Source organism: Photobacterium sp. OFAV2-7 (genome assembly GCF_022347985.1).
Taxonomy (GTDB): domain Bacteria; phylum Pseudomonadota; class Gammaproteobacteria; order Enterobacterales; family Vibrionaceae; genus Photobacterium.
Genome location: NZ_JAKRFQ010000006.1, coordinates 1 through 53,386 on the forward strand (window position 1 = coordinate 1; position 53,386 = coordinate 53,386).

A 53,386-nucleotide genomic window follows, 5' to 3' on the forward strand; every position below is an offset into this window, starting at 1 on the left:
TAGTTAAGGATATTCGCTCCTACACCAATGAAGCCTGGATTCTTAACTACACCAATCCGGCCGCTATTGTTGCAGAAGCACTGAACCGTGAATTTCCAAATGATAAGCGCATTCTGAACATCTGTGATATGCCAGCAGCCATAATGGTGAGCTATGCCCAGATCTTGGGTTGTGAGTTCTGGGACTTGATTCCTGAGTACTTTGGTTTGAACCACTACGGATGGTTCACCAAAATTCGTAACAAACAGGGGCAAGATCTGACAGACGAAATTAAAAACATCATTCTTGACCAAGGCATTACAGCGATAGACCCGGAAATTGCAGATGATCCATCCTGGCAGGCAACCTTCCGGAATATGCGAATGCTGCTGCAGGATAACCCTGAGTATCTGCCGAACACCTATCTTCAGTATTACCTATATCCAGAGACGATGGTGGCAAAAGAAGATATCAGCAATACCCGTGCCCGCCAGGTAATTAACGGTCGCGAAAAACGTGTCTTTGAACTGAACCAGCGCATTATTGATTCAGGTACCACAGCAAATGAAACTCTTCACGCCGATATTCATGGGCGCTATATGGTTCGTGTCGCAGCTTCTCTAGCATACAACGTGGGGGACACCTATTTGGTCATCGTGCCGAATAATGGCGTTATCGCCAACCTGCAGGATGATGCCATGGTTGAAGTACCGTGTGTTCTGACAAATGACGGCCCTCAGCCATTCGCTGTCGGCAAGATCCCGACCTTTCAGAAAGCGATGATCGAGAGCCAGCTTGGCTATGAAAAGCTGGTTGTTGATGCCTGGTATGAAGGAAGCAGGCAGAAGCTTATTAACGCCTTAACCCTGAATCGTACTGTGGTGAATGTTCCAACTGCGAAAGTTATCGTCGATGAAGTCCTGGAAGAAAACAGAGACTACCTGCCTCAGTTCTTTAACTAAATGAAATAAAAAAGGACCTGCATCAAGCAGGCTCTATGGCGTACCAATATAGAGGTTCCTATGAAAGACGTGATACAAAGGTTCGGGGCGGCCATGTTTGTCCCCGTACTGCTCTTCCCTGCCGCGGGTATGTTGCTCGGGTTTACGGTGATGCTGCTAAATAAGGATTTGTTTCCATGGGCTGTTCCTGGCTCCACCTGGCACAGTGTATCTACAATTCTGTTGCAATCTTCTTTGGCAGTGTTTAAAAACATGTCGCTGATCTTTGCCATTGGCCTGCCGATTGCCCTGGCAAAAATGGCGTCGGGCAGAGCTGTGTTAGCTACTCTGGTGTCATATATCACTTTTAACTATGTCATTGGCGGCATCCTGCAGTTTTGGGGGGCAGATCTGGGTGTAAACTACGTTGCCGGAGAGCGTGGTCTAACCGATATTGGCGGCATCCTGACACTGGATACCAACCTGCTGGGTGCAATCATCATTGCCGGTATCTCAGTTTGGGTTCACAATCGTTACTTCGAACGCAAACTGCCAAACTGGGCAGCTGTATTTGGTGGCACCCCACTGGTTGTTATCATAAGCTTCCCAATTATGATCGTACTGGCAATCGTCACCTGTTTCTTCTGGCCAAGCATTCAGGATGGCATCAATAACCTTCAGACATTTTTGGTTAACGCCGGTTCTGTTGGCGTATGGCTGTTTACGCTTCTGGAAAGGCTGCTTATTCCAACCGGTCTTCACCACTTCGTATACGGTCCCGTATTCTACGGTCCGGTTGCCGTTGACGGCGGTACTGTGGCTTACTGGATTCAGCATATTCAAGAATTTGCAGCCAGTGGCGCTCCTCTGACTGAGCAGTTCCCGCAAGGTGGCCTAATGCTTACAGGTATGGGAAAGGTATTTGGCTGCACAGGTATTGCCATGGCTCTTTACTCAACTGCTAAAAAGGAAAACAAAAAGATGGTGATGGGGCTCGTTCTGGGGGCTGCGTTGACCGCAATCCTGACGGGTATTACAGAACCTATCGAATTTACTTTCCTGTTTATTGCACCTGCACTGTTTGCACTGCATGCTCTGCTCTCCGCTACGATGGCAACTCTGGCCTATACGATGGGTATATCCGGAAATTTTCAGACGGGCCTTATCGACTTTGTGTTCCAGAACTGGTTGCCACTGGGAGCAAACCATATGGGCACTTATGTAATCCAGATAGTCATTGGTCTTTCATTTACGGCCATCTACTTCTTCCTGTTCAGAACGCTTATTCTGAAATACAACATTATGACTCCAGGACGCGATAACTCTGAAGCTAAGCTGTATACCAAAGCGGATTATAAAGCATCTAAATCAGATACAGCAGATAACGCACCGGCTATCGATTCCTCACAAGCGGTAGCTTTTATAGAAGGGCTAGGAGGCAGCGGAAACATCGAACTACTGACTAACTGTGCCACCCGGTTGCGGATCAAGGTAAAAGATCCTGACCAGGTTAAGCCGACGGCCTACTTCCAGCAGAAGGGAGCAGTAAATGTAGTAAGAAACGGCGACAGCTTCCAAATCATTGTTGGCCTGACAGTACCGCAAGTCAAGGAAGAAATGGCTCAAGTGCTTCAAACATATTATTGATTGGTACCTAATAGACGGAAATAGCCCCACCAAATTGGTGGGGTTATCGTTACTCGAATTTGCCTTGGGCATTAGCTAATATATGGCAAAAATAGTAAATAGCTTGTGAATGAGTATTTACTCTGTCACGAAATGGGGCAAAGGAGAGTCAGAGCAGATCACCCTGACTCGACACTGGACAAAAGTTTGCCAGTGTCTTTTCTAAATTATCAACTGATGAATTAATACAAGTATCGCAAACCCTAAACGACCACCGCTTCTAGCGATAGTCGCCTTGCGCGGAAATGGGCAGTTCCGTTCATTGCACTCCAGGTTCGCAGGGTTGCTTAAGTGCTTATTAACACCCCGGAACCGCATATTTTGCCGGTGTCATCAGATCCAATTTATGCAGTTGCTATCGGGATGAAGCTTTCGTCCTGTGCAAAATGCGCACAAGTGATGTTCGGGCGAACCGGTTTTTTGTTCCGAGCACATACCTATAATCCTCTTAAATGGCTAACAGAGGCAACTAGCAATTGTGAGCTCTGGTAATTCTATTTTCCCGCAAGAAATACTTGCTTATACAAAGAGTGATTTATGAACGAAAAAACATTGATTGTGTTCTTCAACCTGAAAGAGCATGTGACTGATAGCGATTATCTTCAGTGGGCTAAAGAGAGCGATTTACCTACAGTGAATAGCCTTGAAAGCGTGAAGTCATATCAAAAACCATCCAGGTAATTAGCGAGTGAAATGATATATTTTAGAGAGATTCTTCTTATGAGCCTGAAAACAAAAGAATTTTTTAATGTTTTAGCTGTGATTTTCCCACTAACACTAATTATCCCACCAATGCTAATCCCGGCTTTAAATCACTTCACCATTGCTCCGGGATCAGCAATCGGAACTCTCTTGATTGATGTCGTGATTATCGGGTTGGCTGTTTTTATATTTCTACCGGCACTGGAAAAGATAACCCGTACGATATTCTCCCATTAAGTTTAAGACCACTTAAGATTCGGTATCCCAGTAACATGGGCTACCGAATTTGCCTGAGTAAAAATCAATTACAGCCCTTACCTTAGGCGCAAGTTTATCCGTATCCAGATACAGTGCGGCGATTTCCTGAACATCTAATGTTGTGGAAGATTCAAACTGCGACAGAACGGATTCAAGCGTGCCATCCCTTAAATGCTTGCCAATTAGCCATGTAGGAAACAAAACGATACCACTACCATTCAGAGCGCCTTCTACCAGTGTATCTGCATTATTGCTGTATAAGTTTCCTTTTACGTCATATGGCCTTTTGCTTCCGTTTTTACCTATAAACCATCTTTGCAGGCCATTGGTTCCTTTGAATACCAGGCAATTGTGATGAAGCAGCTCTTCCGGTGACTTAGGTGTACCGAATACCTTGAGGTAAGTCGGGCTGGCTGCCATTACATAGCTCTGTTTCCCGAACCGCTTTATTCTCAGGTTTGAGTCCTGCATTACCCCTATCCTGATTAGCAGATCAATACCTTCCTTTGCAGGATCGAGATAATCATCAGATTGAATCAGTTCAATATTCACCCTTGGATACTTGCTTAGAAACTCGGATAAGTAAGGTGCAACATGAAGCCTTCCGAAGGCAACCGGCGCACTGATTCTCACCACGCCACGAGGCGTATCAGCCTTTTGTTCAATTTGCTCAGTAACCTGCTCAAACTGTGCCATGATTTCCCGGCCATATTTAGCAAACGCACTGCCTTCCTCTGTCAGTGAGATTGCCCGAGTATGGCGGTGGAATAATTTGGTACCGACTTTATCTTCAAGCTGTGACATTTTTCTGGAGACAGAAGAAGGAGTCATGTCGTTTCGTCTGGCGACCTCGGAAAAATTGCCAAACTGAATGGTTTGCAGGAAGAGTTTTATCTCAAGAAAGGTAACGTCGTAGTTCATCACTGGGTTATCCGGATATCACGTTGATTCTGAAAAAGTATAAAGTGAAAAAAGGGAGGATTGATAGCAATCTTCCCTATTTGAAGTTGTGAACGTCCTGCTCAGGTACTATTCTTCTCTGCTCCCGAGATGGATACAAATCAGAGCTAAACCTACACAGATCATGGCGGACATTCGCCAAATATTTAGGTCGATAGCCGGATTACCCAGCCAGCCAAAGGTATCAAGAAAAAGGCTCATCAGAAGCTGCCCGAATATGGTTGCCACAGTGGCAGTGGCAACCCCAACTTTAGGTACGGCGTAGACCATAGCTATCATGTAGACCACACCAAACAGAGCACCGGTCAGTTGCCACTTGGGAACAGTGAAAAGTGACTCCTGATGCACCGGCTCAAAGAAGAATATCAGAAGGCCGGTGATAACCGCCCCAACGGTAAAGGTGAGCAATGAGCTTTTGAGCACCCCGACACTTGCACCAAGCTTGCCGTTTATAGCCGCCTGACTGCTCAGAGCCATTCCAGCCCCAATCACTATCAGTAGAAACAATAACATCCTAAGCTCCGAGATAAGTAAACACGAGCGCCAGCGTAATCAGCAAGCACCCCATCAGCTTGAATGGTGATATCCTTTTTCGCGTCGCGCCATACCAGCCAAAATGATCTATAAGTATCCCTTTACTGACTTGACCGGCCAGGATACCAATCATAGTCATCGTCACACCAAGTACCGGTGTAGACAGGGTAAGTATGACCACGTAAACAGGGCCGAGTATTCCTCCGATTAACTGCCAGCGAGGCAGTTCAGACAGAGAAGTTTTGGCTGGAGCAGGAAAATAGAGGTTGAGCAGGCCGAGTAAAAGCATACCGACAGAGAAAATACTGAAGGTCGCCCATAAGTGTCCAACAACCTCACCGAGAGGCCCAAGAAGGCCCGCCTCAAAGGACAGGCCCATCCCAGACAGGATAACGAGTGGGATTATCAGGCTATTCATCTTGGATCAAACAGACTCACTGAGGTTGAATGCTCGTATGCCTTGCCATTAGGGTATGAAACCAGCTCAAGCTGCATTCCCCAGGGGGCCATAAAGTAGACCCAAGTTTCGCCCTCTGTTGGGCCGTCAGTCATAACGTTTGGCGTACCCAAAACCTCAATACCTTGCGCTTTAAGGTAACCAACAGCCGCATCCATATCTTCGACATAGAATGCCAAATGATGCCCGCCAATATCTGCATTGTTTGGTGCCGTGTTGCTGCGGCGGATGTTGTCGGCGTACTCAAAGATTTCTAAGTTGATGCTGTTAGCGTTCATTACCGCAATCTTTTTGATTGCAGCACGAGGATTCACATTCAGGTGCTCTGCCATCCAGTTGTCGTCAGAGGCGAATGGCCCAAACTCGTAAGCCAGTTCAAAGTCAAAATGCTTGATAAAGAACTCAACAGCCTCATCGATATTGGGAACGGTAAAGCCAATGTGATCAGTTTTTTTCAGTCCAGGGATAGCCACTAGATGTCACCTCTTTCATGACGAATTTTGTTCAGGGCACCCATGGTGGTTGCGCCTTTGTTAAAGCCCGTATAGATAGAGGCAAATACAATCAGTTCTTCCAACTCTTCGTATGTTGCACCTTGCTTGAGGGCCATATCTACGTGAGCACCAAACGGGTTACCCTCTCCGGTTACATTCAGTGCCATTTGGTCGATGATGATGGTCAGAAAAGCTTTCGTTTTCTGGTCGATAAGTGGCTTTCCCCAAACCTCTCCGGCAGCACGAACCGTCAGGTCACCCCACATTGGGTTAATAGATTTCAGACCGTCAATCAGAGCCTGATCATCTAAGACTGCATTTTCATATTTAGTTGTCATATTCATCCTCACTAGATTTTTACATTGCGGTGTTGATGAAGTGAATTATAAGAATGGTCAGCGGATGAAAAACCGGAGGAAATCGCTAGGACTTATGCAAATTATGCACAAATGGATATCGAGACTGGAAAGTTGGCGTGGGGTGCACCAACACCGAACCTACCAAGCTCACTTAACTTCATACTAAAACTGCCAAGTGTAACGGGTCACCTTGATGCCTTTGTTATGTTGCCTGACACTATGTCTAATACTTTATCAACCGTTTCATCTACAGATATTTCTGAGTTATCAATGATATGAGAAAAGTCAGGCTTAGCGATACCCAGATCGACCAACTCACCGATTCTGCTAACTTCCCAATCAGATAGTTCTCTTCCACCACGGTTGTTGCATAGTGAAGCCAGACCTAGAAATAACGTGATTGGAATTGCGTCAATACCTGCGCATTCAAGCAGTTCACGAACATGCAGATAATTCATTTCACTTAGCGGGTAAGCAATTACTGAGTTAATGCCTCGTAAGTCAAAGTTTATTGCCACATCAACCGCATTTTCTAAGTTCAATTCAATTGACTCTTCAAGTGGCAACCAACTGACAAAATCGCGTAGTGAATCTACTTCAATAAAAGCAAATTTTTCTCTCAAACACAGTGCTTTGCCAACTGTTGTCTTTCCTGAATTAATTGAGCCATTAAGCAAGATAACCATCAATAGAACCTCGAACATTAAATAGCAACATAACGCAAGGCACATGCGTCCGATTACACATATCCCAAATTGACCACTGTTTTTGATTTCCCTATTTGATTAATGCAGCCACAGCGCCAGTTCATGCATAAAACTGGGAGCAATTCATCAAGGGACAGTTTGCTTCTTCCTAGCGTAAGTTGTTTTCCCGCAGGCTACTTTGCCTGTAAGAAGATAAACATTACCGTTTGCCATCAATTGCAGTTCTCATTTGTTTGTTGTACAGCTAGCTCCACTGAATTAGAACACATGGAAGCGCTTTCAAAAAAAAAGCCACATTAAATGTAATGCCTTGAATTTAATGTGATTATTGTCAGGTTTTTCACAAGAAACAGATAGTTCAAAACAGACTAAGCTCTTGGCAATAGTTATGCATCTAAAGGTAAGTTTTAAATTGACTTCAAAATGAAAGAAATTGGGGGGGATTCCGCGTATCGGTGTTGTACGGTCTACCATTAGTAAAAGTCTGGCTATTTTCTGGCAGGATTTACCAGCGATCGTTGCGCAAACGCGGAAAAGGGGTAGTCATAATTCTACTGACTTGTTGCGGGGCAGCTTTTCGTAGCGGGTTGTTATTCGGTAATACTATTCCTGATTACCACTGATGCTCAGCTCTCATAAACTTCACTTTGTAGTGGCTAAAATTCGTAGCCACTACACTGTTAATATATTATTAATAGAATAGACTCGACTTATTCCTGGTCGGGGCGTAAGGCATATTTTCCTGGGCCCAATAATAAGATAGCTATTGAGGCAAATAAATATGTACCTATTCCTTCTACAGCCCAAGCACCATATTGATTTACTGAGAAAAAATCTCCTGTATGTAATAGCCCAATTACTACAATGCAAGTGCAATGATATCGAAAACTATTTGCCAATATATAGCCTTCGACTCCCTAACTACTGGTTGTGTTACCTATAGGGTGAAGGGTCTATATTTTCCTTTCCCGGACTTAATCCCCGTTCGATTGTAAGCGATTGGTTTTCGGCAAGGTTGACGATATTGACTTCTATATAGTGCTACCTGTAAAAAGCTCGTCTATCAGAACGCGAAATGATTCGTGATAAAGCTGTGAGTTGACACCGGGGGAGCTTCATAGTTACGAAAAAAAGACTATCAGTACAATTTTGATTAAACTTTCGTGGTTTAAAACAGCAATAGCCTGCCAAAGATACCTAGAATGCGTAATATCATTATGTCAAAGGTTGCTTATTAGACTATATTTGTTTTTAGTGTTTATGGCTATGTAATCGGCGAGGTTTTCTAACTATCAGTAGCCCATTATTTCATTGCAGAATGTCTTACAGCTAACTTTTCAGACGATAGTTGATATATCAATAAGTTGCATTAAGAGTAATGGTGAAAATGAATCTAGATCCGAATGTAGATGTGCAAAAAAAAGTTATTAGCAGTTTATCTGGCTTGAATATGCTTTGTCATAGTTGCTTAGTCAGTATCACTGTTATTACGCCGCTTGGTGAACAGTTACACAACAGCACCAAGTATGTGGGAGCCGATTCGTCGAATTACATACTACTCAAGTTACCCTCCTACGATTCCCATACTCTAGCAAATTATTTCCAAGTTGGTTTTGATTTGAATGTTAAAGTGGTTGCAAGACGTGGTGAGGGGGTAATTGTATGTTTCCGAACAAAAATTAAGAACATTATTTTGCAACCAATAGCATTACTAGTAATAGATATACCAAAGACAATGATACTGTATCAGCTACGTAGTGAACCTAGGTATGACGTTGATATATCAGCAGAAATAATAGGCAAAAGCAAAAGAATTCATGTGAAAATCATAGATATTTCAATTAGTGGTTGTTGCTTTGTGGCCGATATCCACGCTTCCAAACTAGAAGGTGACGAGTTATTAGAGATTAAAGTAATGGATACTAATTTCAATAATATCACCGGTCTTACAGGCAAAATTAGTAATTTTCGAGAGGAAAATAAAACTATCTCATATGGGATGATGTTTGATTCCCAAAGTAAAGTTCAGATAAAAGAGTTGCTTTCTCAATTGATATCGGATGACTCAACAAAGTTAGTTAACCAAAACACTTCCCACACAAAGTGACAATTTTACTTAGAGTTGAAATGCCGAGTTATATGGATCGCATGATGCTGTTAGCTCTAATTCTATAGGTATCAGTTATAGTGGTGGTATCGCGCCAGCTGAAGTATAAAATCGACTTAACTTACTGTCCGGAATTAGTTGACCACTACAGTCCGCTTCTGGTACTTAAGAGTCATTCCGGTACACGAGTGATCAAACTATTTTGTCCGCGCACAATCGTGTGGATTGCTCTGTGATTTTCGTTCATGAGTGGTGAGAATTTCTCCCTGCCGGCAGTTTCCGTAAAAGTTTTCCTGGTGAAGAAAAGCCCACACAGTGGTGGGCTTAAATTACTTTACAGGTGTTATGTTCACCAACCTTACTTCCTATTCACCAATTAATAGATTGAGAGTTTCGAACAACACCAAATACAGAAAACGGTGAATACTCAAATATGCGCCATTATTGGTGCATCGAGCACGCAAAAGAAAGAATCCGGTGGCTTCTTTGTGGCTGATGGACGAAACGTATATCTACGTCAAAGGCCAATGGAAATATTACTACCGAGCCGTTGATAAACATGGTGATGTGATTGATTTTCTTCAGCGTAACTTTGCGGCACAACCTTTCAGACTAGCGTCAATCTATGCTTTCGTTGCTCTATGTGAATTATGTCGGGAGTAGTCGTCATCATAATGTTGAACGAATGGTCGGTATGTTTTATGCTGTAAGTGAGGCCGGCAGGAGGAATTGATGTGAACAAAAAGCAACTAGCAGCAGAACAAATGAAAAATCGCCTTGTTGAGGCGACGATAGAAATCGTCGGAACTTTGGGTCTTGCAAAACTCACCGCAAGTGCACTAAGTAAACAAACAGGTGCGAGTAAAGGGGGGCTTTATCATCACTTTGAGAGTCTAGATGCTTTAAAGCTTGCTGCATTTCAATCTCTTGTGGATGGCTTTATATATTTGGACGAAGACGACATTCAATTTGACTCACTGGAAGATTACTTAACTTTTATAGGTGATCAAACTTTCTCCATCATGGAGCAAAGGCCTATAGAACTGAAGGCATTGATGGCATTTGTTCAGCAAGCGATGTTTGAGCCTGAGTTCAAAAAGGGGGTGAAGCATCTAACTAAAGTAAGTCTTGAACGCTATAAAGATATGGTGAGTATGCAGTTTCCATCGCTTACGGACAAACAAATATCTGCACTGGTACAGATTATGGATGCGCATTTTGGCGGCTCCATGCTGCATTGGTACTTGCTCGACGACCCCAATCAATGTCGGGAAAACTGGCGTAGCTTGTGCAAAATTATCTGCTTTAGCCTGAAAGAGGGTGGATTATGAAGCTACGTTGTATTGGCTTACTAACCGTGTTGCTCCTTACGGCATGCGATAGCGGTATCGAGTCAACTCCACCCGCCAAGGCAGAACTAAGCCCTATCCCTGTAGAAACAGTTACTATTGTCCCTACGCAAACAAAAGGGACTCTCGCGCTTTATGGGTTACTGGAACCCATGTCTTCAGTATCGATTAATGTCGATTTTTCTGCGCCCATTCAAGCTGTACTGGTAGAAGAAGGTGAAAGAGTAAATGTAGGCCAACCACTTCTTCGCTTCGATATGGCTAAGGTCGAATTAAAACAACGTCAGCTTCGGCACACATTAGAGCAAGCAGAGAGTCAGTTTGCTAAAGCTGAAAGAGATTTACGTCGCATGCAGGAGCTGAAGCTTAGCAACTCAATCTCGCAACAACAACTGGATAATGCCCAGGCAGAATTTGATTCGACTCGTTCGTCAGTTTCAGCGCTCGAAAGTGAGCTTGCTTTACTTCATAGAGACTTGGCTCGAAGGGAGATTCATAGCCCGGTAGAAGGAATGGTGAGCCATCGCAACGTAGATCCCAACGAAAGTACTGTAGCCTACACTCCGCTATTCGAGCTTGAAGTTGATGCAAGTATGAAAGTATCGGTATTTATCGGCGAAAAAATGTTGTCTTTGGTTCAGCTCGGTAATACAGCAATAGTTAAAACCGTTACTGGGGCTTCAAAAGCCAAAGTGATTTCAATTGCTTCAAATTCCGATATTACAACAGGCAATTATGAGGTTAAGTTGCTCCTTGATAATAGCCTGCGTGAATATAGGGCAGGTATGGGCGCAGAAGTAATTTTAGATACCACTCCTCTGGAAGGGCAGCTACTACTCCCAGAATCAGCTCTGGTTGTGGACAGGGGAGAACACGTGGTGTTTTTGATTAAGGACTCATTCGCGATTCGTCAACCAGTGAAACTGAAATATGGTCTAAACGAGAAGCTTCATATCGCTTCAGGTTTAAAGAGTAACGATGTTGTCGCAATTGCTGGCGCGGAGTTTTTGGTGGATGGTAGTTTGGTTGAAGTAAAGGTGAAGCATGAGTAGTCCAGAAAAGAAACCTACTAACTCAATATTGTCACTTTTTATTGAAAGGCCAAAGTTAGGCCATCTGGTCATGGTTTTAGTTGTCATTATGGGGCTGATGAGTCTGCAAGGACTGCGTTACGAAGTGGTACCAAAAATTGATATGGGTATCGTAACCGTAACAACAACCAAAGCCGGAGCTGGCCCAGAAGAGGTCGAACTTTCTATTTCAGCCCCGCTCGAAGAGGAGCTACTCAAGGTAAAAGGGGTAAAAAAAATAGTATCCCGTAGTATGGAGAATTTATCTCTGCTTACGCTAACTTTGAACTCCGACAGCGAAACCACGAAATTACTATCGGACGTTCAAAAAGCGGTCGACAGAGCGCAATCTCGGCTGCCATCCGATTTGATTGAAAAGCCACTTGTTGAAGAATTGTCCACTGATAACCTTGCCGTTGCGGAACTGCATTTGACTGGCAAGGTATCTGAATCCGTATTGCGACAACAGGCAAGGCACTGGCAACAAAAGCTCCGTTCACTTTCTGATGTCGTTGCCGTTGAACGTGTCGGATATCGTCGACCAGAGGTGAGTATTGAGCTTGACCAGAGCAAGCTTTGGCAGCTAGGAATTAGCTTTTCAGAGATTGAGCGAGCTTTTTCGATGAGAAACATCAGAGATAGCGGTGGCTCGATCGCTTCACTCGCTGGCGAAAAGAAGGTGCTAAGCATGGGACAGTTCAAAGAGCCCAGCGAAGTCGGTGAAGTCATTATCCGCAGTAGTAGCCCTGGAAACGAAGTCCGCTTAAGAGACGTTGCCCAAATTTTACCATCATTTGAGAAGTGGGATATTCAGGTGCGTACTGACGAACAGTTGGGTATCGCGTTATTGATAAAGAAAAAAAGCAGCGCTGACGAACTCAACACGATATCGAGTATTCGCCAGTTGATTGAAAGTAGTCCGGCTAATCCTGGTTTAGAGCTGAAGCTTGTTAACGATGTTTCTCGGTTTACCAATGATATGTTAGACACCTTATATAGTAATGCATTACTAGGGCTTATTTCTGTTTTCATTATTTTATGGTTGTTCCTCGGTCGACATATGGCTTTTTGGGTCAGTGTGGGCTTACCCTTTTCAATTTTATTGACATTTTGTGTAATGCTATGGCTTGGTTTGTCTGTAAACAGCCTAACTCTCATGTCCATTATTCTGGTGTTAGGGATGTTAGTAGATGATGCAATCGTCACCGGAGAGGCTATTCAGTTACGCAAAGAGCAAGGATTTAGCTCCATTAAAGCTGCAATTGCCGGTACGAGAGATATTACCGCTCCTGTATTTGTCAGTGTCTTGACGACAATGTTGGCTTTTTTTCCTATATTTTTCTTGGGTGGATTGGAAGGAAAATTTATAGCAGCAATTCCTGTTGTTGTGATGATCACGCTTTCGGCCTCATTGTTTGAGAGCAAGTTTTTGTTACCGGCACATTTAGCCCACAGTGCTTTTAAGGCTTCTCCAAGACCATGGTTAGATAAACTTCGTCACGTCTATCATCAAATTATTTTGTGGCTACTGCAAAAAAGAAAGTTTGCTACGTTGGGCATTGTGGTGATTTTTATTTCTATAGCTTTGATTAGTTGGGCATCGGTTCGATTTCAGCTTTATCCTGAAACGGCGGTGGATACTATCAATGTATCGGTAGAGTTACCAAATGGTAGTTCTTTCGATGAAACAGTCGAAAAAGTCACAGAGCTTGAGAGCTTAATCAGAATGACGGTACCCGAAAGCGATTTGCTGAACATTGTCAGTCAGATCGGACACCATGATACCGATCCCTATGGTGGCTCGTTTGGCCGCAATCAGGCCTGGGCTTTAATCACTATATATCTGAAACCTCAAAATCAGGTGCTGCAAGATCAGCGTGTCACGCTGGCTCAGGTTCAATCGTTAGCAAGCGAACAGAAAGGTTACAATTTATTGAGGGTCGAGCCATTAAAAGATACCCCTGTTATGGGTAAGCCCATTGAGCTCGAGATAATGTCTGATGGGATGGCAAAGCAGATTGTTGCTGCAGAGTTGAAAGCGTACCTTATGACACTCCCTGGTGTGACTGAGGTTTGGGACAGTAGCAAAACAGGCAAGGCCATATTGGACCTTCAATTTCTTGATCACAACCTTGCTGGTTATGAGCTTAGCGTAAAACAAGTAGCTGATGCAGTGAGAGTTGCATTAGATGGTTTGCTAATTTCTGAACAACAGTTGGCCACAGAAAGAGTTTATTATCGATTAAGGTTACCAGCAACTGAGCGAGAGCAATTAAGTGTGTTGCAAGACCTTTTCATTGTAAATGCTTCAGGCCGTCCCATTGCATTGAGTTCAATAACAAATATTGCATTGCGGCCGGGAGAAGCCGATGTAAAGCACTTCAATGGCCGTAGAACTTTAACTCTCTTTGGAGAAATCGACAGAAATATAACCGATGTTTTTCAGGTTAATAAAGCCCTTGGCGATTATATATCCGCTCAAAATTGGCATATAGAATTTCCAGATCTTGCTTTTTATCAGGGAGGGGAAATCGAGCAGCAACAGGCAAGCTATACAGAATTAGGAATTGCTTTCGCTGGATGTTTAATGATGATTCTATTGGTACTCGTAGTACTGTTTAATTCATACTCCCAACCTCTCCTTGTATTAGCTGTGATCCCTTTTTCCATTATGGGCGTACTGGCAACGTTTGCTGTTCAGGGGTTACCGCTGAGCTTCCTAGCTCTCATTGGTGTGCTTGGGTTAGTCGGCGTATTGGTTAATGACGCAGTTGTGATGATATTTACGCTGAATCAGGCTAAAAATCATAGGGAGCCTAAGTTGGTTGCAGGCTTAGCCGCAAAGCGCTTCAGACCAATTTTGATTACATCTTTGACCACTTTGGTTGGACTATTACCTACCGCATACGGATTAGGGGGCTACAATCCATTTGTCGCACCTATGGTTATGACAATGGCTTGGGGGGTGGTTTTCGGTACATTGATTTCCCTGTTTCTTTTGCCTTGCTTATTTATGTTAAATGACGATCTAAGACAATACTTCAAAGCTTTGAAGCGTCATACTGCAGAGCGCTTGTGAGGTAGGTTGGGTATTGTTTTCCGTGCCTTAAAACCAGAAAACACTACCCAATATCGTCAGCTAAGACTTGATAGTTTGCACCTTCTCTCAGAGTGTTTCTGCTCTGGGTTCGAAGAACAATTAAGCTGGCCTGTGTGGATTTACTCCGACTACATCAAGATACTGCTTGCTGTAGTAAGTCGCTGGTTCATTTCAGTTCCCCCTGCTTTTGTCATCTCAACATATGCTTGTGAACTCACTTGGTATGTGAGTTCCTCCCTGTAACTTTCATGGTTTCAGAAGGCGACATTTTGCTGTCTATTGGTGTCAATCCACATTGTCACTAATTACCGATGAACTGTCGTTTTCGGGCACTGCCTCACCGCTGAAAAGAGATTTAAATAATTAGTTAATGATGACAGCCAAGTGAGGAGTCCCCTATGACGGATGAAACCGTACAACCAGCAGATGTATCACGCAGAAAAATTCTGTTAGGCACCGCCGCCGCAGGTGTTGCGTTAGCAGGGGGTATTCCTTCTGCGATGGCAGCAAATAAATCCGCTGCCACCAGGAAAGAGTTTGATGGCAAAACTGCATTTATTACTGGTTCGGCGAGAGGTATAGGCTTCGCTTGTGCTCAGGTCCTGGCAGGAAACGGCGCCAATATCGTTCTGTTTGATATCGCTGCCCAGATTGAAACAGTGAAGTATCCACTCGCAACGGTTGATGATCTGGCAAATGCTCGGCAGCAAATAGAGTCTTTAGGCGTAAAATGCCTGGCGATTCAGGGAGACGTGCGAGACAGAAAGGCCATTGAAAATGCGGTAGCGAAAACTGTCAGTACTTTTGGTTCTCTCGACTTTGTTGTGGTCAATGCGGGTATCACTCAGGTTGGCCGCCTTGAGATGTTTGATGATGCCTCTGTAGATACGGTACTGGATGTAAACCTTGGTGGCGCAATCAAGACCATTCAAGCGGTTACTGCGCAGCTTCGTAAGCAGAAGAGGGGCCGTATTATTCTAATGTCATCTGTGACTGGTCGTGCCGGTAGTTCGGTATTCCCTGTTTATTCGGCAACAAAGTGGGGCATGATTGGCTTAGCTAAATCAACGGCACTTGCACTAGGAAAAGACAACATTACCTGCAACGCAGTATGTCCGACCATAGTCCACACCAAGCTGCTTGATAACGAATATATCTTGAAGGCGCTTATTCCTCAAAATCCAACCTGGGCAGCGATGAGTGCAGGCGCAAAACAGATGCGTCATATTTTGCCTGTGGGTGGTTATGAGCCAGTGCATATTGGCAACACAGTTCGCTTCCTGTGCAGCGCTGAGTCAGAACTTATTTCTGGTGATGTCTTTGACGTTGGCGCTGGTCTGAACGCTCAGTGGCCAGCTTAATCTATGACTTTTGCAATGGCTCTGCATGTTCGTTGAATCCAGAGCCTTCCTACCAACTTTAACTCCCATATGACAATGAAAAAACACTACTTATTAGCGCTGCTAATAGCTGCGGCGTATCCAGCGTTTGCTGAATTAGGACCGCAAGGGATATCTGGCTCAATAAGCGTGCTGGTTGAACAACACGGCCAAGAAAGCAACTTCAATACGAACTTAGCAACAAAAAGCGGCTCCCTTAATACATCAGGAGAGTCTGATATGGAAACCGTTGTCTTTCCACTAGGAGAGATTAAGTACACCTTTGGTGAGCAATCAAACCAGCAAGTCTTTCTCGGTACATCCAGAGAGGATATTACAACGGGACTGATTGCGCTGGAGTTGGGTTATTAATATGAGATGGCAGATAACTCTGTACTGGCTGTCTCAGTATTGCCCTCTGAATGCTCTGTTGAGATATAGCTCAACGGATTCAAATATTGAGTTCTACGATGAAACAGAGTGGCTGACTTCAGTAGGCATTACCTACAAGTTTTAAGCTCTGGTCATCTTGACGCCATAAGACACTAACTTGTCACTATTCGACATACATCAGTGTCGCGATTTACCGAATAATAGGTTCATCAACAACGATGAACCTAACGCTCCACAGAGGACTCTCTTCATGAAGACGCTTAAGCACATTGTTCCTATCGCTCTTTCATTTGTTGTATCAACGGCCTATGCGGCTGATGGACTCAAAGCTGGGGTTAACCATATCACCTATATCAGTGATGGTGAAAAAGTCGCAGCGAACATTTATCTACCTGACAATTATCAGACTGGAACCAAATATCCGGCAATCATCGTGACGCCTCCGGTATCTGGTATTAAGGAGCAAACCGCGGGACTTTATGCAGAGAAGCTTTCCCAGAAAGGCTATATTACTATGGCATTTGATCCACGTGGTTTTGGCGAGAGTGAAGGTGAAGAGGTCTTACTGAGCGCATATAAAGTATCGGATGACATCCGAAACGGCATCAGTTTCCTTTCTACACTAGAGCAGGTCGATACAGGAAATACCTATAGTCTGGGGATATGTGCCGGTGCTGGATTCGCAGCCTATGAAGCTGCGTTCGACTCCCGCGTTAAAGCGATGGCTGTTGTAAGTCCTTTCCTGACAACAAAAGATGAAATACTGGAGCAGGTAGGCGGAAACACGAAAGCGCTTCGCGAGCATGTTCTTCCGGGGGGCGCCATTGGTAACAACAGTTACTACACCACAGGTAAGGCACCTACAGTGCATGTAACACCGGTAACGGAGCAGGAAATTACTAACGCAAGACCGGTTCCTCTGGGTATGCGTGACTACTATCTTGAAGGTAAACCTGGTTATCACCCAAGATGGAAAAACGCACTTAGTCTTCGTTCCGCTCCCTACGTTGTGAGTTTTTCAGTCTTCAATTATACCGATATGTTTACCGGCCTGCCTTCGTACATTGTTTACGGTGATGAAGCCGCCTCTGCCAACGGTGCGATTCGCTTCTACAATGAAATTGATGGCGAAAAAGACCGCTTGGTTGTGAAAGGTGCGGATCACTTCGATTTGTACTGGAAAGAGGAATATGTCTCACCGGCAGTTGAAGGTATTAATAATTTCTTCAGAAAGCAGATGAAGTAACGTTAACTATCTTGGCGTCATTAAGAGGCTGGACACCCAGCCTCATGTTGTTACATGTCCATGGAAAGCAGATATGCCGAAATCAGGTAGAGCCGCTAAGTACCCGTTCAATAAAGGCAGTCGTATCTTCTTGCTTGATATGGGACTCGAACCTGTCCATTTTCTAAAGTCGGCAGGTTTACCTGAAGACCTATATAGCCGCGAGAATCCGCAGCTCACAGCACAAGACTACTTTCGTGCCTGGCGTATGCTGGAAGAGGCACTGGGTGATTTTGAGCTTCCTCTTGAACTAACCAAATCGTTTCCCGCAGAAGCCTTTGATGCTCCGATTTTTTCTGCTCTGTGCTGCCCGGACTTTAATACTGCCATCAGGCAGCTAAAATTGTTTAAACCGCTTATCGCTCCCATGGAGCTTGAGCTAGACATTAACGAGAAGACAACCAGTGTCACCATTCACTGTGAACAGTGTACTGAGAGTGTTCCCAGAATGCTTTGTACCAATGAAGTTACCTTCTTTACCCGGTTTATCCGCTATGCGACCAGATCAGAAATCGTTCCTCTGACAGTTGAAACCATGAAGAAGGTAAGGAAACCAGCAGAGTATGCTGAATATTTTGGTGTTGAAGTAAAAGAAGGAACAAAGAACCGGATTGTTTTTCACTCATCCGATGCTCAGCTTCCATTCCTGACAGAAAACAATAAGATGTGGAAGGTGTTTGACGAAGACCTGCGGAAGAAGCTGGCTGACCTTGAAGGAGAAGCATCCATTGAGCAACGGGTTAAAAGTGCGCTTCTGGAATTGATCCCAAGCGGTCAGGTGTCAATAGAGCACGTTGCAGATAAGCTTGCGATGGGTAAGCGAACTCTGCAACGCAGACTTAAAGCGGAAAATATTGGTTATCAAACGGTTCTGAATAACACCAGACAACAGCTATCAGAGCACTACCTGATGAATACTTCTCTTAAGTCGTCGGAAATTGCTTATCTGTTAGGTTTCCAGGAGATCTCTTCGTATTACAGAGCGTTTTCTTCCTGGACAAATATGACTCCGGATCAATTTCGCGAGAGAGGCTCACTCCAATCCAGCCTTCATTAAATGATGACAATTGTCCTGTTGTAGAAAGCAGCAGGACATTGTCGTTATCAGACATTTCTTTGTCACCATCTGATATCTATTAAACTCTTCATCATTCATATACTAGCCTTGTGTCCAATTAATACCCTGCTGTTTCCACTCTATTTACTGATGATTGCTTTTTCAATTTACCACGGCAGCAAAAGGTATGATCTGAATGTGTTGTATTTATATGTGATGTTTTGTAATTGATGAAATAAGATTTGGTTCGGTGAAGCTTCATTGGTGTTTATTATTGCGTAAGGTGTGCTTTTATTTTTCGAAATATCGATGATGTTTTCTCATTAATTATCGACTCTGGGATAGTGTATATGGAAGAGAAAGCCCAGCCATAAGGCCGGGCTCGTTCTGCTTCTTGTTACATCTTTGCTTTCAGCTATGGGTATTCATTACCGGATGCGAAAAAAGGGGATTACAGCGCGCTAATCGCCTCAAGAATTTTGGCTTCTTCGCTGCTTCCTACCTTGCCTTCACTCACATAGGCAACCTTGCCGTCTGCACCCATTACAATCACGGCAAGACTCGACTCTTCCAGTTCCCAGTTTTCAAAAATTTCACCATCTTCATCGATAATGGCTTCAACAACAGGTTTGGCCAACTTGCCTTCCTTGATCGCGCCCTCTATGAACATACCGGCGCCAAACGGTGCATCGTCGGCATTGACGATACTGTATACCTTGATGTTCTTCATGCCTTCGATTTTGGCCTTGAACTCAGGTGAGATAAGCTCGTTGGCTTCCGGTCTGGCGGCTTGGGCAAAGACAACCCCGGGCATGATATCGCTGGTTGACCATGCCTTGAATTCTACGTCATCACCCTTGATAACCGCGATACCACCGGCGTCGATAGCTGTAACAGGCAGTGCATCGCCAGCGGAAAATGAAGCTGCTGAAGCCAGGCCCGATGTCATGGCCATGATGGCCGCTAAGGATAGTAGTTTAGCTTTCACGTTATGTTCCTTGTTAGTATGGTGCCATATAGTTCCCATCTAACAATGATTGATTTTATGGGCGGAAAAATAGAGCTAGAACCATTTTGCAAAATAAAAGATATTGATTGTTAAATATCGTAACTTATTGCTTTGGGTGTCCGTAATATTTAAGTGCTTGTCTGGTTCAGGCCTGATTTTATTTATTTTCTTTAGCTTTGTGTTTGTTGATTTTTAAGATTGATACCACAAAAAACAAATATTATAGCCTCAGTGTTAAATATCATAATGGAACAATCGTGATTGCAATTACAGCATAGTGATATAAGCCGGCGGACTGACTTTCGTCGTTTGAAATAATATCAAGGAGCTGTAATGGCCACTGCTATCCCTTTAGTTATCAGAAATAAATTTGTGGGCCAGGTTATGAAAGGATCGATAGTGATCAACTCTGTGCTGGCTTTTTTGGCTCTGCAACCCTTCGAGCCGTTTATCGATTACTCGACGATGCTGTTCGAGCTCCAGATCCAGAGCCTGGTTGCGCCTGCGCTGATCAGCCTGTTGCTACCGCTTGGTATCAAGAAAGAAATGCTGCTCAAGGGGGAAGACGGTCACATCTGGCGCTCAGGCAGCCTGACAGCCCGGTTTGTCAGCCTGGTACCCACCAACAAGGTTTTGGCTTGCCTGTTCTGGACCCTGTTAACCTTCATTTTCTTCACGCTTCCGGCGATTGGGGGGTTACAGCTACTGGGCGTGGAGCAGATGACGGGCTGGCAGTATTTCTTTTTTAAGATGACTCAGGCGTGGATATTCTGCACTTCAATCAGCTATCTGATCTGTTCGGTAGCAGTGACCCGCCGTGAAACCGCAGGGCAGCAACGCGCCCGTGTTTCAAACTGATTGTCGTCCCCTTAATGCTGAGGGTGCCGATGTTGGCACCCTCCTCAACCTGGTTGGAAAAAACGATGAACAAAGCCACCCGTAACATGGCTGCAAATAAGAATATTGCCCTCGTCGCGCATGATAACTGTAAGCCGGATCTACTGAATTGGGTGAAACAGAATAAGGAAAAGTTACAACGTCACTTTTTGTATGCCACTGGTACAACGGGGCATTTACTTAGCAATGAAACCGGGCTGGCGGTTAAAAGCCTGATCAGCGGTCCGATGGGGGGCGACCAGCAATTGGGCGCGCTGATCTCAGAGGGCAAGATAGACGTGATGCTTTTTTTCTGGGATCCGCTCAATGCTGTTCCCCATGATCCGGACGTGAAAGCACTGCTGCGTATTGCCAGCGTCTGGAACATTCCGGTGGCGACTAACCGTGCGACGGCGGACTTTTTGTTTCACTCCGAGCTTATCGACCAGGTACTGGCGATAGACGTACCGGACTACGAGGCTTACCTGTCACGGCGCATATAACTTGTCAGGCTATGGAGGGCATGATGAAACAGTTGGCAATGAAGAAATTAGGCTTAGGTGGCCTGGGCATGAAGAAGTCCCTGGTTGTCTTTGTCGGTTTGTTGGTGGCACTTACTGTCGTCAATACCAGTTATGTTACCTACGTGTCGGCTACAGAGTCGATCATGACGGCAACCCACATTAAGTTGGGGGCGACAGATGCCGATAGTGTGGCAGTGATGAGTGAGTTGCAGCGACTGAAAGAGCACCTTATTGTCCAGGCAGTGGTGCTGATCATGATTAGCCTGGTGCTGACTTTTGCGGTGTTGAACGTTCTATACCGCCCGATACTCGAGCTTAAAAGGACAATCACTGATTTGTCGGAAGGGGAGGGCGATCTTACCCAGAGGCTAACCACTCAGGGCAATGACGATATCGCCCAAATCGGTAATGCCGTTAACACCTTTATTACCAACCTCCAGGGCATGATGCTCGATATTGCCGAGGCGTCGGGCAAACTGGGTAGCAGTGTCGATACCCTCAAGGCGCACTCGGGCCAGAGTGTCGCGGAGATGGAGAGGCATGTGAATGAGACGGAACAGGTTGTTACGGCCATTAATCAGATGAGCGTGACGGCAAAGTCGGTGGCAGAGGATGTGTCACAAACGGCCAGTTTTGCCGAGCAGGCCAGAAAGGTCGGCGAGGAATCGGCCAAGCCCGCCAGAGAAGGAACTGAGGCATTTATGTCTCTGATCACCGAGGTCGAGACAACCAGCCGTTCTATCCAGACCATGAGCAACGAGACCGAGAGTATCAAGACCATTCTTGAGGTTATCAATGGGATTGCCGAACAAACCAATTTGCTGGCCCTGAATGCGGCTATCGAGGCGGCCCGGGCCGGGGAGCACGGCAGGGGGTTTGCTGTAGTCGCCGATGAGGTTAGAACCCTGGCGGCCAGAACCCGGGCAAGTACTCAGCAGGTCGAAGAGTCGCTGGCCAGGTTGCTTGAACAAAATGGCTCTGTTGTCGACTCAATGGAGAAGACCAAGTCGATGTGTTATCTCACCGGACAGAAGGTGGAACTGATTGGCAAGGCATTAGGGGATATCATCGCTATTGTTCACCAGATGAGCACTACATCAGGTCAGATAGCGACATCGACGGAAGAGCAAAGCAGTGTGACGCAGGAGATCAGCCAGAACATGGCGCTGATAAATACGATTGTCAATCAGCTAAATCAGAGCAGTATGGCCTCATCCGAGCAGGTCGGAGGGATAGCCCGGGTTAATGAGCAGTTGATGGCGATTGTGGGCAGGTTCGAGCTGGGCGAGGCTTCTTCATAACTTTTTGAGCTACCCATCGTTGCCGCTGACAATTTCTTGTCAGCGGATAGCTGAGGAACCCGTTTTGTGAATTAATCGCGGTAACGGTGAACAATGGCCTCCGCCGGAACTATTATGTCAGGAGCTTCCCCAAAATGGTTTGATGGCAAAGTTGGCCCCGTTGAAAGGGTAGAATTTGTTATTGGCCTTTTGTTTTTCAACCAGTGAGGCTACGTCGTTTTCGATGATCTTCTTAACCCTGAGGTAATACCTGTTTATTGAAATTTCGCTTGTACCGCTCTTATGCGTACTGTTGGCATATTTGCGGCTAAGGGCGGGGAGCACGTCTTTAAGTCGCGTTTTTTCCTTGGACGGGACACCCAGTTTGAGGTCGTAGCATTCGAGTCCAACCAGCCAGCTTGCAATGTTAGCTTTTTCGGCTCGTTTTGTGTCGGGAATCACAAAGAGTACTTTGTTACGTTCATACCAGTCGATGAAGTGGTCGAGGTAAGTAACAGCGGTAGAACTGACCACCGAGGAATGATTGCTATATCCCATCGCATTCGAGCTACTGCCTTCTCGTTCTTTTTCGAGGCGTGGCATTTCGCCATTTTCCGTATCATCAAGGCTTTCAACATAAAAAGCAGATAAGGATTCAGCCAGTACGTGAGCGGCATCAGCGATTCCGTTTTTGTTTATCAATTCGAGAAGATCAGCGCGGCTAATTTTGATCTGGCAGGCATGTTCGTCGCCAAAAAGGTTGTCAACACCGGATTCGTCGACAGTTTTGAACCGCCACACATATCGATTCTGGAAGTCGTGGCTAAACAATCTTGTAACCTGGCTAATCCAGTAATAGATGTGATTGGCATAGGCACAGTCGACATGCTCAACGAACAACTCAAGCTCTCGTTCGTTAATAGACTGCGGCACATTCGCGGCAAAGTTTGCCAGGTTGTCATCAAGGAACTGGCGAATATCTGAGAGCAGGTGGCGGCTGTTGCGCGGTTCAAGCTTTATCCAGGTCCTGATATGGCTGAGCGGCTCAAGCCAGCTAGGTAACTCGATATCATTTTCCCGGTACCAATACATAAGGGTATAAATGGCTTCACAAAGCATGTCTGGATGAGTGATGTCGAAGAAGCTATTAAGTCGTTCACAGATCAGGGGCGCTCTTGAGAAGGCCATCGAGAGGTCTTGGTGTGAATATCCCAGCCTTGCTTCCGAGGGGATTGGCAAGCATTTTATCCCCCCGGATGTCAGGATCTCGCTGAACTCATGCTGGATATAGTTCAGTTCTTTTTCCCTGTTGATCAAAGCGCGTTTACTTTGGTCGGGATGACTCATTTTTCCCCACACCTGCATGGAAGACATCCCCTTATCATAACCACGGTGTATCTGCTTCATGAAGTGCAGTGCGGCCCCGTCGGGTTCGTTCTGGATAAATTCGAGGGCGCTCTTGAAATAATGTTTAGGGAATAGACTGATAATGTTGTCGCGGTCTTCATTTAAAGCTGTTAGTAAGCGCTCCTGCTCGTCGAACCAGGCAGAATATGCCTGGTTTTTATATAACGCTCTAGCCGTAAAGATTAGCAACAGGACTTGTTCACTGACGGCCTCATAAATAGGTTCAAAAGGGGGACGCTCTCCAGTTAGGTAGTCCTTTAGCCAGCGCTTATCATTTTCTGAAATGGCCATTTCTGCTCCCCTTAGGTAATACAATTTGTGATGTGAATCACAGTTATTGGAGTTTTTCTACCAATAAATCGTCGTTTTCTGAGAACACCGTTCTATTGAAGGACTGATAAATTATCAAGTTACAATTCGATGAGTTGATTATAAGTAAATTATACAAAAAACAAATCATTTAACTCCATATTTATGTAATCATGTAAATTACATCGGTAAAAAATATCAACTAACAATAAAAGATATAGTAAATCATGTTTGTAATGTAAAAAATAATATCAAGATACAGGTAGCATTTCCTTATCTTGATATTATTTTAAGGGTTCCCTACTATCAGCTCATCGAATCGACGCAACCAGAGAACATGATTAGAGGAGCTTTTATGTTTGGTGATCTGTTTGACTTTGTTACTGAAAACCCAATTAAATCAATAGCGATAGCTGCTGCAACGGTGGCAACGGGTGGAGCGGCACTGGCTGCAGCTCCGGCGATAGGTGCCGCGGCCAGTGCCGCTGGTCTTGGGGTCGCTGGCGGTACATTAAGCGGTGCGGCAGCTTCCTCTGCCGGGTTGGCCGCACTTGGGGGGGGAAGTCTGGCTTCCGGTGGCTTGGGTATGGCCGGAGGAAAGGCTGTCGTGACAGGGATCGGTGCGGCAACTGGCGCGATTACTTCAGGTACTACAGCCAAAATAGCAGCTGACGATTAATCAACGAAGGACAGGAGCGTGACCAATGTCGATACTAGAAGGCCCTTTTCGTGAATGGAACCACTCTAAAATTATGCGACTGACAGACGCCGGATGCAGTGATGAAACGATTGCCAGTGCTATCAATGATGAGATGAGGGCAAAAGCCAATGCGCCGGGCACCGCAATTACCGGTGAGCAAATCACTTCTTACAAAGAAATTGCTGAATTAGCTGGACGCTATTCACTGGTGTCCGAGAAAAAAGTTAAGGCGTTAAGTGGCGAGCCGGAGCCAACGAGTAATCAGCTTGCTTTTCAATAAATCCATATATGGCTAGGTTCCAGCCCCTGCCTACGTGGGGGCTGGATGACTATGCCGGCTGAGAGAGCACTTAAGTTACTTTCCCTTCCTTTGCTGCTCTTGCTGCCAGGCCCAGATAGGTGGCTTGGCCAGCAGTTTTAGTCTGTAACACCAGCTTGGGGCATGCCAGAGCTGTTTCGCCAGTTTGCCGTAACCATGAAAATAGACGGTCAACGGGTTGACCGAGTTGATTCTCGGGTACACACCGTAGCGGACTGTTTCTTCTTCCCGGGCAAAGGTGCCAAACATCCTGTCCCAGACAATCAGTATTCCGGCATAGTTTTTATCCAGGTATTGCTGATTGGTCGCATGGTGGACTCGATGATGCGACGGTGTGTTAAATACTGCTTCGATTGGTCTTGGCAGCTTCTTGACGGTTTCTGTATGGAGCAGGGTCTGAAACAACTGCACCAGGGTTTCGCACATTAGCACCACAAACGGATGGAAACCCATTAATACCAGAGGCAGATAGAAAAAGAACGGGAAGAACCAGTCCAGTGGCCCGAATCGATAGGCGACGGAAATATTAAAAAACGGCGAGCTATGATGGACCGAGTGTGTTCCCCAGGCGAGCCCGTTGCTATGGAGGAAGCGGTGCTCCCAGTAATACGCCAGATCAGCCAGTATCAGGCATCCAAGTACGGTCCATCCGGTGACGGGCAACTGGGTCAGGCTGAAGTTGTCGTACATGAACAGAAAGGCTCCGACATACCCGAGACCAACCACAAACAGTATCACCAGTAGAAAGAACAGGGTAACAAAGTTGGTGGCACTATCACCGATCATGGTCCAGCTAAGCTGCTTCTTGAAGCGGTAACGGACCAGCTCAACCAGAAACAAAGCGAGGGCGATTAGCAGGAAATGATCATCAATCCAGGCTTCGGCATTCATGATGGCATCCAGCGAGTACACGTGGGACATGAAATCCATAGGGGGTTCCTTCACCGTATTCTTATTGGTAGTAGACTGACATCTGACTTGAAACAGGTTCGCCCTGCTCATCCAGAGTGTGGGTCTCAACCACGGCACGCACAGGCTTCTGGAAGTCAATTTTATGCCACGCATCGGTATATTGTGCCGTGCTGTAGCGCCCTTTAGTTAGCAGCAAGACGGCCTGCTCTGCCGGAGGCAGGATGATTTGCTCGCTGGGTGGGAGGTTGCGAACATCGGCATAACCCATTGTGATCGTCGCGGCTGTAAAGTCGGCGTTGAACGTCTCGTAAACGACAATAATCTCGTTGGTGGCGGGGGCGTAAGTGCTTTCATCCATGACTTTCTGGCTGAATTCGTCCAAGAGATTTTGCACTTCTTCAAGTGAGATAGTGCGGGCGATCACCTGGCGGTAATACTTCTTTTCCTCTTTCTGTGCCTTGGCCTCGACGGTATGTGCCCTAGTATCTTGCGTCATGCTCTGTGTGTTGCTTTCTGCGACGGCTGGCTGAACCAGGGTCAGTCCCCATACCGTTCCTGTAATTGCTGCGGTTGTCAGTAATGCGTGAACCCGTTTCATGCTCATCACTCCTCAATTATCAAAGGCATCGCTAATCAAAAACATGGCTACTCAAAAGCATCGGTAGCCAGGAGAGAAGATAACGGCCAGCACGTTAACAAAAGGTTATCGTGTCTGAGAGGAATAGAGCAGGGGCGCAGAAATCAGATTGCGGTATCGTGTTGTGAAATAACGTAATTGTTGGGCCAGGAAAATATGGTGATATTTCACCCAAGGCGTAGAAATAGGGTGAAACATGGAAGATATCAAGACCTTGGTCGACGGGCTGTCGCTGGAACAAAAGGCCCGGCTGCTGACCGGCAAGAACTTTTGGCAAACCCGGGGCATCGAACATCTCGGCATTGACAGTATTTTGATGGCTGACGGGCCTCACGGACTGCGCAAACAGACCGGCAGCGCAGATCATCTCGGACTCAACGGCTCAAGCCCTGCTGTGTGCTACCCGACCGCGTCGGCGCTTGCCTGCTCGTTCAACGAGGCACTGATCGAGGAGATGGGGCGCGGCCTTGGGCATGCCGCCCGCAGTGAAGGGATCAACGTCTTGCTTGGGCCGGGCAACAACATCAAGCGCTCCCCCCTGTGCGGCCGGAACTTTGAGTATTTCTCCGAGGATCCGCTGTTATCTGGCAAGATGGCCAGCGCCATGATCAAAGGTATCCAGTCTCAGAGGGTGGGTGCCAGCCTGAAACATTTTGCGGTCAACAATCAGGAGCACTACCGGATGGTGGTCAACGCTGTTGTCGACGAACGCACCCTGCGTGAAATTTATCTGGCCTCGTTCGAGATCCCGGTAAAAGAAGCCCGCCCCTGGACAGTAATGAGTGCCTACAACCGTATCAATGGCGTTTACGCATCAGAGAATGCCCGCTTGCTAAACGGAGTGCTGCGTGAGGAGTGGGGATTTGACGGCCTGGTCGTGACTGACTGGGGGGCGAATGACCAGCTGTGGAAAGCGGTGGCGGGCGGCCTGGATCTGGAAATGCCGTCCAGTGGCGATGTCGGCCCCCACAATGTTATCAGCGCCGTCAAAGACGGCAGGTTGGCGATGGCCGATATCGATACGGCCGTCACTCACCTGTTTCGCCTGATAGAAAGGTGCCGGACAGCCGCTGACGAGCCGCTGTATTTGCTGGCCGAAGCCCATGCGCAGGCGAGGAGGGTAGCAGAAGAATGCATTGTTCTGCTTAAAAATGAAGAGGCTATTTTGCCACTTGATCCCGAGCGTCACGCTAATGTGGCGGTGATCGGGGAGTTTGCCATGAGCCCGCGTTATCAGGGCAGCGGCAGCTCCAGGGTCAACCCTTATCAGGTGACCAGTCTGATCGATTCGCTCAATGCTGCTGATACCAAGTTTAACATTAGCTATGCGCCGGGCTATCGCTGTGATAGCGACGAGGTTGATACGTTGCTGATATCCGAGGCTGCCTGTCTGGCGGCGCAGTCTGATATCGTACTGCTGTGCGCCGGGCTGACCGATGACTATGAGAGTGAAGGGCGAGACCGCACGCACCTTAACATGCCGGCCAACCAGCTGGCCCTGATCGACGCTGTACTGGATCGTAACCCGAATACTATCATCGTGCTGAGCAACGGCTCGGTGATCAAGATGCCGTTTGCCGACCGGGCTCCGGTGATTCTCGAGGCTTGGCTGACCGGCGAGGCCGGTGCCGAAGCGGTGGTAAATATTTTGCTCGGAAAGGTAAACCCTAGCGGGCGCCTGGCCGAAAGTTTTATCAGGGACGAGCAGCAGGACCCGTCACAGGGTAACTTCCCCGGCAGGGATTATGAAGTTGTCTACCAGGAGGGGGTCTTTATCGGGTACCGCGCCCATCAGCGGCTGGGAAATGAGGTGACCTTTCCTTTTGGCCACGGGCTGAGTTACACCACCTTTGATTACCGTGATTTAGTTGTACGCCAGCTAGGCTATAGCCAGTTTGAGGCAGAGGTCACTGTCACCAATACCGGCCGTATTGCCGGCAAGGAAGTCGTCCAGCTGTATGTGGGTGAACAGCAGCCGTTGGTGAGTCGCCCTGTTCGCGAGCTTAAAGGTTTTGCCAAATTGGAGCTGGCCCCCGGCGAGAGCCGCCAGGTTGTTTTTGCCCTCGACAAACGCTGCTTTGCCTATTACAACACCGATCTGGCTGACTGGCATGTCAACGCCGATGATTTTTTGATTGAAATAGGGCGCTCTTGTGAAGAGATTGAACTGACCGCCGAAGTGTATGCCAGCGACAACTGCCAGGTTTCCCAAATACCGCAACCGCGTTTCGTCCAGCGAGAGGCGTTTTTCAAGACGGTCGATATTAGCCGCAACAGTACGGTCTCTGATCTCAAGGACCATCCGACCGGTAAGTTTCTTTATCGCAAGATTGTGAGTGGGGCGACCGGAGGTGGCGAGGAAGTGGTCTCCAAAGACATTCAGTTGCGAATGGCCAACGAGCTGCCACTGCGTAACCTGGTTTCGTTCAATGCCGGCAAGGATCTCGATGAAAAAGGCCTCGACGTGATACTCAAGGTGCTCAATGCTACCCGTCGGGACACATTGCTGGGTAAATGTATCGACCTGTTTACCCGACATCGCTGATACCAGCCACTGCTCCTTGATAGGAGCCTATTGTTCCTTTTTCCTGACCGACATCCGCCGTACCAGCGTCGGTGAGCAAATCACCGGTTCAGGAGCGGGGTGTTTGCCACCGGCAAGGCTGAGCGCCAACCTGGCGGCAATCTCTGCCATCATCTGGATCGGATAGCGGATAGTTGTCAGGCGAGGGTGTACATAACGGGCGATCAATCCGTCATCAAAACCTATTATCGAAACATGTTCGGGGGCAGGGATCCCGTTGTCCTCCAGTACCGACAGTGCGCCGGCAGCCATATAGTCGTTGTAGGCAACGATGCCGGAAATCCCCAGTGACTTGCACAACAGGTTGGTCATTGCTGTTTCGCCGCCCTCACTGTCGGGAGCGGCGTATTCGATAAAATCGGCTGGCAGGGTAATGCCATGATCGCGCAGAGCCGCGAGGTAGCCCCGGACCCGCTGCTCAACGTCCTCAATGTCGGCAACAGAGGCTATACAGGCGATCTGGCGGTGGCCATGGCGGATCAGGTACTCGGTGGCCAGATAGGCTCCCCTGAAGTTGTCCAGTGAAATACAGCGCTCGGCGATAGCCGGAATATGGCGGTTAATCACGACCAGCCCCTGTACTTCCCTGGCGTAGGCGGTGAGCTCTTCATCCGATAAGCCCTTGGCATGGATCACCAGCGCTTCGCAGCGGCTGTTAATCAGTGTCTCGATGGCCCGGCGTTCGTGTTCCGGGTTGTGGTAACCATTACCGACAAGAATATGCTTGCCGCTTTCCCGTGCTATGGTGTCGACGGCATTGAGCAGAGTACCGAAAAAGGGATCAGAGATATCGCCGACCAGCACGCCCATGGTGTCGGTGGTTCTGTTGACCAGGGCTCTTGCGCTTGCATTGGGTCGATAGCCAAGCTTTTCCATGGCCAGGTTGACGGCTTTTACCGATGCCTTGCTCGCATGGGCGGATTTATTGATGACGCGGGAGACGGTTGCCGCCGAGACTCCGGCCTCGATGGCCACATCTTTGATGGTAACCATGCTATTCCTATGGCGTTGATCGAAAAAGGTGGCCAGAAGGCCACCTGAAGAAAAGGATGTGCCTGGTGAATTATTTTACGTCCGCAATGGCGTCCATTATTTTGGTTTCGGTATCGGTATCCACAGCGCCTTCATGAGTAAACACAACGGTACCCTCTGCATCCAGGATCGCCAGTACCGAGCTTTTCTTTTGCATACCCAAAGCCTTGGCCACAATACCCTTGCTGTCCATAACATAGAGGTTGGCCGGATCGCCCTCGGCGCCTTTCTTGAACTCGCCCTTGATGAACATGCTGGCTCCCATAGGAGCGTCTTTGGCATTGATAAGGCGGCACATACGGATATCACCGGCAGCGTGCACCTTCAGGGACGTTTCCTGGTGCATGTCGTTTGCTTCGGCATGGCCGGCGTTGGCAACGAAGTAGGTTGCTTTGCCGACGAGTTCATCAGATCCCCAGGCTTCGAATGCGCCTTCCGGTGTTGCCACGCCGCCTTTGACGATTTCGAATTCCGGTAGTGGTTGACCTACAACGATGTTAGACATGAGTATTTCCTTTAATAGTGTCTTGGTTTGGATGTATCTTGATTCAGTCTGAAAAGAAAAAACCAGACCTAGAGCACCTTTGCAAAATAGTGGGCGGTGAGTGTTAAATATCGTAATTATTAATTGCCCAGTTCTCTTTTGAAGTAGGCAAAAAACCTCATCGCATCGATTTTAGGATGCGATGTATTTTCGACCTGAAGATTGTTTGGAACACTACGGCCATGTGGCAGAATGTTATTATAGGGAAGTTGTATTTCGCGTCAGCTGCATTGCAGTAGGCAATTATTTGCTTAAGCGGTAGAGTAAACCGCATCTAGTCATTGAGATATTTTCTTTTATAGTCAGATGCTTTTGCGATGATGGCTAACGGAAAGACAGGTATGATTAAGCCCAGCGAAAATATTATCTTTTCCTCTGACAGGAGCAGAAAAATACTTCCAATCATGGCCAGCATTATCGCGCAGACTATAACGTAGTGACTTTTCTTATTTTTTTGGCTAAATACAGCGTAACTTCTAATCATTTTTAAAGCTTAATATGTTATTTGCTTTAATTTAGCGGCCTATTGATAGAAAACTTAACTGTTTTTTCTTCATTTTATGAGCTGGCGAGATTACGACTCTTTCTATGTGCCGTCACGTTGTTACTAACGGCTGCCTTGGCCATGTACCTGATAGTGTTAGATAGCTGGCACGTTTTTGGACATAAGTGAGCTAGAAATTCTGATCTAACTCACCACAGTGAGATTAGTAAATATACCTTGAAGCCTTAAATTCCTGTGTTCGCAAAATGGTTGTGATACTAAATTCTATGTGAAGAGATGAGGCCATAGTCGTTTGGTAGGTTATCAATCAACTAACTCTATCCCTAAGCTTTCTAATAGGCTCAGTGCTTCATATCGTGAAAACTTAGCTTTTCTCACATTATTTTCTAGAACGTCAATAACGTACGCTGTTGAATCACTAAAATCGACTCCTTGCAATTTTGTTCTCATAAATAAACTATGCTTGAAATCACTATATGTCATTGACGAGTCAGTGTAATCACCTTCACGAAAGTCAACATCATGCAACTTGCACTCATCAAAAACTAGCTCATGTAAAGTAAGACCAAAGAAAGACGAGTCATTTAAAATACAACGTGTAAAATTTAACTCAAAGTCTACGTGATAAACTGGCCATGCTGCCTTAGTCCAATCAACACCAACCAATTTACTGTCTAGAAATTTAAGCTCGAATAGCTTTGTATTTGAAAAGTCCACCAAACTTAAATTACAACGTTCAAATGCACAATTTATGAATCTACAATTCTGAAATTTCGATGCTGAAAAATCACAATCGGAGAATTGGCAATCTTCGAATTCAATATTACTGTAATGTTTATCAGGGAAAAAAAGTTTATCAAAGAAATCTTCGAGATAGAGCTCATCATTTTTAAATTCTGTCATCATATCCTCTCAAGAGCCGAGCTCCTAAATTAAAGTGTGAACGATCCTACCACTATAATTGAACCACTCATTTAATATTTATGGGATTTTTATACAGTATCTCTTCAATAACACTGTCTAAAAAAACCAAAAATACAATAAAATCAGAGCAATAGTGAGAACTTCGAACTTAAGTAAAAACGTGTGGAATACCAAGTATTGAGGAGATATGACACCTCGAACGTCGTGAACATTGTTATGTGCTGCCAGCGTCTCTTGTTCCAGCTTGTGTTTGTCATGCTCAACTTTTGGTTCACTCAAGTTTTTAGTGGGTGCAATAAATTCGTACCCTAGCTTGGGAATGGTTTTAATAAACGCAGGAGACTTTGTCGAGTCTCCTAGCACTTTTCGAAGTGTGGAGACCGATTGAGTTAAACTAGAGTCGTCAACATAGATATCTCGGTTATTCCAAATTATCGAGATCAACTCTTTTCGTTTGATTGTTCGGTGGCTGTTTTCTAGTAGATAACAAAGTAGACGAGTTTCATTCGTTCCCAGAATTGTAACCTCTTCATTGTTATCTATCTTAAAAAGCGTATTATTCTTTGGAGCAAAGACGAATTGATTATCAATGTTGTATTTTCTTTCCATCATTAGTAAACCTTTGTCTGGTTCGCAGGATGATTGTTAGGATGGTGAGGAAGCTTTCCCCCACCACCATCTAGGACTCATTTGGTTACTAGAGCTTGATCGGTATCTATACTACTGCTTATAGGTTTATTGACATTTTCTGAGAGTGCTAAATAGACCGCAGGCAAAACAAACAGAGTAAACACGGTGCCGATAATCATGCCCGCGACCAGAATAATACCTATACTATTCCTTGCTTCTGCACCTGGCCCCACCACCAAAACTAAAGGGAAATGCCCAAGTACTGTCGCGGCGGTTGTCATCAAAATAGGTCTGAGCCTTAACTTGGCGCTGTGCACAATCGCATCGAGTTTTTGGTAGCCCTTGTACTGAAGCTCGTTAGCAAACTCGGTAATTAAAATACCGTTTTTTGCCACCAAACCAACGAGAGTAATAAACCCGATTTGCGCGTAGATGTTCATGGTTGTCATGCCTAGGAACGAGAACGACATGCCACCTGCAAGCGCTAAGGGGACGGAGCCTAACAATACAACCAATGGCGCTCGGAAGCTGTTGAATTGTATGGATAGAACCATGTAAACCACAAACAGAGCGACGGCAAGCATTGAGAATAAGCTGTTGCCTTCTTGACGCAGCTGACGAGAGCTACCGGCATAGTTCACTTGGTAGTCTTGCGGCAATATCTCTTCGGCTTTTCGCTCAAGAATATTCAATGCCTGATCGGGTGTTGTTCCCGGAACCAAACCACCTAAGATACGAAAAGAGTTAAGCTGATTAAAACGAGCAATACTACGAACCCCTATGGTTTGCTGTAAGTTGGCAATACTGTTTAGCGGGACAAAATCACCATTAGGTGTCTTTATCTGCAACGTAAGCAGCGACTCACTACTATTTAGTGTCTGCTTATCAACCATTGGGATCACGCGATACGCTTTACCATGACTATCAAAGCGTGTGACATCTTGTTCGGAGACCATCAACGAAATTTGGTCAGTCACCGCTTTGGTGGTAAGCCCCAGATCCATCATCTTCTTATTGTCGAACTCAAGTTGAGCATGAGGCATGTCTACCTTTAGATCCGTATCTACAAACATAAACATGCCACTCATCTGTGCTGCCTCTAATAGCTGATAAGCATATTGTGTCATGTTGGTGTAACTGTCTTGGGACTGGATGACCATTTCTACGTCAAACTGACCAGCCGTTGGCAACGGCATTGGTGCCGTGGGATAGACACGAAGTCCTGTGATCTGTTTGAGTGCAAAGTAGATCTGCTGTAGAGCGTCAGAGGTAGAATAAGAGCGCTGCTCATAAGGAACAAAGTTAATCCCGCTGAAGCCCCCCGATTCGGTGACGGTTTGCCACACGTTATCAACGCCATCCATTTGTAAGATGGAGCCAACAGCCTCTTGCATAAATGGAGTGCTATAGTCCAAAGAGCTACCTGACGGCGCTTCAGAAATCACAAAGAGTGAACTCTGATCTTCTACTGGTGCGAGTTCTTTTTGTGAGAACAGGTAAAAAGGAACAATCAACAGAGACAACACCACAGCGCTCGTTATTAAAGCTCGACGATACGAGAAAACACGATATAAGCCATTCTCATAGAGGACTGAAAGGTGGTCAAAGGCACGGTTTACTTTTCGGGTCAGTCGTCCTTCTTTACCTTTTTCCTGAGAGACATAGGCGCTCATAATCGGCGATAAAGTAACAGCAACGACACCCGAGAAAAGGACAGCGATCGCAAGTGTAAAAGCAAACTCTTTAAAAAGTGCGCCAGATAATCCGCTGACAAAACCAATTGGTGCAAATACCAACGCCAAGGTGATGGTCATAGAAAAAATAGGACGAATTAGCTCCCGGGAACTAATAAGCGCCGCTTCAATTCGGCCCTTGCCATTTCTCATATGACGGGCGACATTCTCAACCACAACGATGGCGTCATCGACGACAAGCCCCACAGATAGTACGATCGCTAGAATTGTCAGCAGGTTAAGAGCAAAGCCCGCTAATAATATAGCTGCGGTACTACCCAGAATAGAAATGGGAATGGTCACCAAAGGTATAAGTGCTGTTCTGAATGACCCCATAAGTAACAGGATCACAAAACCAACCAGCAGAACGGTTTCAATGAGAGTTGTGAAGATCTCCTTTAATGCATCACGCATATATTGAGTGCCATCATAACCGATGGTAATTGCAGTCCCTTCTGGCATGCGCGCGTTAATGGCCGCGAGTTGTTTATATAGCGCATCACCAATCGAGATCTCATTTGAGCCCGGTGCCGTCACAATCCCAATAAAGACCGATTCACTGAGATCAAGACGCGCTGAATCCGTCCCGCGGTCTTCTCCAAGTTCGATACGAGCGATATCTCCCAGATAAACGAAAGTGTCACCGCTTTTTTTCACGATCAACTTGCGGAAATCCTCAGTATTTTGATGCAATGCATTACTCATAATACTGATATTTTGAGTGGCACTTTCAACATGACCTAACGACGCAATAACATTGTTGTCATTTAGCGCTTGGTGCACTTCATGTGCGCCTATATTTAAACTGGCCATCTTTAGGGGATCCAGCCAAACACGAATAGCTGGCTTTCGACCACCTAGTACATCTGCGCTCTGAACACCTTCTACTGAGGCAAACCAAGGGGTAACTTCTCGTTCCAAAAAGTCCGTCAGTTCCGCCCTATCCATCGTTGCACTAGATACATTGAGGTAGAAAGTTGCTCCCGGTCTATCGACTCGGGTAACAGACACACTGGGATCTTGTGCACCATCTGGCAGCTCATAAGATATCTGACCCAAGCGAGAGTTAAGCTCGGCAAGCGCATCGGTGCTATTTTCATTAAGTTTAAGCCATACGGTCACCTTACTTAATCCTGCCGTGGTTGTTGAGTCAATATAGTCAACACCCGGCACGCTCATTGCCACCCTTTCTATGGGCTCAGTAACAAACCCTTTGACCACATCAGCGGATACACCTACGTACTCAGTGCTGATAACCAGTGACGAGCTTTCAATCTGCGGAAATTGAGAAATGGGCAAACGTTGTGATGCCATCGCTCCTGCAATGATGATGATGAGCGAGATCACTATCGCAAGCACCGGTTTTTTAACAAAGATGTCCATTATTGATCTCCCGTTGCCGCCACTAGAGGTGAGTTCGAGTGTGAACGTTCCTCTCTTGTACGAACTAACAGGCCTTCATAAAGTTTAAACGCTCCCGCTGCTGCGATTTTTTCGCCTTCTTGCAGGCCTTGGTTAATCAATTTAAACTCATCCGTTTCTGAAATAACTTGAACGGGCAATCGCGTCGCACGATAAGCTCCGGGCTCATACTCCTGAGGAACAAGCTTCATTACATACGAACCATAGAGGTCTTGGTTAACGGACGTCACTGGCACTTGATAAACAGTCACGTTATCGCTGATAGGAATTAGGACTTCCAATGGCGTATTAGGTGTGTATTGGGCCAGCATTCGACTGACCTCAGCACGATATTTTAGACTGCGAGTGGTGTTCGATATTTGCGTATCTTTGGCGCTCACTTCTGCGAGTTGAAATGAGGATGTGCCTAAAGCATCAATATTTCTCACACGTACTTGAGAACCGACCCTTAGCTCTGGATAAAACTGAGGCACACTAAACTCCACCCAAACCGTATCGGTCACACCAACAAAATTTGAGAGCATCTGATTTGCAGAGACATAATCGCCTAACGTTATATCGTGAATTCCCATAACACCGTTAAATGGTGCGATAACCGTTTTTTGGGCGATGGTCGCTTGTAGTACTTCTATCTCAGATTGAATCACAATGAGATCGGCGTACGCTTGATCAAACTGTTCTTGGCTAATTGCATTTTTTGCTAATAATTTCTTATAGCGTTGATACACAGACGTAGCGTGTCGCTCGCGAGCCTTTGCCGATTTTATTCGAGCTTGCTCTTCTGAAATATCTAGCTGAAATAACAAATCCCCTTGCATTGCACTTTCGCCAGGCTTGATCCCGACAAACGCAACTTTACCCGATAATTCTGTGAACAATTCAGTTTGCAGCGGCGACGTAGCAGTACCCAGTACACTCACAGTGAGGGCATGCTCAGCGACTTTTACAGTCGCGGCATCGACCACTTCATAATGTTCAGGGAAGGATTCAGCCATATCGATGGCCGTTTTTATTTCATTGTATTTGTAATATCCCAAGCCACCGGTCACTAAACCCAAGCTTGAAACCACCAACAGCCAAGCCTTGTAAGTAGGCTTTTTCTTTTGCATAAACTCACCATCAAAATACACTAGCAATCTCATCTGAATGATATTCGAATAATATTCGAATGCGGGTAAATTTAAATTGCATAAATATTTTTGTCAAAATATGTAAATCTTAATTGAGGTATACAGGTTTACTTGTAAAAGAAAATAACTCTTTATTATCAATAATATAATACCAACAAATTGAAGTGAAAATTATATTTATTGACAATTTTTCCCGTTTCGTAGCAGCTTGCCTGTAACGATTGACTCAACCGCGTGGATTCATTAGCATCTCTTCGAACATTATTCGAATGAAGGTACTCTATGCCTGCGCCTAAGCACACTTTCGCTGAACAAGAACAACTAATCCTAGATGCTGCGGCACAATGCATCCTCGACAGCTCTTTGATCGACTTCAAAATGTCTGCCATTGCCAAGAATGCTGGCTTATCGATGGGGTCTGTTTATAAACACATTCAGTCTAAAGAAGATGTACTGGTCGCACTGTCTGTTCGGCTCGACAACCAAGCTTCTAGTGTAATTAGAAAGATTCTTGCTTTACCTTACTCGCTTCCGGCGAAGATAGTGGCCATAAACCTTGTATCACAAGAAGCCATGTACTCTTATCCTTTTGGCTATCAGTTACTGGCAATGCTAAATAGTAAAGACTTACTCGCAAAAGCCTCAGATAAATGGCTCACTAAGCTCTCTTTGATATCTATGGAAATCAGGAGTCAATTTCAAGATGCGTTGAGAGAATCGGTACGTACCGAAGAATTGCTGTGTGCAGAAGACGAAAAAGAAGCATTGATTGAAGAGTTTATGATGTTACATTGGGCTGTGAATATTGGTTATCCGCAAATTCTTAATCAGCCGCACGATACGTATATTAACGAGGCTAAAACGAATGTTAATGTTCCACTCACTTTAGATCACCCGCTAGTACGCGCGACTATTCGTATGACAAACAGCTACCCTTGGAAAGAACCGATCACGAGAAAAGTAATGTCTGAAATACAGCAAGAACTTATCACACTAGGTTTAATATAGGCCCCTAGAAAGCAGTATGTATTCTTCTATGGTAATTAGAATCAGTAGCTAAAATTATTCTCGTTTAATATCCTAGAAAAATAAAGGGTATTGTATAGCAAAGGCCTCGCCGCAGGTTCATGGTATCACACTGACTTAAGGTAATATGGGTAGTTGGCTTAGCGTCGATAAAGAACGACCTATGGAAAAAATAGTGTGGTGGGTGTATTGCTATGGACTCTTGGGAATATTTTGATTAATGGCGATTTGGCATCTTTATTATTGTTTGGCAGTTTTCTCGCCAATGCCGTGTTTGATCTGATTTCCGTGTTCGCACGCGGTGTGAGACTTATCAAGGGCACGCTGCTTGGTGGGGGGCATTAAGCGATGATATCTGCCCCCGCTCTGATAAGGGCGGGGGGATTTAACGGCCAGAATTACCGAATGAGAGAGTGAGAGCGTATCTTACCTGTTAGCGTTCCTCCGTCGCAGGTAATGGTAAAATTCAGTGCCAACCTCTGATAACCAAGAGGGCGTCTGGTTTCACTGTCAGTACCTTCATCGACCCACTGGTTTTCCAATTCATCCAGTTGTAACGCAGAATCATTGCAATTGTAAGTCCATGACTTTCCTTCACTATTGAGATAAAAACTATTTCCCATCGATGAACTGGCATAGCCGTTATTTAGCTCGTGGGCAACCAACATATATGTATCATCCCAGCCGTCATCGATGCTGCGGATGTCTGCACTGTTGCTCTTTATATCTCCTGATGATTCAACAATATATAATAAGCTTACATTCGGATCGGGCGTGTACAGCGAATCGGTTTCAAGCGAAAGATAGGAGCGGCCTGTAATTGGGTCTTCAATCATAAGCGCAACGTCAGAGCTAGACTCGCGGCCAAACGGGTCGGTAATTTGGGCTTTGAACCGGTATATATGTCCAGGCGTCATTTCACGTGGATCAATCGCTGCCTGTGTGGCGTTGATTTGATTAACCGTTATGGTTTTGTCACCCCATGACTGGCTCCATTTAATAGAGAACGGCTGACTCTCATTGGTTACCTTTATCGGCTCTAACAGAACAGGCTCATTACTGTTAATTATTTGGTCTTTAGTGACGGATACTTCAAATGTTTCTTTGGTATCAAATGTGTAGGAGGCGTAATGTCTACCCTCATGATCCCTTAGGCTCAGAGAGTAATCGCTATCGACAGAAAGATCCTTTAGGAATCTCACTGTAACCCATGGCCCATCCGCAGAGATGTTATAGATGTCATCTGAAAGGGTAATACTGTGATAAGAATCGAACAGCTCTGCGTCCAGAAGATCCCTCGGTTCAGGCGCCGGGGCTACATACAACGTCTGAACGGGCCTGAGCGGTTGCTCGGCTGTTTTTGCTATTGCCGGGGATTGATGCGGGAAATACCAACGCTCATCAGCGTTAGCAATGCGAGTAAAATCACCGGTTTTGGTTCCGCGACGTGAAGGAAAAGCAAATACCGCTCCCGACATCATACTTGACCAGTCTACATCTGTATTTTCTTTCACACCGTTTACATTGACTGACACATTAGCCCAGTAGATCGTACTCCCAGGGCCTACCGATATAACATCACTGTTGGCGCCACGGATTTCATACTGCCCCGACGTCGGGTATTGCTCGATAACCCCCTTAAGTGGCTCGGGGGTACGCAAGGCTAATTTTCCACTAAACGATGCCGGTGCAGAAATGTCAGCTTTGGTTGTAACAGCGTAAGTGCCCTGATTGTAATCAATTATTTTTGTGGTAGCGCCATTATTAAAGAACATCGGTACTTCGTTGACCACTACAGACTCATTGCCATTTAAGGTCATGGTTAACTTGGTCGTATGGGCGGATTCTATGGTCTGAGCTATATGGGCGCTATAGCTTAGGGTATATTGCTCTCCGTACCTGTCGTATTGGAGTTTTCCGGTTTCCAGGTCCCCGCTGAACTCCAGATACTGGCCACTTTTTGTTAATTGACTAAACTTGGCAGTTGCAGATCCTGTTATTGTTTCTCTGCCTGTTATGTCACAGTCTTTTAAATCAATGGACAGTACCCGATCGCTTAAGGTCACGGAGTAGCTACCGATATGATCAAGCGTGGAGTTACACTCGCCGCTGACTTTGCCGTTATTGGCACCAAGCTGATGCAGCGCACTTATTATCAGGTTAGACATTGCCATGGGGTGTTCAAATGTTTCGAAACTCTTTGCCGCCACCACAGCATTTTGCTGATTTAATGCCGTCAGGGCATTACCTCCGCCATTACTGCTGTCACCGCCACCTCCACATCCGCTAAAAATGCCTGTTAACCCAGCCAAAACGATAAGTTTTATTCTCATTCCTGATAACCTTGCCTATAAAATTGTTATTAAGATCATTTATTTGCGATGAGAATGTTTACTCTAATTGATATTTGCGTTCAATTTGTAATCAGTGCTTGTGTGAGAGCCGCCTCCTTATGTGCAGGTGATTGGGAATATCCCCTTTGACGCAGCCATCAACGCAGCTGTGGATTTATAAAACTTGGTATTTGGGGAATGGTTAACTAAGAATAAAATAACGTCATCTTCTTAACTATTTAACGTCTAGTATCGATAAAAAAATACCGCTCAATGAGCGGTATTTGTCAGTCTTCAACCGTGTTTTCCACAGCCCCCCACTTGCTATAGGGGCATGCGTTCTTTTTCATCACTCCCCGAAGCTCAACATAGCAGCCGCACGCTCTACACACACCTTCATAGAGCTTGTCACATCCTTCACATGTCGACATTCGCTCTTGGTACGTTTCAGGCTCGACCTTAAGCTCTTCATCAATGTGCTTGATTTTCATCTCTAAGTTTGCGGCGAACTCTGCATCAATCTTTGCCATGATACAGGCTTTGCATTCGCGTAGGCTGCTAGTCATATTACTTAACCTGTAGAGAGATGATCGCACAAGCAGGGATAGTTAACTTGATGCCTTCTTCAGTGATTTTGAAATCAGTGAAGTCTTCTTCGGTTACTAGCTCTGGGTTCTCAAACGTGTTGTGAGCGTTGTATTCACCAGCAATGATAGTAGCAGTTACTTTCTCTGGCTTAAGCTCTGCGAACTCAATTAGAAGCTCTTGAGCGTCAGTCATGGACGTATTGTTAACAGTAGTAGTAACTACACCACGACGGCTAAGTGAAGTAGACTCAAATAGCTCAGCAATTTGAGCGCCTTCAACACCGATTTCTTCAACACCTTCTAGGCGAGACTCAACTAGAGAAGCGTTTTTGTGCGGCTTCATCATGTTGAATACGTGGTACGTTGGAGTTAGTACCATCTTGTCGCCTTCAGTTAGAATCATAGATTGAAGAACGTTAACTGTTTGAGCGATATTCGCCATGTCGATCTTGTCTGAGTGCTTGTTGAACACGTTTAGAGATAGTGCTGCAACTTGAGCACAGCGCATCGTGTTCTGTTGATATAGCCAGAATGGGTTAGTGCCTTCAGCAGCGTCGTACCATGCACCCCATTCGTCGATCATTAGCTTAACTTGACCTTCTGGATCGTGCTTGCGCATGATTTCAGAGTGTTTGATAACCAGACCTTCAACGTCAGCCGCGCTGCGAAGAGTTTTGTACCACTCATCAGCAACGAAGTCAGTTGCAGAGCCGCGAGGGTGATCCATACGAGGGAATGAGTAGTAGTGAAGTGCAAGACCGCTAACTTTAGCGCCTGTCATCTCGTTGATCATATCCATCTCGTCACGACCGTCATTGTTGGTCATAAGAGTTTTCATAACTCGATCAGTCCAATCGAAGTCATTACGGTTTGGACCAGAAGCGATACGGCGGAAAGGTGCGTTCCAATCGTAAGTGCGGCAGAAGTTGTTGTAGCGGCGGAACTCGTTAGCGTAGTGCTCTGGGTTAAACATACCACCACAGCCCCACATTTCGTTACCGATACCAACGTAGTCAAGTTCCCAAGGTTCTTCACGACCGTTTGCCTTACGCTGAAGAACAAGCTCAGAATCAACAGACGCTGTCATGTATTCAACCCATTCCTGCATTTCTTTTACAGAAGCTGAACCCATGTTTAGGTTAATGTAAGTCTTACAATCTAGCTGCTCACACAGTTCGAAAAACTCGTGGGTACCGAAGTGGTTTGACTCAAGAACACCGCCCCATAGAGAGTTGATGACTGGCTTACGTGTTTCTAGTGGACCAACACCTTCTTTCCAGTGGTAATCTTCTGCGAAGCAACCGCCAGGCCAACGTAATACAGGGATTTCTAGCTCTTTGAGTGCTTCAACTACGTCAGAACGCATGCCGTTTACGTTCGGGATATCTGAGTCTTTGCCGACAAAAATCCCTTCATAGATACAGCGACCCAGGTGTTCGGCAAAATGGCCGTAGATATCTTCGCTAATTTGGCCAAGTTTCTTGTTCTCATTTACGACAAGCTTTTTCATCATGATTCCCTTGAAAATAATCTGGACGGACTCACTTTGCGCCAGAACGAACAGCCAAACAATTACGATATTTCACAACTAAAACGCCCCATTTAGCTAATGTGCTGGCTGTCTCATTTCGCCTTTCCGGCGGGAGGGCGGTGGTACAAAAAAGCCAGCCCGTGAGTAACAGGCTGGCTTTGGTGAATACAGGTTTTAATAAGCTAATGGCTAGGCTTCAAGGGGTTTGCCAATTTCGAGTTCCTTCATCGCTTCGTCTTTGGCAAGCTGACGGCGTGTTTTCAGATCGGCAGACACCTTGTCTGTCTTGTCTTTGGTCAGCGGGTAGAACAGCATAATCGTGATCCCCAGCACCATGAGGGCAAATGGGGCATGGATGCCAAGCAGTTCGAAGCCAAACAGTGCTGTTTCACTTTGTTCAAGGGAGTTCGGGACATATTCGTACCAGTCAAGAATGTAGCCAGGAACGATCCCGCCCAGTGCCAGCCCGACCTTCAGGGCAAAACCAATGATCGCGTTGCAGGTTCCGTCAATGCGCAGCCCGGTTTTCCACTCCCCGTATTCAATGACATCGGGGGCGAATGACCATAGCACACCAAGTGCAATCCCCATCCCGATATTGCACAGGAACGAAACTGCAAGGATCAGGGTTGGATCCAGCGTGAACCAGATATAGCTACGTGGAGCCGCGATACAGAAACCCAGGATAAGAATCCACTTTTTATCCATTCTCGGGATAAGAGGGCGAGCCAGGATAATCCCCATAATGGTCGCAATAATTTGGCAGATCATCAGCGGGGCAAACAAGGATTCGTCCAGCAGATAGTACTTCACCATATACAGACCGGAGGCGGTCACAATGGCCGACAGGCCAAACAGGGAAATAATGGCGGCGCAGAAAATGAGCAGCGGCTTGTTGCTGACCAGATACTTGAGGATATTGCCGACACTGGCGTTTTGTTTTTTGGTGACTGTCGTCAGGTCGACATGCTCTGTACAGGTACGAAATGTCGTGATCCAGGAGGCAACGGCCATTACCGCGATGATAATTGCTGCGATCTGATACCCTTTGGCATCGTTCCCTTCACCGGCCGCTGCGACGATAGCCGGGACGGCCGCTGCAACGAAGACAGGCAGCATGGCAAAGATAGAGCGGACGTTAAGAAGCTTGGTACGCACTTCTGAGCTTGGCGACATAACCGTCGCCAGTGAGATATAAGGGACGTTGCTGGAGGTATAAATCATCCCAAAGGCAATATAGGTAACGTAGGCATAGATAAGTTTGGTTGTCTCGTCCCAGCTTGTATCGGGAACGGTAAAGAGCGATACAAACGCAATGCCGAGCGGGATGGCCATAAAACCGACGTAAGGGCGGAAGCGTCCCCAGCGGGTATTGGTCTTGTCAATAAAGTACCCCATGACAGGATCGTTAATGGCATCCCATAGTCGTGCGACAAGGAACAGGGTGCCGGCGGCAGCAGGCGCAATCCCGAAGACATCAGTGTAGAAAATCAGCAGGTAAATTGACGTGATTTGATAAACCAGATTGTTGCCGAAGTCGCCGATGCTGTAGCCAAAGACTTCCCTTTTTTTTAGCGGTTGAACTTGCTCGGACATGGTGCCTCTCTTTAATTGCCTATGTTCCGTTGGTTTTGGGTGCGTTATGCGTGATTCATACAAGGTTTACTCAGTTTGCCGAACAATGCTGCGCCTATGAAAACAGGCTAGCAATTACGATATTTAATAAATGACTATTAAGTGATGTTAATTGTGCCTGTTGTCTCGCTTTGGTATTCGCCGAAAAGGATTGGTTATGATTTTTGTTTTTAACTTGTTGTTTTGTATATGTTTAAATGGCTTTCTCTTTACTTCGTCACCATTGGGTTCTTCAGACGTCCTTTATGAAATTTAACAAGCAGTGTCTATTATTTTGCAAAAGTGCGCTAGTTCTATTTTTTATAGTTTGAGTTCAAGCAACCTAGAAAACGAAAAGAAGCTACTAATACACTAAGGACTGAAGAATGCTACTTTCTCCTAACTCTAAGGAATTCAAAGGCAACAGCGTGTTTGGTGACTGGATCATGAAATATGGTCTGCCGACGTTTAACTACAAAGCCAACCCGCTAACAACCCCTGAATGTGAATGGGAGCCGCTACCGTATCCTAAGACTCGTCAGAACTTCCATTTCATCGGCAACAAGGCGGTTTCGTTCCTGGTTGACAACTATGGTGGTACCGGCATGTGGGATGAACTGGAATGCTCACGCTGGCTGACCAAGCCCGATCATATTGATGGTGGTACGGGTCTGTCTCGCATTGAAGAGGCCGACGGCACAACATGGGGAACTTATATCAAAGAAGCGCCTGAAGGCATGACGCCCGAGCGCCACTTCGGCCCTATGTTCTATTCTGTTCATCCTGAGCATAAAGGCCTGCGCCTGGACCGGGAGATGATTTTGCCAGAAGGCGATCATCCTTGGGCTTTTGTTCGCGTTACTGTGAGCCTTGATAAAAACCAGATAGCTCGTACCGTTAAGCTATCGGAAGAGTGGGCACTTCGTCCTTACTATGCGGCAGCGATGGTGCTTCCGGAAGAACGTCGAGAGATCGCTGATGAGGTTTCTTATGAGGTTTCTCTTGGCAACCAGGTTATTGCGCAAGAAATTTTCGGTGATGACGATTTCGGTGGTGAAACCGGCGAGCCGGCCAAGATGATGATTGAGTCGTTCAACCCGGGCTTCGATGCTACAACGGACGGCGAGCAGCAGCCAACGATTACGATGACAGGTGAAGTGACCCTTCAGCCGGGTGAAAGCAAAGAATTCTATTTCCGCTTTGGCCGTTTTGAAGAGGGGACGATCGACAAGCCAGAGAGCTTCTTTGATGATACTTTGGCGGCCGCTATTGAACGTTTGCCTGCCGGTAGCTGTGATGACCTGCCTTACACCTCTGCCGAGCTGGTCTGGAATGCGTCCTCGATCTACGGCATGGTATTCAAAGATAACATTATCGGTGATTACACTATTAACCAGGGGTGTGCCTATGCATTTACAATTGGCATTAATGCAGCACCTCGTGACCCGCTTCAGTACGTGACGGCAATGGCCTACATGGAGCCTAAGCTGGCTCTTGAATGTCTGCGTAATACGCTGGGCTGGGGCTCGGAAGATGGTGACTTGCCATTTACCCTGGGCTCTGACAAAGAACCTAGTTTGATGGCGTTCCGTCCTTCGGATCAAGGCCTGTGGTCGCTTTGGGCGGCGTGTGAATATTACGCGCTGACGGGTGATTTGAAAGCATTTGGTGAAGATCAATATTACCACCCATTTCATGATCAAGAATCAATCTCTCTTAAAGAGAACCTTATTCGCCAGTTCCGCTTCTTCATCGATGAGGTTGGTCGCGGTACCGGCGGTCACCCACGTATCTGGAATGCTGACTGGCAGGATGACGTATTAGATTTCGCCGGTGCATACGATAAGGAAGCAATGATTGCAGAAGGCGGCTCGGTATTTAACTCAGCGCTGGCGGCTTATGTTCTGCCGATGTTCGCAGGCCTGATGACGAAACTGGGCGAGGACGACATTGCCGCTGAAGCCCGTAAGGAAGCGGCTGAGCTACGCGCGCTGGTAGCCAAGTCTCACAACGGCAAATACTTTGCCCGTGCGACAGTGCCAAATGGCGACATCGTCGGTGACGATATCTGCTGGATTGAAGTCCAGGCGTTTGCGCTATTGTGTGGTGCGGCGGAAGATGCCGGCATGGTTGATACAGTTCTGCAATATGTCGATGACTTCAACGCGAAAGACAGCCCACTGGGTGCCCGCACCATGTTCCCTCACACCGGTAAGGGACGGGCATCTCGCGGGGGTGTCTGGTACACCATCAATGAAAAACTGATTGCCGGTGCGGCTAAGTTCGGTCGCAAAGACTGGGCTGCCCGCCACCTGGAAATGATGAGCCTGCATAACAAGACTCTTGCTTATCCTGATCGCTTCAACGGTGTTCTTTCAGGTCCCGATGCCTGGAACGCCCCGGAATCAACGCTTAATCCGGGTGAGTCTTGGGAAGGCTGGAACCCTGAGAACAAAGGTGGCGGTGCCGATGGCGAGGTCATCCCAGAACAACAAAATGGTGGCAGTGTAGAGAAACTTGATGAAGCCCTAGTCCAAATGGCGATGTACGCATCGATGCAGTCATTCCCTATCGCCAATACGCACTCCCATACCAACCCGATCCTGGGTCTGTTGCACTACGGTGGCGTGTTCGTCAACGAAGATTGTGAACTGGAAGTGGGAACGGGTATCGAGTTTGAAGCGCCGCACTGGAAACTGAACAAAGACGGCTCAGGCTGGATCATGACGGATCAGGAAATTACGGTTCACTCACCAAACGGTACATTTACCGGTACGGGCAAAGTTGAATTCTAATTGCTGACGTAACTGTTAAAGCCCTCCCCGCGAGGGCTTTTTTGGGGAGAAATGAAATGCAGGGAAAAATCATCGGGCTTGCCATCTTGGCGGCCTTTTTGGCTATTGGGGTAACGGCCTGCGGGATCCAGTTTCTTGCCTGGGTAGCTGCGGTAGCCGCGGGTCTGTTTCTTTTCTGGGGACTGATGGTTCGCTATAAGCCTCGCACTGTCGGGCGGTTTGTGACCTTTTTACTTGGCTGTCGCAAGATTGCAGATGTAAAGCGCAGCGACAAGCAATCGGATGACTGGCCGGTCTGGTTTGCCAGACAAGAGAAAGAAGGCTGGAAAATCAGCATTGAGCACAACCATAAAACGCAATGGTCAGAGGATGTCGGCCCGGACAATGCGCTTCCCGAGTATCCGCGTCCGCAACTGGTGCGTGAGCGCTGGATGAACCTCAACGGCCTCTGGTCGTTCAATGTCCTCGACAAAATGCAGGATACCAACGAGGCATTCCCGGGCCAAATTCTGGTACCGTATCCGGTCGAAGCTGCGCTGTCCGGTGTTGGCCGCCCTGTCTACGGGGGGGAGAAAATATGGTACAAGCGCACGTTTACGGTACCTGCAGAGTGGGAGAGTGACGAGCGTATCGTACTTCACTTTGGCGCTGTTGACTGGCAGGCCAGGGTGTATGTCAATGGCCAGTTTCAAACGGAGCATGTCGGTGGTTATACCCCGTTTTCTGTCGATATTACCGATGCTGTCGATCATCTTGGCGAAAATGAAATCGTTGTCGAGGTCTATGATCCGACCGACTCCGGTGAGAAAAGCCGTGATGCCCGCCAGCTTGGCAAGCAGTGTCTGACGCCGAGCATGATCAGCTATACGCCTTGCTCCGGGATCTGGCAGACTGTCTGGCTCGAGCCGGTTGCACCAACTCGCATCGAGCAAGTGGTGACGACTGCCAATATCAAAGCCGGTGTCGCCATGCTGGATGTGCTGACCAATCAGCCAACCGCCGGTTTCAATACCCGGGTCACTATCAAGGGGGAACCGACCTCTGTTACCGTACCAACCGGTCACCCGATTATTGTTGCGCCCCAAGAGGTTATTCTCTGGGATTCCGACAATCCGCACCTTTATGAAATCACTGTTGAGTTGCTTGATGGCGACAGGGTGGTTGATCAGGTCGAGACTTACTTTGCCATCCGCGAGCTTGGCAAGAAGAAAGTGAACGGCAATGTTGTCTTTACCCTGAATGACAAACCGGTATTCCATCACGGCCCGCTTGATCAGGGGTACTGGCCTGACGGCAATTACTCTCCGGCATCAGATGAGGCATTGGTCTGGGATCTGGCACAGATAAAGGCGATGGGGTTCAACATGACCCGCAAGCATATCAAGGTTGAACCGGCGCGCTGGTATTATCATGCCGACCGGCTGGGCATCATGGTATGGCAGGATATGATCAGTGCGTCAGGCTTCGCTGCTCCGCCGCGAGATCTCTGGGTCGACTACCTGCAGCATGCTGCTCCATTTGGTGTCAAGCACATTAATATTCGGGACAACGATTATCAGGGCTGGGGACGCTCGGACGCTTCCAAGGCGCTGTACTATCAAGAGCTGGAAGAAATGATTATCCACCTGCGTGTGTTCCCGTCTATTGTTTGCTGGATCCCGTTCAATGAATACTGGGGCCAGTTTGATGCCGCGGCGGCAACCGACTTTGTCAAGACGCTAGATAGCACACGTATTGTGAATAACGTGTCGGGCTTTTACGATCAGGGAGTAGGCGATGTCTATGACCTGCATGTGTACATGCAAGATCTCAAGCCGGTTGTTGATCCGGTGAACTACCGTGCCTGTGTTATCGGTGAATACGGTGGCCAGACATGGGCAATCGAAAGCGAAAAATTCAACGAGAAAACGTTCGGCTACGGCAAAAACGAGACCCAGGCTGAGTTTAAGGCTGCATTTACCGATGTGATGCACCGTCAGATGCTCCCTGTCATCGAAGCCGGCCTGGCGGGTACCGTCTATACCCAAATCACCGACGTCGAAAGCGAGATCAACGGCCTTATTACCTACAACCGCAATGTTATCAAGATCCCGGTTGAGGAAGTGAAGGCGATCAATGACAAGCTGTACCAGGCGTTCGACAAGCGTAATGCGCCCTCAGTGAGCTCGGCCAATACGGCGGCTCCGGTTACATCGTCACTGGCCATTGAGCAAGGCAGTAGTCACTAATGGGTTGTGTCGGTAAAACACATCCATAGATAGTTAAAAAAGATAGCTAAAGGCCGGTATGTCCGGCCTTTCTATTATCTGCTCTATCCTGTGTCGAACAGTATCAACCAATGTTTGAGGTTGTCAGCCTGCAGGTGTCTCGGCGTTTTCAGCTTGCCGGGCGGTTTGTTGGGTGGCATTGGGGTCAATATTGGTTTCAACGTCATTCACATAAAAGTCAATGGTCGGGACCGGAGCAAATTCCAATTTCGCTGACTCGCAACCATAAAGAAAAACTATTGCGGCAACTATGAAAATGTACTTTTTCATTTTGGCGCCTCTCTGTAGTGGATTTAACTGCGAAAGCAACAATAATATTAATATATATTTTCTTTAAATCCATTTTAATTTCTAAGAGTCGCCGGTAGTCGTTTTTAGTGTTCGATGTACATTATTTGTGCGATGTTATTTATTCTTAAATAAAGCGGTGATAAAAAAACGCTAGTCCTACGCAGAAGGCTAGCGTTTTGTGACAATCGGCAGGGTATTACGTTCATGGCTCTGTGAACGAGGCTAGATCAGGAACATGGCTGAGACCTGCTGCTAGCCGTTATTGTCAAGATTGCATGATAGCAAGTAGCTGGCAGCCTCAGCATCGGGGTTGCTTCGGCGGTATTTACACGCATCATCTGCGGCGAGAAAAACCAGTACCAGCATCATGACGATCCAAATAGCCTGCTTTTTACACATAATGACAGTCCTTATCTGTGATTAGGCCCAGTTTGCCCCTTTTGCCGCGGCAATTCAGTTATGATTTTTCACATCCCGTCTCGTCAAAATGCCAAACTTGCGCTGGTTCTGATTTTTGCGCGCCGCTACACCCGTCACTGGCATACCGGGCAAGAAATGTCTTGATCAGCTCGTTTTTTATCTCGTCATTTGCCCGGTTAAGTGTCGGCGCCTGGAAGATCGCCGGCCAGAACAGGGCACCGCTGACCATCGACCAGAACACCTCGGCGGCAAGAGGGGGATTGTCGGTAGTAATCCGCTGATCGGCTCTGGCGGCTTCGAGCCAGAGCGCGAGGGTGTCTTCCGAATCATCAATTTGTGTCATGATGTTTCTGGCCAGCTCAGGGCATGAAACGAAGGCGCCCAGGGTGATTTTCATCAGATCGAGCCAGGCCGTATTGTTCACCACAGCCAGCTTGGCCTTGGCAAAGTCGTTAAGCTGGCTTTCAAGGCTGCGATCCCGAGAATAGCGGATCTGTTTGCGTTTGCCCGTTTCGACCATAAATCGCTGTAATACGGCCCTCAGCAGCGTTTCCTTGTTGGAAAAGTGATGATAGACAGTGCGCTTTGACACCCCTGCCAACTCAGTTATCGCTTCGATGGTGGCATTGTCGTAACCGGTTTGACGGAATACCTTGACGGCGGCATCGAGGATCAGTGTACGCTTTTTGCTGGCGCGGTTTCTGTTCTGCGGCATGCTGATTTGGCTCGCTGTGGGTAGTTGGCGTGAATAACAAAGGGCAGCATGCGCTGCCCTCATAGTGTCGCTGTCGGGACCAAGTCCGGATCAGGCAATCAGGCTTGGCTCCTCCTGCTTGCAGCTCACCTCAAGCTTGGACAGCGCAGCGTTGTCTGAACTGTTACCGACATAAAGCTGGTAGTCGGTGAACTCAAAGACAAATTGCTGCTGGCTTTCATCGAAGTATTCCAGCTCCTTGAGCATGACATCGATTTGAACCGTTTGGGTTTCGCCCGGTGCCAGATAGACCTTCTCAAAACCTTTAAGCAGTTTTTTGTGGCGTTCGACAGATGAACCTTCGCTGCCGACATAGACCTGGACAACTTCGCCGCCATACCTGTCGCCGGTATTGGTTACATCGACCGAGACGCGGATACAGTTATCAAGCTGCTGTGTCGTGTGGTTGGCAATGTCGAACTGGGTATAGCTCAGACCGAAGCCAAACGGATAAAGTGCGGTTTTCGCCTCTTTGTCCAGCAGGGTATAGCCGTGGTAGAAACCGTATTCGACCTCGTTGCCTTTGTTGTCGAACGGACACAGGTCGTTGACCGAGCGGACGATAGAGAAAGGCAGTTTGCCGCTTGGGTTGACGTCGCCAAACAAGATCCGCACCCAGGCAGTACCGCCTTCCTGGCCCGGGTACCAGTTCTGCAGGATACAAGGTACCTTGTCAGCCCAGCCGGCGATGTCCAGCATCGAGCCGGAAATCAGGTTGACCACAGTGTTCGGATTGATCCCGGCCAGGGCCTCGATAGCCTTGACCTGCGAGCGGCGAATACCCAGGTTGGCACGGTCACCACCGACACCTTTGCCTTCCTCGTCGGAGGCTACCGGCAGCTTCTGTCGCTTGAGGTTAAAGCGAACCAGTTTGGCGAGCCAAGGGTGGCCCATATTTTGGTAGCCGTCCGCAATCAGGCTGTAGTCGACATCCTGATCCGGCACCAGGTATTCGCCTTCATCGGTGTGGTCAAGGCCGGCAACAATCAGAACGGCATCAGCCAGGCGGGCATGCTGCTTTGCTTTGTCCAGATCGCGCTCGCTGCAGTGCACAATCTCCACGGTGTCGCCGAACTCGCGTTTGAGCGCATCGAGATAGGTGACCACTTTTTGTGACTGTACCCGGCTTGAGCCCTGGTCGCCGACACATTCCTTGCCGGCCATATCACCGACAACCAATAGCTTTTTCACCGTCTTGGTCAGCGGCAGGATATCACCGTCATTTTTGAGCAGGACCATGGATTTCTCGGCCACGTCGAGGGCGACCAGATCATTGTCACGCGTGGCGACCATGTGTTTGCCGTAGTTGAGCTTGTCCTGCTGGGTGGTGAAAGCCAGTACGGTTCGGATCACCCGGCGGGCGGCCTCGTCGACATAGTTGACGTCGACTTCGCCGGCCTCGACCAGGGCCAGTAGTTTTTGCTGATAGTGCACCGGGGTTGGCATCTCGACATCCATCCCGGCTTCGAGTGCCTTCTTGGTATCCCGGATCCCGAACATGAAATCGGACGAGGTAAAGCCCTCAAAGCCCCACATCTCACGCAGGATCTCTGTTAGCAGCTTTTTGCTTTCGCAGGCATGATCGCCTTCCATCTTGTTGTAGGCACCCATCAGTGACGCCGCACCGGCGTCGACAACACATTTCCTGAAGTGGGGCAGATAGACTTCGTGCAGGGTGCGCTGGTTATCGAACGTCACATTGGTCCGGAAACGGGTATTTTCGATGTTGTTGACCGCATAATGCTTGATACAGGCCATAATGTTGTGGTCCTGGACCGTTTCGGTCAGTACCTTACCGAACTCACCGACATGGTAGGGATCTTCACCGTACGTTTCCTGGGCGCGCCCCCAGGCAGGGTGACGAAGCAGGTTGATGCATACCCCGGCGAAATAGTTACCGTTCTGGCCGCGTACCTCTCTGGCAATCACTTCACCGACTTTACGTTCCACGTCGCGGTCAAAAGAGGCGCCGCGGGCCATTGAGATCGGGAAACAGGTCGACTTGCCCATTGAAACACCGCGGGGGCCGTCGGAGAAACCTACCGGCGGGATCCCGAGACGTTCACAGCCATTGGTTTCGATAGGCACCGGATTGTAGGCATCCTTGTATTTAGACACATTCTCGATCATTTTCCAGTTACCGTTGAGCAGCCAGACCTTTTCTTTCAAGGTCATCTGGCTGAGCAGGGATTCTGTTTTCTCCTCGATGGCTGCCTTATCGACGCCCATGGCTTTGTACATCACAGTCACTCTCCTGAAGTAAATTTGTCAGTCGAGTTAAGGGTAGGGGTTTAGAAAAACAGGGCAATTATGATATTTCACACCCTTAATCCTGGATATGTTTTCTTTTATCCGGGTCAACATGTACTGCATGATTAATATATTTATATTTAGCTAATCGTGCATAAGGTGAAGAGAGTGAGTATGTCTCATGGATAAAAATAGCAAACGATGACCATCATTAATGGCGGTGG

Annotated in this window: 47 protein-coding genes and 1 pseudogene; 24 read left to right on the plus strand and 24 right to left on the minus strand. The window is 46.9% G+C overall.

Annotated elements, in window-relative coordinates; translation table 11 throughout:
* The 4 genes from MHN01_RS01490 to MHN01_RS01505 form a co-directional block, all read left to right on the plus strand.
* Positions 1-941 (plus strand): 6-phospho-alpha-glucosidase (locus MHN01_RS01490; protein WP_239409712.1); only part of this gene is annotated, 941 nt, incomplete at its 5' end.
* A 60-nt stretch (positions 942-1,001) separates the two neighbouring features.
* A complete protein-coding gene (locus tag MHN01_RS01495; RefSeq protein ID WP_239409713.1) occupies positions 1,002-2,567 on the plus strand; it encodes an alpha-glucoside-specific PTS transporter subunit IIBC in 1,566 nt (521 codons plus the stop codon).
* A gap of 576 nt (positions 2,568-3,143) precedes the next feature.
* A complete protein-coding gene (locus MHN01_RS01500) occupies positions 3,144-3,287 on the plus strand; it encodes a hypothetical protein (protein ID WP_239409714.1) in 144 nt (47 codons plus the stop codon).
* Positions 3,288-3,326: 39 nt separating this feature from the next.
* Positions 3,327-3,545 (plus strand): hypothetical protein, encoded by a 219-nt coding sequence (locus MHN01_RS01505; RefSeq protein ID WP_239409715.1) that lies wholly within the window; start codon positions 3,327-3,329, stop codon positions 3,543-3,545.
* A 12-nt stretch (positions 3,546-3,557) separates the two neighbouring features.
* On the opposite strand, the gene MHN01_RS01510 is transcribed toward MHN01_RS01505, so the two are convergent.
* The 6 genes from MHN01_RS01510 to MHN01_RS01535 all read right to left on the minus strand — a co-directional run bounded on the left by MHN01_RS01510 (position 3,558) and on the right by MHN01_RS01535 (position 7,056).
* Positions 3,558-4,487, minus strand: coding sequence for a LysR family transcriptional regulator (locus tag MHN01_RS01510; protein ID WP_239409755.1), 930 nt, complete (start codon positions 4,485-4,487; stop codon positions 3,558-3,560).
* Positions 4,488-4,595: 108 nt separating this feature from the next.
* Positions 4,596-5,039 carry a DMT family transporter gene (locus MHN01_RS01515; protein ID WP_239409716.1) on the minus strand — a complete coding sequence of 148 codons (444 nt, stop codon included), beginning with the start codon at positions 5,037-5,039 and terminating at the stop codon, positions 4,596-4,598.
* A 1-nt stretch (position 5,040) separates the two neighbouring features.
* Positions 5,041-5,478, minus strand: coding sequence for a DMT family transporter (locus tag MHN01_RS01520; RefSeq protein WP_239409717.1), 438 nt, complete (start codon positions 5,476-5,478; stop codon positions 5,041-5,043).
* Complete coding sequence (locus MHN01_RS01525) at positions 5,475-5,990, minus strand: VOC family protein (RefSeq protein WP_239409718.1); 516 nt, start codon at positions 5,988-5,990, stop codon at positions 5,475-5,477. Before MHN01_RS01525 ends, MHN01_RS01520 begins: the two co-directional genes overlap by 4 nt.
* Positions 5,990-6,349, minus strand: coding sequence for a carboxymuconolactone decarboxylase family protein (locus MHN01_RS01530; RefSeq protein ID WP_239409719.1), 360 nt, complete (start codon positions 6,347-6,349; stop codon positions 5,990-5,992). Before MHN01_RS01530 ends, MHN01_RS01525 begins: the two co-directional genes overlap by 1 nt.
* A 206-nt stretch (positions 6,350-6,555) precedes the next feature.
* Complete coding sequence (locus MHN01_RS01535; RefSeq protein ID WP_239409720.1) at positions 6,556-7,056, minus strand: hypothetical protein; 501 nt, start codon at positions 7,054-7,056, stop codon at positions 6,556-6,558.
* 1,408 nt (positions 7,057-8,464) lie between these two features.
* Here MHN01_RS01535 and MHN01_RS01540 point away from each other — a divergent pair.
* The 10 genes and pseudogenes from MHN01_RS01540 (at position 8,465) to MHN01_RS01580 (ending at position 18,817) form a co-directional block, all read left to right on the plus strand.
* A complete protein-coding gene (locus MHN01_RS01540) occupies positions 8,465-9,184 on the plus strand; it encodes a PilZ domain-containing protein (RefSeq protein ID WP_239409721.1) in 720 nt (239 codons plus the stop codon).
* Between the two features lie 423 nt (positions 9,185-9,607).
* Positions 9,608-9,763 (plus strand): annotated as a pseudogene (locus MHN01_RS01545) (DDE-type integrase/transposase/recombinase); the annotation flags it as partial.
* A 155-nt stretch (positions 9,764-9,918) separates the two neighbouring features.
* On the plus strand, positions 9,919-10,515 hold the full coding sequence (locus MHN01_RS01550) for a TetR/AcrR family transcriptional regulator (protein WP_239409722.1): 597 nt from the start codon (positions 9,919-9,921) through the stop codon (positions 10,513-10,515).
* A complete protein-coding gene (locus MHN01_RS01555; protein WP_239409723.1) occupies positions 10,512-11,585 on the plus strand; it encodes an efflux RND transporter periplasmic adaptor subunit in 1,074 nt (357 codons plus the stop codon). The genes MHN01_RS01550 and MHN01_RS01555 overlap by 4 nt, the downstream gene beginning before the upstream one ends.
* Entirely contained in the window at positions 11,578-14,682 is a 3,105-nt protein-coding gene (locus MHN01_RS01560; RefSeq protein ID WP_239409724.1) for an efflux RND transporter permease subunit, read from the plus strand. Before MHN01_RS01555 ends, MHN01_RS01560 begins: the two co-directional genes overlap by 8 nt.
* 419 nt (positions 14,683-15,101) lie before the next feature.
* Positions 15,102-16,064, plus strand: a complete 963-nt coding sequence (locus tag MHN01_RS01565; RefSeq protein ID WP_239409725.1) for an SDR family NAD(P)-dependent oxidoreductase — start codon at positions 15,102-15,104, stop codon at positions 16,062-16,064.
* A gap of 75 nt (positions 16,065-16,139) precedes the next feature.
* The gene (locus tag MHN01_RS01570; RefSeq protein ID WP_239409726.1) at positions 16,140-16,454 is read left to right on the plus strand and encodes a DUF2860 family protein; all 315 of its coding nucleotides are present in this window, start codon (positions 16,140-16,142) and stop codon (positions 16,452-16,454) included.
* A 1-nt stretch (position 16,455) separates the two neighbouring features.
* Positions 16,456-16,599, plus strand: coding sequence for a DUF2860 family protein (locus tag MHN01_RS24595; protein WP_370646389.1), 144 nt, complete (start codon positions 16,456-16,458; stop codon positions 16,597-16,599).
* Positions 16,600-16,725: 126 nt separating this feature from the next.
* Entirely contained in the window at positions 16,726-17,721 is a 996-nt protein-coding gene (locus MHN01_RS01575) for an alpha/beta hydrolase (RefSeq protein ID WP_239409727.1), read from the plus strand.
* A 73-nt stretch (positions 17,722-17,794) separates the two neighbouring features.
* Complete coding sequence (locus MHN01_RS01580) at positions 17,795-18,817, plus strand: AraC family transcriptional regulator (RefSeq protein ID WP_239409728.1); 1,023 nt, start codon at positions 17,795-17,797, stop codon at positions 18,815-18,817.
* Between the two features lie 451 nt (positions 18,818-19,268).
* On the opposite strand, the gene MHN01_RS01585 is transcribed toward MHN01_RS01580, so the two are convergent.
* Positions 19,269-19,805, minus strand: a complete 537-nt coding sequence (locus MHN01_RS01585; protein ID WP_239409729.1) for a YtfJ family protein — start codon at positions 19,803-19,805, stop codon at positions 19,269-19,271.
* A 354-nt stretch (positions 19,806-20,159) separates the two neighbouring features.
* Here MHN01_RS01585 and MHN01_RS01590 point away from each other — a divergent pair, with 354 nt between their 5' ends.
* From MHN01_RS01590 to MHN01_RS01600, 3 genes are all read left to right on the plus strand, one after another.
* Positions 20,160-20,684, plus strand: coding sequence for a hypothetical protein (locus MHN01_RS01590; protein ID WP_239409730.1), 525 nt, complete (start codon positions 20,160-20,162; stop codon positions 20,682-20,684).
* A 65-nt stretch (positions 20,685-20,749) separates the two neighbouring features.
* Positions 20,750-21,205 carry a methylglyoxal synthase gene (locus MHN01_RS01595; protein ID WP_239409731.1) on the plus strand — a complete coding sequence of 152 codons (456 nt, stop codon included), beginning with the start codon at positions 20,750-20,752 and terminating at the stop codon, positions 21,203-21,205.
* Between the two features lie 20 nt (positions 21,206-21,225).
* Complete coding sequence (locus MHN01_RS01600; protein ID WP_239409732.1) at positions 21,226-22,527, plus strand: methyl-accepting chemotaxis protein; 1,302 nt, start codon at positions 21,226-21,228, stop codon at positions 22,525-22,527.
* A 117-nt stretch (positions 22,528-22,644) separates the two neighbouring features.
* On the opposite strand, the gene MHN01_RS01605 is transcribed toward MHN01_RS01600, so the two are convergent.
* Positions 22,645-24,204, minus strand: coding sequence for a hypothetical protein (locus tag MHN01_RS01605; RefSeq protein WP_239409733.1), 1,560 nt, complete (start codon positions 24,202-24,204; stop codon positions 22,645-22,647).
* Positions 24,205-24,577: 373 nt separating this feature from the next.
* On the opposite strand from MHN01_RS01605, the gene MHN01_RS01610 reads away from it, so the two are divergent.
* Positions 24,578-24,901, plus strand: coding sequence for a hypothetical protein (locus MHN01_RS01610; protein ID WP_239409734.1), 324 nt, complete (start codon positions 24,578-24,580; stop codon positions 24,899-24,901).
* Positions 24,902-24,926: 25 nt separating this feature from the next.
* Positions 24,927-25,202, plus strand: a complete 276-nt coding sequence (locus MHN01_RS01615; RefSeq protein ID WP_239409735.1) for a hypothetical protein — start codon at positions 24,927-24,929, stop codon at positions 25,200-25,202.
* 75 nt (positions 25,203-25,277) lie between these two features.
* Here MHN01_RS01615 and MHN01_RS01620 read toward each other — a convergent pair whose 3' ends face one another.
* Both MHN01_RS01620 and MHN01_RS01625 read right to left on the minus strand, forming a co-directional pair.
* Positions 25,278-26,171 (minus strand): sterol desaturase family protein, encoded by an 894-nt coding sequence (locus MHN01_RS01620; protein WP_239409736.1) that lies wholly within the window; start codon positions 26,169-26,171, stop codon positions 25,278-25,280.
* Positions 26,172-26,193: 22 nt separating this feature from the next.
* Entirely contained in the window at positions 26,194-26,751 is a 558-nt protein-coding gene (locus MHN01_RS01625; RefSeq protein ID WP_239409737.1) for a hypothetical protein, read from the minus strand.
* A gap of 235 nt (positions 26,752-26,986) precedes the next feature.
* Here MHN01_RS01625 and MHN01_RS01630 point away from each other — a divergent pair, with 235 nt between their 5' ends.
* The gene (locus tag MHN01_RS01630; protein WP_239409738.1) at positions 26,987-29,335 is read left to right on the plus strand and encodes a glycoside hydrolase family 3 C-terminal domain-containing protein; all 2,349 of its coding nucleotides are present in this window, start codon (positions 26,987-26,989) and stop codon (positions 29,333-29,335) included.
* Between the two features lie 27 nt (positions 29,336-29,362).
* Here MHN01_RS01630 and MHN01_RS01635 read toward each other — a convergent pair whose 3' ends face one another.
* The 6 genes from MHN01_RS01635 to MHN01_RS01660 all read right to left on the minus strand — a co-directional run bounded on the left by MHN01_RS01635 (position 29,363) and on the right by MHN01_RS01660 (position 37,273).
* Positions 29,363-30,367, minus strand: a complete 1,005-nt coding sequence (locus MHN01_RS01635; protein WP_239409739.1) for a substrate-binding domain-containing protein — start codon at positions 30,365-30,367, stop codon at positions 29,363-29,365.
* Between the two features lie 70 nt (positions 30,368-30,437).
* Positions 30,438-30,911 carry a YtfJ family protein gene (locus MHN01_RS01640; RefSeq protein WP_239409740.1) on the minus strand — a complete coding sequence of 158 codons (474 nt, stop codon included), beginning with the start codon at positions 30,909-30,911 and terminating at the stop codon, positions 30,438-30,440.
* Between the two features lie 847 nt (positions 30,912-31,758).
* Positions 31,759-32,358: a pentapeptide repeat-containing protein gene (locus MHN01_RS01645; protein ID WP_239409756.1), complete on the minus strand. Its 600-nt coding sequence runs from the start codon at positions 32,356-32,358 to the stop codon at positions 31,759-31,761.
* Positions 32,359-32,475: 117 nt separating this feature from the next.
* On the minus strand, positions 32,476-32,991 hold the full coding sequence (locus tag MHN01_RS01650; protein WP_239409741.1) for a winged helix-turn-helix domain-containing protein: 516 nt from the start codon (positions 32,989-32,991) through the stop codon (positions 32,476-32,478).
* Positions 32,992-33,065: 74 nt separating this feature from the next.
* The gene (locus tag MHN01_RS01655; protein ID WP_239409742.1) at positions 33,066-36,125 is read right to left on the minus strand and encodes an efflux RND transporter permease subunit; all 3,060 of its coding nucleotides are present in this window, start codon (positions 36,123-36,125) and stop codon (positions 33,066-33,068) included.
* The gene (locus MHN01_RS01660) at positions 36,125-37,273 is read right to left on the minus strand and encodes an efflux RND transporter periplasmic adaptor subunit (protein WP_239409743.1); all 1,149 of its coding nucleotides are present in this window, start codon (positions 37,271-37,273) and stop codon (positions 36,125-36,127) included. The genes MHN01_RS01655 and MHN01_RS01660 overlap by 1 nt, the downstream gene beginning before the upstream one ends.
* Before the next feature lie 303 nt (positions 37,274-37,576).
* Here MHN01_RS01660 and MHN01_RS01665 point away from each other — a divergent pair, with 303 nt between their 5' ends.
* Both MHN01_RS01665 and MHN01_RS01670 read left to right on the plus strand, forming a co-directional pair.
* Positions 37,577-38,302, plus strand: coding sequence for a TetR/AcrR family transcriptional regulator (locus tag MHN01_RS01665; protein ID WP_239409744.1), 726 nt, complete (start codon positions 37,577-37,579; stop codon positions 38,300-38,302).
* Positions 38,303-38,497: 195 nt separating this feature from the next.
* Positions 38,498-38,665, plus strand: a complete 168-nt coding sequence (locus MHN01_RS01670; RefSeq protein WP_239409745.1) for an NnrU family protein — start codon at positions 38,498-38,500, stop codon at positions 38,663-38,665.
* 53 nt (positions 38,666-38,718) lie between these two features.
* Here MHN01_RS01670 and MHN01_RS01675 read toward each other — a convergent pair whose 3' ends face one another.
* The 4 genes from MHN01_RS01675 to MHN01_RS01690 all read right to left on the minus strand — a co-directional run bounded on the left by MHN01_RS01675 (position 38,719) and on the right by MHN01_RS01690 (position 44,367).
* A complete protein-coding gene (locus tag MHN01_RS01675; RefSeq protein WP_239409746.1) occupies positions 38,719-40,653 on the minus strand; it encodes a hypothetical protein in 1,935 nt (644 codons plus the stop codon).
* A 287-nt stretch (positions 40,654-40,940) separates the two neighbouring features.
* Positions 40,941-41,219 carry a DUF6171 family protein gene (locus MHN01_RS01680; protein WP_239409747.1) on the minus strand — a complete coding sequence of 93 codons (279 nt, stop codon included), beginning with the start codon at positions 41,217-41,219 and terminating at the stop codon, positions 40,941-40,943.
* Position 41,220: 1 nt separating this feature from the next.
* Entirely contained in the window at positions 41,221-42,753 is a 1,533-nt protein-coding gene (locus tag MHN01_RS01685; protein ID WP_239409748.1) for an alpha-N-arabinofuranosidase, read from the minus strand.
* Positions 42,754-42,960: 207 nt separating this feature from the next.
* Entirely contained in the window at positions 42,961-44,367 is a 1,407-nt protein-coding gene (locus MHN01_RS01690; RefSeq protein ID WP_239409749.1) for an MFS transporter, read from the minus strand.
* Positions 44,368-44,771: 404 nt separating this feature from the next.
* On the opposite strand from MHN01_RS01690, the gene MHN01_RS01695 reads away from it, so the two are divergent.
* A complete protein-coding gene (locus MHN01_RS01695; protein WP_239409750.1) occupies positions 44,772-47,180 on the plus strand; it encodes a GH36-type glycosyl hydrolase domain-containing protein in 2,409 nt (802 codons plus the stop codon).
* 56 nt (positions 47,181-47,236) lie between these two features.
* The gene (locus MHN01_RS01700) at positions 47,237-49,408 is read left to right on the plus strand and encodes a glycoside hydrolase family 2 protein (RefSeq protein WP_239409751.1); all 2,172 of its coding nucleotides are present in this window, start codon (positions 47,237-47,239) and stop codon (positions 49,406-49,408) included.
* 123 nt (positions 49,409-49,531) lie between these two features.
* Here MHN01_RS01700 and MHN01_RS01705 read toward each other — a convergent pair whose 3' ends face one another.
* The 4 genes from MHN01_RS01705 to MHN01_RS01720 form a co-directional block, all read right to left on the minus strand.
* Entirely contained in the window at positions 49,532-49,717 is a 186-nt protein-coding gene (locus MHN01_RS01705; RefSeq protein ID WP_239409752.1) for a hypothetical protein, read from the minus strand.
* Between the two features lie 273 nt (positions 49,718-49,990).
* Complete coding sequence (locus tag MHN01_RS01710) at positions 49,991-50,137, minus strand: hypothetical protein (RefSeq protein ID WP_239409753.1); 147 nt, start codon at positions 50,135-50,137, stop codon at positions 49,991-49,993.
* A gap of 58 nt (positions 50,138-50,195) precedes the next feature.
* The gene (locus MHN01_RS01715) at positions 50,196-50,873 is read right to left on the minus strand and encodes a TetR/AcrR family transcriptional regulator (RefSeq protein ID WP_239409754.1); all 678 of its coding nucleotides are present in this window, start codon (positions 50,871-50,873) and stop codon (positions 50,196-50,198) included.
* 90 nt (positions 50,874-50,963) lie between these two features.
* Positions 50,964-53,153 carry a glycoside hydrolase family 3 protein gene (locus tag MHN01_RS01720; RefSeq protein WP_239409757.1) on the minus strand — a complete coding sequence of 730 codons (2,190 nt, stop codon included), beginning with the start codon at positions 53,151-53,153 and terminating at the stop codon, positions 50,964-50,966.
* Positions 53,154-53,386: the final 233 nt, after the last annotated feature.

Excerpts from the sequence above, each read along its gene's own strand:
- MHN01_RS01495 (WP_239409713.1), top strand. The coding sequence starts at position 1,002 with ATGAAAGACGTGATACAAAGGTTCGGGGCGGCCATGTTTGTCCCCGTA.
- MHN01_RS01500 (WP_239409714.1), top strand. The coding sequence starts at position 3,144 with ATGAACGAAAAAACATTGATTGTGTTCTTCAACCTGAAAGAGCATGTG.
- MHN01_RS01505 (WP_239409715.1), top strand. The coding sequence starts at position 3,327 with ATGAGCCTGAAAACAAAAGAATTTTTTAATGTTTTAGCTGTGATTTTC.
- MHN01_RS01510 (WP_239409755.1), bottom strand. The coding sequence starts at position 4,487 with ATGAACTACGACGTTACCTTTCTTGAGATAAAACTCTTCCTGCAAACC.
- MHN01_RS01515 (WP_239409716.1), bottom strand. The coding sequence starts at position 5,039 with ATGTTATTGTTTCTACTGATAGTGATTGGGGCTGGAATGGCTCTGAGC.
- MHN01_RS01520 (WP_239409717.1), bottom strand. The coding sequence starts at position 5,478 with ATGAATAGCCTGATAATCCCACTCGTTATCCTGTCTGGGATGGGCCTG.
- MHN01_RS01530 (WP_239409719.1), bottom strand. The coding sequence starts at position 6,349 with ATGACAACTAAATATGAAAATGCAGTCTTAGATGATCAGGCTCTGATT.
- MHN01_RS01535 (WP_239409720.1), bottom strand. The coding sequence starts at position 7,056 with ATGGTTATCTTGCTTAATGGCTCAATTAATTCAGGAAAGACAACAGTT.
- MHN01_RS01540 (WP_239409721.1), top strand. The coding sequence starts at position 8,465 with ATGAATCTAGATCCGAATGTAGATGTGCAAAAAAAAGTTATTAGCAGT.
- MHN01_RS01555 (WP_239409723.1), top strand. The coding sequence starts at position 10,512 with ATGAAGCTACGTTGTATTGGCTTACTAACCGTGTTGCTCCTTACGGCA.
- MHN01_RS01560 (WP_239409724.1), top strand. The coding sequence starts at position 11,578 with ATGAGTAGTCCAGAAAAGAAACCTACTAACTCAATATTGTCACTTTTT.
- MHN01_RS01565 (WP_239409725.1), top strand. The coding sequence starts at position 15,102 with ATGACGGATGAAACCGTACAACCAGCAGATGTATCACGCAGAAAAATT.
- MHN01_RS01570 (WP_239409726.1), top strand. The coding sequence starts at position 16,140 with ATGAAAAAACACTACTTATTAGCGCTGCTAATAGCTGCGGCGTATCCA.
- MHN01_RS24595 (WP_370646389.1), top strand. The coding sequence starts at position 16,456 with ATGAGATGGCAGATAACTCTGTACTGGCTGTCTCAGTATTGCCCTCTG.
- MHN01_RS01575 (WP_239409727.1), top strand. The coding sequence starts at position 16,726 with ATGAAGACGCTTAAGCACATTGTTCCTATCGCTCTTTCATTTGTTGTA.
- MHN01_RS01580 (WP_239409728.1), top strand. The coding sequence starts at position 17,795 with ATGCCGAAATCAGGTAGAGCCGCTAAGTACCCGTTCAATAAAGGCAGT.
- MHN01_RS01590 (WP_239409730.1), top strand. The coding sequence starts at position 20,160 with ATGGCCACTGCTATCCCTTTAGTTATCAGAAATAAATTTGTGGGCCAG.
- MHN01_RS01595 (WP_239409731.1), top strand. The coding sequence starts at position 20,750 with ATGAACAAAGCCACCCGTAACATGGCTGCAAATAAGAATATTGCCCTC.
- MHN01_RS01600 (WP_239409732.1), top strand. The coding sequence starts at position 21,226 with ATGATGAAACAGTTGGCAATGAAGAAATTAGGCTTAGGTGGCCTGGGC.
- MHN01_RS01605 (WP_239409733.1), bottom strand. The coding sequence starts at position 24,204 with ATGGCCATTTCAGAAAATGATAAGCGCTGGCTAAAGGACTACCTAACT.
- MHN01_RS01610 (WP_239409734.1), top strand. The coding sequence starts at position 24,578 with ATGTTTGGTGATCTGTTTGACTTTGTTACTGAAAACCCAATTAAATCA.
- MHN01_RS01615 (WP_239409735.1), top strand. The coding sequence starts at position 24,927 with ATGTCGATACTAGAAGGCCCTTTTCGTGAATGGAACCACTCTAAAATT.
- MHN01_RS01620 (WP_239409736.1), bottom strand. The coding sequence starts at position 26,171 with ATGGATTTCATGTCCCACGTGTACTCGCTGGATGCCATCATGAATGCC.
- MHN01_RS01625 (WP_239409737.1), bottom strand. The coding sequence starts at position 26,751 with ATGAAACGGGTTCACGCATTACTGACAACCGCAGCAATTACAGGAACG.
- MHN01_RS01630 (WP_239409738.1), top strand. The coding sequence starts at position 26,987 with ATGGAAGATATCAAGACCTTGGTCGACGGGCTGTCGCTGGAACAAAAG.
- MHN01_RS01635 (WP_239409739.1), bottom strand. The coding sequence starts at position 30,367 with ATGGTTACCATCAAAGATGTGGCCATCGAGGCCGGAGTCTCGGCGGCA.
- MHN01_RS01640 (WP_239409740.1), bottom strand. The coding sequence starts at position 30,911 with ATGTCTAACATCGTTGTAGGTCAACCACTACCGGAATTCGAAATCGTC.
- MHN01_RS01645 (WP_239409756.1), bottom strand. The coding sequence starts at position 32,358 with ATGACAGAATTTAAAAATGATGAGCTCTATCTCGAAGATTTCTTTGAT.
- MHN01_RS01650 (WP_239409741.1), bottom strand. The coding sequence starts at position 32,991 with ATGATGGAAAGAAAATACAACATTGATAATCAATTCGTCTTTGCTCCA.
- MHN01_RS01655 (WP_239409742.1), bottom strand. The coding sequence starts at position 36,125 with ATGGACATCTTTGTTAAAAAACCGGTGCTTGCGATAGTGATCTCGCTC.
- MHN01_RS01660 (WP_239409743.1), bottom strand. The coding sequence starts at position 37,273 with ATGCAAAAGAAAAAGCCTACTTACAAGGCTTGGCTGTTGGTGGTTTCA.
- MHN01_RS01665 (WP_239409744.1), top strand. The coding sequence starts at position 37,577 with ATGCCTGCGCCTAAGCACACTTTCGCTGAACAAGAACAACTAATCCTA.
- MHN01_RS01675 (WP_239409746.1), bottom strand. The coding sequence starts at position 40,653 with ATGAGAATAAAACTTATCGTTTTGGCTGGGTTAACAGGCATTTTTAGC.
- MHN01_RS01680 (WP_239409747.1), bottom strand. The coding sequence starts at position 41,219 with ATGACTAGCAGCCTACGCGAATGCAAAGCCTGTATCATGGCAAAGATT.
- MHN01_RS01685 (WP_239409748.1), bottom strand. The coding sequence starts at position 42,753 with ATGATGAAAAAGCTTGTCGTAAATGAGAACAAGAAACTTGGCCAAATT.
- MHN01_RS01690 (WP_239409749.1), bottom strand. The coding sequence starts at position 44,367 with ATGTCCGAGCAAGTTCAACCGCTAAAAAAAAGGGAAGTCTTTGGCTAC.
- MHN01_RS01695 (WP_239409750.1), top strand. The coding sequence starts at position 44,772 with ATGCTACTTTCTCCTAACTCTAAGGAATTCAAAGGCAACAGCGTGTTT.
- MHN01_RS01700 (WP_239409751.1), top strand. The coding sequence starts at position 47,237 with ATGCAGGGAAAAATCATCGGGCTTGCCATCTTGGCGGCCTTTTTGGCT.
- MHN01_RS01705 (WP_239409752.1), bottom strand. The coding sequence starts at position 49,717 with ATGAAAAAGTACATTTTCATAGTTGCCGCAATAGTTTTTCTTTATGGT.
- MHN01_RS01710 (WP_239409753.1), bottom strand. The coding sequence starts at position 50,137 with ATGTGTAAAAAGCAGGCTATTTGGATCGTCATGATGCTGGTACTGGTT.
- MHN01_RS01715 (WP_239409754.1), bottom strand. The coding sequence starts at position 50,873 with ATGCCGCAGAACAGAAACCGCGCCAGCAAAAAGCGTACACTGATCCTC.
- MHN01_RS01720 (WP_239409757.1), bottom strand. The coding sequence starts at position 53,153 with ATGTACAAAGCCATGGGCGTCGATAAGGCAGCCATCGAGGAGAAAACA.